The sequence below is a fragment of the Pseudomonas sp. JV449 genome, from assembly GCF_032424295.1.
In the GTDB taxonomy this organism is placed as follows: Bacteria; Pseudomonadota; Gammaproteobacteria; order Pseudomonadales; family Pseudomonadaceae; genus Aquipseudomonas; species Aquipseudomonas marginalis.
In genome coordinates this window covers 346,029-399,332 of record NZ_VYKD01000015.1, presented here as the reverse complement: position 1 = coordinate 399,332, position 53,304 = coordinate 346,029, and the positions used below count along the sequence as shown (strand labels likewise).

The following is a 53,304-nucleotide window of genomic DNA, read 5'->3' as shown; positions in this document are numbered from 1 at the left end:
CGGTTCGCCCGCTGTAGCCGATCTGGTTGCACTGCGCGCAGCCCACCGGGCGCCAGGTGCCGGGCGCGGCCGGGTCTTCCTGTTTGCAATGCGGGCACAGGCGGCGGACCAGGCGTTGCGCCAGCACGCCCAGCAGTGACGAGGCCAGCAGGAACGGCTCGACGCCCATATCGATCAGGCGGTTGACCGCCGACACCGCATCGTTGGTGTGCAGGGTCGCCAGCACCAAGTGCCCGGTGAGCGAGGCCTGCACCGCGATTTGCGCGGTCTCCAGGTCGCGGATTTCACCGATCATGATGATGTCCGGGTCCTGGCGCAGGATCGCCCGCAGCGCCAGGCCGAAGGTCATGTCGATCTTGGCATTGACCTGGATCTGGCTGATGCCCGGCAGGTCGTATTCCACCGGGTCTTCCACGGTGAGGATATTGCTGGTGCTCGCATCCAGCCGCGCCAGGGCGGCGTACAGGCTGGTGGTCTTGCCGCTGCCCGTGGGCCCGGTGACCAGCACGATGCCGTGGGGCTGGCGGATCAGGGTATCGAGCCTGGCCAGTACCGAGGGCGCCATGCCGAGGGTTTCCAGTTGCAGACGGCCGGCTTGCTTGTCGAGCAAGCGCATCACCACCCGCTCGCCATGCCCGGTGGGCACGGTCGACACGCGAATATCAATCGGCCGCCCGGCCACGCGCAGGGCGATACGCCCGTCCTGGGGCAGGCGTTTTTCGGCGATATCGAGCTGGGCCATGATCTTGATCCGCGACACCAGCGCACCATGCAGCGCCTTGCGCGGCGACACCACATCCCGCAACGTGCCGTCGACGCGGTAGCGCACCACCGAATGGCTTTCATACGGCTCGATGTGAATATCACTGGCCTCGTCCCGCGCTGCCTGTGTGAGCAAGGCGTTGATCATACGAATCACCGGCGCGCCATCCTGGGTGTCGAGCAGGTCGGTGATTTCGGGCATGTCCTGCATCAGGCGGTCGAGGTCGACCTCGTTCTCTGCCGCGCCCACCACGGCGGCGGCGCTGCCCGTATCGGCATAAGCACTGGCGAGAAGGCCGTCGAGTTCATCGTCGCGTACCTGCTCAACCCGCGACTGGCCGAACTGGCGCCGCACTTCGCTGATCGACCAACCGGGGGTGGAGGGGCAGACGGTCAGCAGCATGCCGTCGTCGCCGGGACGCAGGAGGATGCGTTGGGATTTGGCCCAGGCGTAGGGCAGCAGGCTCATACCCCTCTCCCACAGGAATACACATTGGGTCCTGCGTACAGCAGGCTCATGGTCGCGCACCTACAGGCACCGCGCGAATCACCGCCCTCGGCCCCTGCTGCTGCCCGCCCGGAATCCCCTTCTCCACCGCCGGCAACTGCGGCGCCTGCACATCCGGCATCGCCCAGCTGTGTTCCGGCTGGGAATGGCCCTGGGCACGGCGCATGTAGTCATAGCGGTTCAGGGTGATCGCGCGCCCGGCCCCACTGTCGCGGATGATATACGGGCGCAGGAACACCATCAGGTTGGTCTTGGTGACCGCCCGGCGTTCATTGCGAAACAGCACACCCAGCCCCGGAATGCTCGACAGCCACGGCACGGCTTCATTGCTCTGGCTGTAACCGTCCTGGAGCAGGCCGCCGAGGACCATGATCTGCCCGTCGTCGAGCAAAATACTGGTGTCGATCGCGCGCTTGTTGGTGACGATCCCGGCCGACGCGGCGCTGCTGGACGCGCGCTCATCGATGCTGCTGACTTCCTGGTAAATATCGAGTTTGACCGTGCCACCCTCGGAGATTTGTGGGCGCACATTCAGCTTCAAGCCGACCTCTTCACGGGTGACCGTCTGGAACGGATTATTGCTGGTACCGCCGCCACCGGTCACGTAGCTGCCACTGACAAACGGGATAGTCTGGCCAACAAAAATACTGGCCGCCTCGTTATCCAGGGTCAGCAGGTTCGGCGTCGACAGTACGTTGCTGCCGCCTTTGCTTTTAAGCGCGCGGGCCAACACCTTGAGGTCCATGACCTTGCCAATGCCGGGCACATCCACGGTACCGTTGATAAAGCCGAGGCTGAGCCCGCCGGGCAGCACGTCAACGCTGGTCTTGCCATTCAGGTTGAACCCCGCGCCGCCCAGGTTAGTCCCGCCAATCACGCCTTTGCCGGCCAGGTCGCCGCTCTGCCACTGCACGCCGAACTCATTGGCATCGTCCTCGCCGACTTCAACGATAAGGCTTTCAATCACCACTTGGGCGCGGCGCTGGTCGAGCATGTCGATGACTTCACGCAGGTTGCGGTACAGCGGCTCCGGGGCAGAAATCAGCAAGGTGTTGGTGGTCGAGTCGGCCTGGAGGGTCACGCCACCGGCGGTGAAGGCGACGTTTTGCTCATTCGTTTGCCCGCCGGCCTGGCTGCTCGAGCTGCTGTTCGTCTGCGCCGACTCATTGGCGCTGGTGGTACTGCCTTGGCCACTGCCCTGCCCGGTCTGGCTGCCGGAGATATTGGCACCCATTGTGCTGAGGGCCGACCGCGCATTGTCACCGCCACCGCTGTCGCTTTCACCGGTCAGCAAACCGCGTAACGACTGCGCCAGTTTCGCGGCCTGGGCGTTGCGCAGGTACACCACGTGCAAATTGCTTGGGTTGGCTTGGGCGTTATCCAGCTTGTAGATCAAGTTACGCGCCAACTCGGTTCGCTCCGGGCTGCCGGCACGAATCACGATCGCGTTGGAGCGCGGGTCGCCCACCACCGTGATTTTCTGCGTCGGATCGCTGCCCGGCTGCTCCAGCAGTTGCGAGACCATCTCGGCGATATCCACGGCGATCCCGTTTTGAACCTGCACCACGTCGGTGTCGATGGCGCTCGGTGTGTCGATGCCGTCGATAAGCTGCGCCACCCGCGCCAGGTTCTCGGCGTAGTCGGTGACAACGATGGTGTTGTTGCCCGGATAGGCGTTGATCGGGTTGTTTGGCGAAACGATCGGGCGCAGTACCGGGATCAGGTTCACCGCGTTTTCGTATTGCAGGCGGAAGGTGCGCGTGAGCATGCCGCTGCCGCCCGGCTTGTCGGCACTGTAGATCGGCCCGCCGAGCAGCTTGGCATCGGCCTCGGGCACCACGTGCGCGATACCGCCCACATCCACCACGCTGAAGCCCTGCATGCGCAGTGCCGCCAGCAGCATGTCGTAGGCCTGATGCGCCGGCACCTGCCCTTCGGAAACCAGCGTGAGGGAGCCCTTGACGCGCGGGTCGACCAGGAACTGCTGCCCCGTCGCACGGGACAACGCCCGCACCACGGCTTGAATGTCGGCCTCGACGAAATTCAGCGTGACCGGTTGATCGCCCAAGGGTTTGCTCGGCGCCACGCCGCTGTGACCGGCACCGCTGCCACGTGTGGGGTTGGTAACCTTGTGCAAGGGCCGCGACTGCCGTTCGATTTGCACTTGCGCACGCTGCCGGTCTACCAGGGCATCGCCGCTGCGCTGGGTGGTGGCCAGGGGCAGGCCGAGCTCACTGTCCTGGGGTAAATCCGCCGTGGGCTGGGCGCTGCACGCACTCAGTGCGAGCAACAGAAACGGCACAGCCGTACGGACATAATGGGAACCTGACCACTTCATGATGCTTCCTTAGCGCCGTGCATCCGATCCATACGGACGGTTCCTGTGAGAGTGCCTGCCGTGTTGTCGACCGAGGTTTCGCCGGCGCGCTGCAAACGAGCCTCCACCACGTCCAGCGAGAATTGCCCTGGGTCACTCAATAACCAGCCGAGCACCGCATCGGCGGGGGCCGAGTCCAGTGTCAGTTGCCAGGACGCATCCTGGGCCTGTAACCGGTAGTGCCCCGCCAGTCCGGCGGCGTCGAGGGATTGCCGCACTGAGTGTTCAAGGTCCAGCCCGACAGGCGTGGTGACCTCACGAAGCAACAGCGCCAGTGCCTGGCTCTGGGCGCGCAGCTTCGGGGTTTCAGCTTGCCAATAGTCAATGTTCTTGAGCGCTGGCTGGATCAGCGACAGCCAGACCAACAGGCTGGCGAGAAACACCACCGCACCGCTGAGCATGGTTTTTTCCCGCGGGGCCAGCGCTTTCCAGCGCCCTTTGAAGGCCATCAGTCTCGGATTATTCATCGTCGTTTTCCACGCTGGAATCACCCTCTCCCGACGCGGGTTCGGCCATCGCACTCAGCGTCCAGATGCGCTCGTTGCGGTGGGCGGAAAGTCCCGCCTGGCTCAGCGCAGCCTGTACAGCGCCGTCGGCAGCGGGAGTGGCTTCGGCGGTCATCTGCAGCTGCAACTGGCGCTCGCTGAAGGTCAACCGCTGGACGCTGCCGGCCATGAACGGCAGCGCCATGGCGGCTTGCTGCACCAGGTAAGCAAAGTCGTGATTGAGCTGCGCGGGCCCTCCCCCTTGCCGGTTCGCCAACTGCTGGCGAGCCTGTTGCAGAGGGTTGAGAATCACCGGCAGCTCGGGAAATGCGTGCTTCACGCGCTGGCTCATCTGCTGCTTGAGCTGCTGCCCTTGCGCAACCTCGCGGGCGGCGTAAAGGTTGAGCCCGGCCACCCAGACACCCACGGCCAACGCACAACAGCCCAACGCCCGCCCCCAACCGGCCGCCTGTGCAGTGCGCCGACCGACCCCGGCGTGCAATCCCCAGCCAGGGGCAGCGCCGTTCCAGCGCTGATGGTCCACGGGCCACAGCACACTTTCGCCGGTGGCGGCGAGCGCTTCCAGACGGTCCTCAACCAACGGTTCCACCGCCCCATGGGCGAGGGTGAAACGCAGCAGCAACTGGCCCTCTACCACACACCCATTGACCTGCCCGGCCGCTGGCACGGCTAAGCGGTAAGGCGCTGGATACAGGCCGCCCAGCTTCAATCCGTGCAGGCCAAGCAACTGATCAAGGCGATCCAGTACAGCCTTGGGCAGCCAGCTCAGGTGCACCTGTCCATCGGCATCTCGAGCGCTGTGCGCCACATGCATCTGCTCGCTGGGCCCCAGGATCAAGGCCTGCGCAGCGCAGGTAACGGCCGCATCGATACGGGACGCTGACAGCGGCGGAAGTTCAATGCGCGTAAGTACCGTGTCCATGGGGTGAAGGAAACACTCGACGGCCTGAGACTTGACCTGTTGTCCCAGCTGGCCAAGGGTGCTGATGCCGGTATGACTGACGTGCCCCTTGCGGTCCAGTTGCGCGAACTCAAGCTCGGTGTCCGACGTCAAGGACTCCAGCGGCGGCAAGGCAAGACGCAGGCGCGTCATACGCCCAGCCTCGACCAGATCACCCTGGGCATTGCGTCTTCCGGACGATGCAGCAGCGCAGCCAGGTGCACACGGCGCTGATTGCGGCGGGCTTGACCCTGGAGCAGGAACCACTCACTGGTGATCCCGACATTGAGTTCATCCACGTTCAGGTTGGGCAATCGCGCACGGTTAACGAAGTCGCCGCGATTGATAAACCACTGGCCGCGATCGCGCTCGGCGACCAACGCCTTGGCCTGCGCCCAGGACAAACCCGGCACCACCGCGGCCAGCACCTCCGCGCTGGCCGTATTGCTGTTGACCCAGGTGTTGACCGGAAGAATGCTGACGTAGCGCTCCAACCGTGCCAAGACCCGCTCATTGAGGCCTTCGATACCGCGTAATTGATCAAGACTGCGCAGCATCGGCTGGGTGGCGGGTAATGGCGGGGGCGGCTGCCCCACTGTTGAGGCAACCGGCCTATGTGGGTAGGCCGCAATCACGCGTTGGCTGATGCGCTGCGCCAGGCGGGCCTCGACACCGATCATCTCGCACAACCGCTCAAAGCTGCGCATCTGCCCGAGATCAACAGACTCTTGGGCGATTAAATTGCGCAGGTTGAACTTGCCTTGCAGGTCCTCAAGGCGGCCTTCGAATTCGCCGTCCTGAGCGGTGTTGATCGGCCGGGCCCATGGCTGGTCAAGCCGCGTCAGCACATCCTGCTCGCGGGCGTCCCGAAGCAATCGCCGGCTGACTTCCAGGCCGCCCAGCAGTGATGCACTGCCCTGCACTCGCGCCTGCTCGGCCTCAAGTGAACGGGTAAAAACGCTCTGGCGGGTGAGCATGCCGGCGGCGAACACAGCGACCACCGCCGCGATCAGCATCGCGCTGATAATCGCCATGCCGCGCTGTTTCGCCCCTGTGGGCGAGTGTGATTTCATGGCCGCGCTTAGAGCTGCCAGGATCCGATATCGGCATTCACACCGTCGCCATCAGGCTGTCCGTCGGCACCGAGGGAGAAGATGTCGACTTCGCCGTTCGCGCCGGGATTCAAGTAATGGTAAGGACGGCCCCAGGGGTCGTTGGGCAGGCGCTCCAGATAAGAACGCCAGTTGGTATTTTTTGCATCTGCCGGGCGCTCGACCAATACCTTGAGGCCCTGGTTCATGTTGGGATAGGTGCCGTGGTCGAGGCGATAAAGCTTGAGCGCCTGCATCAGGCCGGCAACGTCCTGCTTGGCCGCAATCGCCCTGGCCTGGTCCGGACGGTCCAGCACTTTAGGCACGACAATCGCCGCCAGAATGCCGAGGATGACCACCACCACCATGATCTCGATCAGCGTGAACCCTTGCTGAGCGTGGCGGGCGCGAGGCCCATATTTGATGCGCGCGAAATCCATATCCACCATCCTTGGCTTGATCCTAATTCGGCGCGCAGTGTAACAAAACTAACTATCTGGATAGCAAAAATAATTGGCCGCTGCCCGCGGCTCTCTGAGTGCTACTCTACGGCGTGTTTTTACGCCAAGAGTGACCCATGGAGCTGTCGCGCAAGGAGCAAGGTTTTACATTGATCGAGGTGCTCGTGGCCTTGGCGATCATTGCCGTGGCGATGGCGGCGGCGGTCCGCGTTGCAGGCTTGATGACCCAGAGCAATGGGTTGCTGCGCGACCGCTCGATGGCGCTGCTGTCGGCCCAGGGCAGGCTCGCCGAACTGCGCCTGGAGGGACGCCTGCCCAGGGGGCACAAAGCGTTTGACTGTGATCAGGGCCGCTTGCAGTTGCGTTGCGAGCAGAGCATCGCACCGAGCGCCGATGGACGGCTGATGCGCGTCACCCTGCAGGTGTCGGAGCGCAAGCGCGAGGCGCCACCGTTGGCGCGGGTGGAAACGCTGCTCAACCCGCCGAAGGCAACGCCCCAATGAGCGTTCAGGGTCGGGTCAAGCGCGGTAGCACCACCGAGTCCGGCAGCGTGCTGACCTTAATGCGGGTGTGCTGCGTGCCACGCTCAATCACTACCGCATCGCCCTCGATCGCCGCCAGGCGCACACCCTGGGCCAATGACTCGCCCACCCGAAAACTGCGCGGCGGCCCCTCGTTCAGGCTCAGGATCGCCACCGCCCCGCGCACGCCCGCCATCAGGCCGGAGACCTTGATGTCCACCACCGCCGGCTGGTTGGAAAACCACTGCAACGCCGGGGTATCCGGGCGAGCGGCCAAAACCGGCGGCTCGACTGGCGGCACCTGGGACTCGGCCGATGTCAGCAACACGGAAGACCAGACCAGCCCCCCCGCGAGCGCCGTGGCCAATGCCACTGCCTGCACCATTCGCGGCGCGGTCAAACGAAAAATAGCGACCACGACAAAACCTCCTTGTTGTCCTGCCGGGCAGTCTACAGGAGAGACCCACGACGAAGGAGCGTTGTGTCATGACCAAGGCCAATCAGCAAGGCTTCACCCTGATCGAGTTGATGGTGGTCCTGGTGATCATCGGCATCGCCTCAGCGGCGATCAGCCTGAGCATCAAACCCGACCCGTTGCAATTGCTGCGCAAGGACGCCAACCGCGTGGTCCAGATGCTGCAGATCGCCCAGGCCGAAGCCCGGGCCGACGGCCGCCCCATCACGTGGCGGGCCGACAATAAAGGGTTTCGCTTCAGTCGTCGCAACGCGCCCGGCGAGGGTTGGGATCACTTCATGAGCGACCCGCAACTGCGTCCCCGTGCCTGGGAAACACCCTCGATGAGCGTACGTGTAACCCCCAGGCAACCGGTGGTACTGAATGCCGAATGGTTTGCCTCGCCCTTGCAACTGCAGCTCTCGGATGGCCAGCACCGCCTCACCCTTCACCGCACGGCGACAGGACAAATACGCGTGGCGAACCAACCATGAAAACAGACCAGCACGGTTTTACCCTCATTGAAGTCATGGTGGCGATCATGCTGATGGCCATTGTCAGCCTGATTGCCTGGCGCGGCCTCGACAGCGTGAGCCGTGCCGACAGCCATCTGCAGGCCAGCACCGAGCAAACCGAAGCGTTGTTGCGCACACTCAACCAGCTGGACCGCGACCTGGCCCTGCGCGCCGGCGTTGAACTGAGAACGCCAGCCTTGAACGATGACGAACAGCCCGACGGGCTCGCCGCAATCAGCGTTCGCAGCTCCGACCAGCATGATTTTCAACTGAACGTGATTCGTAACGCAGCCCTTCCCGAAAACGGTCTGCAACGGGTGCGCTGGTGGCTGGAGGGTGACACGCTGTACCGCGCCACATCCGCAGCCAGTGATCGATACCCGTTGCCTGCGCCCAAAAAAGCAGTGGCCGTCTTATCCGGTGTCAGCGACCTGCAAGTGCGCATCTGGGAACCGGGCCAAGGCTGGCGTCAGCTGGCCGGCAACCGTAAAGCCGATCCCATCGGCCTGGAAATCAACATGACCCGCCAGACGCCGCAGGGGGAAGAACGCTATCGGCAAGTGGTGGGGCCGCTGCAATAACCTCATCTTTTCAAAGCCGCTTCGCCTTCGCCAGCTCAGCGATCAGAAAATCCCTGAACGCCGAAACCGCCGCCGGTAGATTGCGCCCAGCCATGCTTTGCAGTTCGATGCGCCGCGCCTGCATGCCTTCATCAAGGATCGGCAAGCATTGCAACTGCTTGTCCGCCACCTGTTGGTGCAAGGTCATTTCGCTGGCCAGGCTGATGCCTCCCTCTTCACGGACGAAACTGTAGAGCGCGGCAACGTAATTGGTGGTCAATACCGGGTCGAACAACAACCCCTGTACGCCGCAACAGATGTCGAAGAGTTGCCGTATCGTAGTGTCGGCCTTGGGTAACGCAATGGGCCAGGGTTGCAACTCGGCGAGGTTGACAGACTCCCGCCCGGCCAAGGGATGGGCATTGGAGACCACGGCAAAAATCGCCCCGCTCAGGACATGTTCGACCTTGATTTCCTTTTGCGGCGTCAGGCTGAACGTCATCGCCAGGTCGGCTTCACCGGAGCGAACCTTCTCGGTCGCTTCAGCGGGCGCACAGACCTCCAACGTAAAATGAATGCCCTGATACTCACGCCTGAACGCGCTGATGCTCCTGGGCATGTATTCCAGGGCAAATCCTTCCGAACAGGCAACATGCACATGGCCCCGTTGCAAGCCGTGCAGCTCGGTAATTTCCAGCACCACCTGCTCGGCCTCAAGCTGCGACTTGCGCGCATACGCCGCCAGTCGCGCCCCCGCCTCGCTGAGCACCATGCCGCGGGCGCGACGCTCAAACAGGCTGGCATCCAGGGCCAACTCAAGCTTGGAAATTTGCCGGCTCACCGCTGATGCCGCCACATTCAGCCGCATTGAGGCCTCGCTGATCGATCCGCATCGGGCGACTTCAAGAAAATAGCGCAGTGCCGTGGACTGCACGCCATACAGCTGCATCGGAGCCCCCAAGGATTGCCTTTTCGGCAAAGGAAGTATCGAAATATTGTGCTTGCGGCATTGATAGCCCTTCCCTACATTCGTGTCCAGACCAAAAAAAACAGCGCCCGACCTTTTCCTCCTCCTTCTACGCATTTGCGATTCGCTGCCCTTTGATTCAACCACTCTCGCCAACGGAGACGACGGCATGGGCATCAAAGGTTTCGCCTGCAGTATCGCGCTGATGGGCCTTATCAGCAGCTTTCCGGCGCATGCCGGCAAAGCCAACGACACCCTGGTTTACGCTTCCGACAGCGAGCCTGAAAACATCAGCCCCTATCACAACGATTTACGCGAAGGCGTGATTCTCGGCCGGCTGATCTGGGACAACCTGATCTACCGCGATCCCAAAAGCGGCGAATACAAACCCATGCTGGCTACCAGCTGGAAGCAGGTCGACGACACCACCCTCGACTTTGAGCTGCGCAAGGGCGTCAAATTTCACAACGGCGACGCCTTCACCGCCGACGATGTGGTGTTCACCCTCAACTACGTGGTGTCGCCCGAAGCGAAAGTCGTTACCGTGCAAAACGTAGACTGGATCAAGGGCGCCGAAAAAACCGGTGACTACAGCGTCCGCCTGTATTTGAAGAAGCCTTTCCCGCCGGCACTGGAATACCTGTCCAACGCCGTTCCGATGTTTCCCAAGCAGTACTTCGAGAAGGTCGGCCTGGCCGAATTCAGTCGCAAGCCCATTGGCACCGGGCCGTATAAAGCCGTGTCGGTGGTGGCCGGCGAAGGCGTGACCATGGAGATCAACAAGGACTACTTCCCGGATAGCCCACAAGGCAAGCCCCATATCAGCCACCTCAAGTTCCGCGTGATCCCGGATGCAGAAACCCGTCTGGCCGAGTTGATGACCGACGGTGTCGACTGGACCTGGCGTGTGACCTCGGATCAGGCGGTCGACCTCAAGGGTATGCCGAACCTGACCGTGACCAGTGGCGAAACCATGCGCATCGGTTTCCTGATTCTTGATGCACGTGGCACCTCCACTGAAAACTCACCGATGAAGAACCTCAAGGTGCGCCAGGCCATCAACCATGCGATCAACCGCAATGCGCTGGCCACGCAATTGGTGGGGGGCGAAGCCAAGCCCTTGCAGGTTGCCTGTTATCCCGGCCAGTTCGGTTGCGATACCACTGCGGCCACGGTCTACGACTATGACCCCGCCAAGGCCAAGGCGCTGCTCGCCGAAGCCGGTTACCCAAATGGCTTCGAGACAGAAATCTTCGCTTATCGCGACCGTGATTACGTCGAAGCCATCATCGGCAACCTGCGCGCAGTGGGCATCAACGCCAAGCTGCGCTACTTGAAGTACGCCGCCCTGCGCGATCAGCAACGTGGCGGCAAGGTGCCCATGTCGTTTCAGGCCTGGGGCTCGTTCTCGATCCTCGACACCTCGGCGTCGGCCGGTACCTGGTTCAAGGGCAATCCGGACGACAATATCAAGGACCCACAAGTCCAGGGCTGGTTGCAGACCGCCGACAATGCCCTCGACCCGCAAGTGCGCAAGGATAACTACCGCAAAGCCTTGCAGCGCATCAGCGAGCAAGCCTACTGGGCGCCGCTGTTCAACTACTCGATGAACTACGCCTACACCTCGGAACTCGCGTTCACACCGTACCCGGATGAGCTGCCGCGTTTCGTCGAGTCCACGTGGAAGTAATACGTAACCGGGCGCACGGACTCTCGTGCGCCACGGACACGTCCTCACACTTGTCATCCATTGGATATGAGGAAACTTGCCATGCTTGGATTCCTTCTGCGCCGCCTGGGCATCGCCATTTGCGTTGCCATTACCGTGTCGGTGATCAGCTTTTCTCTTTTGCACCTGTCCGGCGACCTCGCCACTGCCATTGGCGGACCGGAAGCCACCAGCGAACAGATCGAACAGATTCGCGTGCAGTACGGCTTGAACAAACCGCTGCCGACCCAGTACTTCAACTGGCTGGGCGATTTGCTGCGGCTGGACCTGGGCAACTCGTTTTTCTTTCAGGAATCGGTCTACAACCTCGTCGCCAGCCGCTTGCCGATTACCCTGGGGCTGGGTGCCATGGCGCTGGGGATCGCCTTGCTGGTGGCCATTCCACTGGGCGTGCTGGCCGCAGTCAAACGCGACACCTGGGTTGACCGGCTGGCCTTGAGCATCGCGGTGCTGGGCCAGGCGATGCCAAGTTTCTGGTTTGCGCTGATGCTGATCGTGGTGTTCGCGGTGACGCTCAAGTGGCTGCCGGTGTCCGGCAACGCGACCCTGTTGCACTTCGTCATGCCGGCCATTGCCCTGGGCTACTACGCGACGCCGGCAATCATGCGCCTGACCCGCGCCGGCATGCTTGATGTGCTCAGTTCCGATTACATCCGCACCGCCCGCGCCAAGGGCCTGCGCCCCACCCGCGTGCTGTTCAAGCATGCACTGCGCAACGCGCTGATTCCGGTCGTCGCGCTGGCGGCGGTGGAGTTCGGCTTCATGCTCGGCGGCTCGGTGGTGATCGAAACCGTGTTCTCCCTGCAAGGCATCGGGCAACTTGCCTGGGACGCCATCGCCCGTGACGACTTTCCGGTGGTACAGGCCGTGGTCCTGTTGATTGCGGTGATCTACATCATCCTCACGTTGCTGGCCGATGTGCTCAACGCACTGCTCGACCCGCGTATTCGCGTGCGCTAGGAGGCCTACATGAGCACCCCCACTACCCTCGCGATCAATGACTACCTGCCACCACCGAGCAGCCTGAGCCGAGTGCTTGGCAAGAGCTTGCGTCATCGGGGTTTCGCCATCGGCGCGGTGTTGTTGCTGATTATCTTCGCAGGTGCACTGTTCGCGCCGTGGCTGGCACCTTACGACCCTTATGCGCAAGACGTGATGCTGCGCATGAAACCACCGGTATGGATGGCCAACGGCACCTGGGAATACGTGCTCGGCACCGACAAGCTGGGCCGTGACTACCTGTCGAGGCTGCTCTACGGCGCACGTATTTCGCTGTTCATCGGCATTGCAGCGGCGCTGATTTCCGGCTTTATCGGCACGCTCATGGGGCTGTTGGCGGGCTACTACGGCGGCAAGGTCGATGGGTTTATCAGCTACCTGATCACCACCCGGCTGGCGATGCCGGTGGTGATGGTCGCGCTGGCCTCGGCCTCGTTGATGGGCGGCTCACTGAAAGTGGTGATCGTGCTGCTCGGCTGCCTGTTATGGGATCGCTTCGCGGTGGTGGTCAGGGCCTCGGTGCAACAGATTCGCGATGCTGAATATGTGGCGTCGGCCCAGGCGCTCGGCTGCTCGACCCTGCGCATTCTGGTGAGTGAAATCCTGCCCAATCTGGTCGGCGCACTGATCGTCGTCGCGACGCTGGAAATGGCCCACGCGATCCTGCTGGAGTCGGCCCTCTCGTTCCTCGGGCTTGGCGTGCAGCCACCGACGCCGTCCTGGGGCCTGATGATCGCGGAAGGCAAACCCTACATGTTCTTTTCCCCGTGGGTTATCGCCATTCCCGGCGTCGCCCTGATGATTCTGGTGCTGGGCATCAACCTCGTCGGCGATGGCCTGCGCGATCTGATCCTGCCCGACGGCCGTAACTGATAGACCGCCGTAACTGATAGAGGGAACCGAACATGGCACTACTCCATGTAGAAAACCTGCGCGTGGACATCCCCATGGGCAACAGCCCGACGCCGGATGACATGCTGCATGCCGTACGCGGCCTGAGTTTTGAAGTCGAGCGCGGTGAAATGCTGTGCATCGTCGGGGAATCCGGCTGCGGCAAATCCCTGACCTCGCTGGCGTTGATGGACCTGTTGCCACGCAAGGCCAAACGCACCGCGTCCCGGCTGACGCTGGACGGCATCGACATGCTCGGCCAGAGCGAGCGGCGCATGTGCGACCTGCGCGGCAACCGCCTGGCGATGATCTTCCAGGAGCCGATGACCTCGCTGAACCCGGCCTACAGCATTGGCGATCAACTCAGCGAGGTACTGACCCAGCATCGCAAGGTCTCACGCAAGGAGGCCCTGGCGCGCGCCGCGCAGATGCTGGAGAAGGTCGGGATCAGCAATGCCACCGAGCGCTTGCGCCAGTATCCGCATCAACTTTCCGGCGGGCTGCGCCAGCGGGTGATCATCGCCATGGCATTGATGTGCGAACCGGACCTGATCATCGCTGATGAGCCCACCACGGCGCTGGACGTGACCATTCAAGCGCAGATCCTGCGCTTGATCCGCGACATTCAGAAAGAACTCGGCCTGGCGGTGATCTTCATCACCCACGACCTTGGGCTGGTGGCACGGATCGCCGACCGGGTCGCCGTGATGTATGCCGGGGAAATCGTCGAAACCGCCCCTGCCCTGCAACTGTTCGAGAATCCGCAGCATCCGTACACCCGGGGTCTGCTGGCGAGTATTCCAATCCCTGGCCGGACCAAACCGGGTGAGGCGCTGGGTTCGATTCCAGGCCTGGTGCCGAGTCTGGTCGGCGAACAGCAAGGGTGTGCGTTCCGCAATCGTTGCAGTCAGGCGATCCCGGCCTGCGCGCAAAACATCCCCGAAGTCGAACAGGACGGGCACATGGCGCGCTGCCTGTTCGCCGCCCCGGCCCCGGCACCGATTCGCCTTCAGGAGCGTGCAAGGTCATGAAAAAAGATATCGCTTTGGAGCTGTGTGACATCCGCCGTGAGTTTCGGGTCAACCAGGGTTTTTTCAAACCCGCCGCCACCCTGAAGGCCGTGGATGGTGTTTCCCTGCGCCTGATGCGTGGCGAGACCCTCGGTCTGGTGGGCGAGTCCGGTTGCGGCAAAAGTACCCTGGCCAAGATGCTGCTCGGTCTGTTGCCGCCCACCAGCGGCGACGTGTTGGTCAATGGCAAACACCTGGCGGCGACTGATCGCAAGGCAATGTCCCGGCATATCCAGCCGATTTTCCAGGACCCGTATTCCTCGCTGAATCCACGCAAGACCCTGCGCGAAATCGTTACCCTGCCGCTGATCGTGCATGCCATCGGCAGCACCGCCGAGCGCCGCAGGAAGACCGAAGCGATGCTTGATGTGGTCGGCCTGCCCAAACGGGTGATCGACAGCTACCCAAGCCAGCTGTCCGGCGGGCAACGCCAGCGGGTGGCGATTGCCCGGGCGCTGATCATGCGCCCTGACGTGTTGATCTGCGACGAGCCCACCTCAGCGCTGGATGTGTCGGTGCAGGCGCAGATTCTCAATCTGCTGCAGGACCTCAAGCGTGAATTCGGCCTGACCTATCTGCTGATCAGCCATAACCTGGCGGTCATCGAACACCTCGCCGACCGGGTCGCCGTGATGTACCTGGGGCGCATCGTCGAAGAACGCACGCGCGAATCGTTGTTCGCGGAGCCCGGTCACCCTTATACCCGTGCCTTGCTGGATTCGGTGCTCACGCCCGATCCGCGCCTGGGCATTCCCGAGATCGGCCTGCACGGCACCTTCCCCAACCCCATGTCACCGCCGTCCGGCTGCGCTTTCCATCCGCGCTGCCCGAGCTGCCTCGCCCCCTGCAAAACGGCCTACCCGGCCAATGGTCCGCTTATCGGCGGCAACGTGCGTTGCCACCTTCACGACACTTCTGCCCAAACACTGGAGCTTGTCCACTCATGAGTCGTTCACTGGCTATCAGCAACACCACAGCACAATTCGACAATGGCGAGTTTTTCAATCTGCTCCAACGCAGCGTCGCCTTGCACACCGAAAGCCAGGCAGCGGACAGCCAGCCCGAGCTGTATCGCTACCTCAATGAGTTCATCACCCCACATGTCGAGGCGATGGGTTTCAGCGTCAAGATCTATGACAACCCAGTGGCCGAGCGCGGCCCCTTCATGATCGCCACGCGCATTGAACACCCGGACCTGCCGACCGTGCTCAGCTACGGCCACGGTGATGTGGTGCGCGGCTATGAGGCGCAATGGCGCGAAGGCCTGTCGCCGTGGCACGTCATTGCCGAAGGCGATCGCTGGTACGGCCGCGGCACGGCGGATAACAAAGGCCAGCACCTGATCAACCTGACCGCGCTGGAACAAACGCTCAAGGCGCGCGATGGCCAACTGGGTTTCAACGTCAAGCTGCTGCTGGAAATGGGCGAAGAAGAAGGCTCGCCGGGCCTGAACGCATTCTGTGCCGCGCACAGCAAAGAGCTTGCGGCGGATATTTTCATCGCCTCGGACGGCCCGCGCCTGGCGGCATCACGCCCGACGATTTTTCTCGGCTCGCGCGGGGTATTCAACTTCGAGCTGGTGGTCAATTTACGTGAAGGCGCCCACCACTCCGGCAACTGGGGCGGGTTGCTGGCCAATCCCGGCATCATCCTGGCCAATGCCATCGCGAGCATGGTCGATGAACACGGTCGGGTGAAAGTGGCGGGCCTGATGCCCGAGACACTGCCGGAGCCGGTTCGGCAGGCGCTGGCCGATATTGCCGTGGGTGGCGGACCGGGCGATCCGGACATCGACGCCAACTGGGGTAACCCGGCGCTTTCGCTGAGCGAAAAGGTGTTCGGCTGGAACACCCTCGACGTCATCGCCTTCAAGACCGGCAACCCAGACGCCCCGGTGCATGCGATTCCCGGCAAGGCTAACGCCCACTGCCATATCCGCTTCGTGGTCGACAGCGACTACACGACCTTTATCCCGGCGGTACGTACCCACCTGGATGCGCATGGCTTCAGCAATGTCGAGGTCAAGCAAAGCCGCATCGATGTGATGCATGCCACTCGGCTGGACCCGCAGAGCCCTTGGGTCGATTGGGCGCTCGGCTCCCTGGCACAGACCACCGGCAAAAAACCTGCGCTGCTGCCAAACCTCGGTGGTTCGCTGCCCAACGATGTGTTCGCGGACGTGCTGGGCCTGCCGACATTGTGGGTGCCGCACTCGTACCCGGCCTGTTCACAACATGCGCCGAACGAACACTTGCTGGCGCCGGTGGTCAAGGAAAGCCTGCAAATCATGGCCGGGCTGTTCTGGGACCTGGGCAACGATGCGGCACGCCTGACCCGGGAACATCAGTTACGGGAGCAGGCGCAATGAGCGCCACGCCACAACAGGCCCTGGACTGGCTAGCCGACCAGCGCCCAGCCATGGAAGCACTGCTGCGGCGCATCGTCGACACCGACTCCAACAGCTATGACAAGGCGGGTGTCGACGCCGTGGGCGCGCTGCTCGCGGCTGAACTGGAGGCCGACGGCATCCTGCTCAAGCGCATCCCGGTCGAGGGTTTTGGTGACGTGCTGCTCGCCGAAGTGCCAGGCGATTCTGGAAAACCGGTGCTGTTGCTGGGCCATCGCGACACGGTCTTCCCCAAGGGCACCACCACGACTCGCGGCTACAGCCGCGACGCCAACCTCGCCTATGGCCCCGGCGTCGCCGACATGAAAGGCGGCCTGGTGCTCAATTGCTTCGCGCTCAAAACACTCAAGCGCGCCGGCCGGTTGCCCTATCCGGTGCAGGTCCTGTACACCGGCGACGAAGAAATCGGCTCCGGCAGCGCCAGGCCCCATATCGAAAACGCCGCCCGTGCCGCCCGCGCCGTGCTCAATACCGAACCCGGCCGGGCCAGCGGCAACGTGGTCAGCGCACGCAAAGGCGGGGCCACGCTGATCATCGAAGTCAGCGGCCGCGCGGCGCATGCCGGGGTCAACCATGCCGACGGGGCCAGCGCCATCGAGGCCCTGGCACGCAAGATCGTCAAGCTGCATGCCTTGACCGATTACCCGGCCGGCATCACCACTAACGTTGGACTGATATCCGGTGGTACGTCGAGCAACACCGTCGCGCCCAGCGCCTGTGCGCGGCTGGACGTGCGCTTCATCGAACTCAAGCACTGGGATCGGATCTTCAGCGCAATCCAGGCCATCGTCGCCGAAGAAGAACTGATCGGCACCCGCGCCGTCCTCAAGGAAGCGACGACCTTTCTACCGATGGAAGCACGCCACAGCGAACGACTGCTGCACCTCTACCAACAAAAAGCACTGGCATTGGGTTTCAGCGTCGAAGGCGAATTCACCGGCGGTTGCGCCGACTCCGGCTTTACCGCCAGCCTGGGCGTTCCAACCCTGTGCGGGCTCGGCCCGGTGGGTGGCAAGGTCCACACCGATCGTGAATACCTGGAGCTGGACACCCTGGTACCTCGCGCCCTGGCCCTGGTGGCGACCATTCTGGCGGTCGGCGACAGCGTTTGAGGCCATGGTTTTCTACGTGTGGTCCCCGACAGGTTCACAGGCAGCTCCCGGCGCTGTCGGGTATCGTTTCAAGGTAACGGGAATAGCTCACTCGGGCGAAGTTTTTGACCTGTTCTACTGCTGCAATCACCGAACATTCGGCCGACACGTCTGGCGCTATGGAGTAGAGGCATCGCTTACCCATGGAAAGGCTATGCAATACACGTTCATCCAGTTCACCGAGCACGACAAAAGAACAGTCACTCCTGGCCACTTGCACATCAACGTGCTTGCCAGGGACGGTGTCCACCGCATCGACATGGAGCAGCGCAACATTGTCAAAACAGCTGAACCCTTGATGAATCAAGTCAATATGAGCGCTATCAAGTCCGCACACGATGACCACGATGCGCGTGCAACTTGATGGCTCGCGCATCCACCTCATTGCGTTGGGACGACAATCGACAGCTTGGCTCATAAGCGATGCCTTTATGGTTCCAACAGGCGAATGGACCAGGTCATTGGTTAAATGACGCCGCGTGCCTGCAACACGCTTTTCGCCAGGCTTCGGGTCGCCGCTAACACAACCTCCACCTGTTGATCCATCTGTGCAGTGGAGGAGGCTACTTCTCCAAGCTCGACCACGCGCAGCGGATGACCAAAGACGGACCCCAGCCACGTCATGCCGCAATCCGTGCCAGTTTCGACATCCAGTAAAAAGCTGCCGTGGGAGACGCCGCGCAACAGTTGGCTGGCATGGCACGCGTAGGCCCCGTCGGACGGCTCCGGGCTGGACCCGACCTGCAACCAGTCGAGCCTCAACGCCTCGGACTGTTTGATGGCTAGATAAGCCACCTGGTCCCACTCATCTATCGCCACATGCAGCTTGTCGATCATGTACGGGGGCAACGCGGCGCTGGTAACGATCACTACTCCGGCATCCGCCGAAGGCTCCTTGATCCAGACTGCAGATTGCGTTATCGCATGCATGGCGGTACTTCCGGCGGTTGGATAGGAGCAACGTGCTCCGGGTGGCGATTCGACGATGGGGTCGTGACATTCAATATTGATGCCGACTCACCCATCGCTTCGTGAGCTCCCTGGTTTTTTGGCGTTAATCAGCCGTTGCGAAACAGGAAGCTGTAGGCATTCAGCGCAGGCGCCCCACCCAAGTGCGCATACAGCACTTTGGAGCCTTCGGGAAACTCACCACGGCGGACCATTTCAATCATCCCGTGCATGGATTTGCCTTCGTACACCGGATCGGTCAGCACACCTTCCAGGCTCCCGCACAAACGAATGGCTTCCAGCGTGCCTTCGTTGGGCAAACCGTATTCCGGGTAGGCAAAACGTGTATCGAGCACCACGTCGTCTTCGGTGATCTCACGGCCCAGTTCCACCAACTCTGCGGTGTGCCGGGCGATACGCAGGATCTGCGCCTTGGTTTGCTCCGGCTTGGCCGAGGCATCAATGCCGATAACGTTCTTCGAACGGCCGTCCGCGGCGAAACCGACGACCATGCCGGCCTGGGTACTGCCGGTCACAGAGCAGACCACGATGTAGTCGAACGTGAACCCCAGTTGTTTTTCCTGCTCTCGCACTTCCTCGGCAAAGCCGACGAACCCAAGGCCGCCGTAGGGGTGTTCGGAACAACCCGCCGGTATCGGGAACGGCTTGCCACCCCGCGCCACCACATCGTCCATGGCCTTCTCCCAGCTGGGCCGAATGCCGATATCGAACCCGGCGGCGTCCAGTCGTACCTCGGCGCCCATGATGCGAGACATTTCGATATTGCCAACGCGGTCATATACCGCATCGGAGTAGTTCACCCAGTTTTCCTGCACCAGCACGCACTTCATGCCCAGGTGAGCGGCAACGGCGGCCACCTGGCGGGTCTGGTTCGACTGGATGCCGCCGATGGAAACCAAGGTATCGCAGCCTTGCTCGAGCGCTTCGGGAATCAAATATTCGAGCTTGCGCGTTTTGTTCCCGCCGAAGGCCAGGCCACTGTTGCAGTCTTCACGTTTGGCATACAGCTCGACCTTGCCACCCAGGTGTTCACTGAGGCGCTTCAAGGGCGTGATGGGAGAAGGACCGAAGGTCAACGGATAACGTTTAAAACGATTCAGGTTCATGACGCTGCTCCTTGATTACTGGACATCAAAGCGCCAGACCGAAAGGCAAAGGTTGCCTTCCAGGTTCTTTCAGACGGGCTTCGATGAGTTCAATATTAAGAAGATTTCCAAAAAGATGTGTTGCAAACTTCTACCACTTAAAGAACTATAATTTCTCGCTATAAATATCAAACATACTTTAATTGCGAATAAACAGTCATGAACGCAATAAACACTCGCAAGAAGCCAAGTGTATCGGCCCCGGTGCCGCAGCCGCTGGATCGAACCGACCGCGCCATTCTCAAGGCCCTGCAGCGAGATGCCTCCATCTCCAATGTGGCGCTGGCAGAGAAGGTGAAATTGAGTGCACCGGCGTGCCTCAGGCGCGTCGAGCGGCTCAAGCAAGTCGGCCTGATCAAAGGCATAGTCGCGCTGCTCGACAATGTCGCGCTGGATGCGGGGATGGTGGTGTTGATCGGCGTGGTGCTGGACCGCTCCACACCGGAATCCTTCGCCGCATTCGAGGCAGCCGCACAAAAAGTGTCCGGCTGCATGGAGTGCCATGTGGTGACGGGGGAATTCGACTACTTCATGTTGATACGAACCAAGGACAGCAACAGTTTCAACCGGCTCCACGCGGAACAGTTGCTTTACCTGCCTGGGGTTCGCCAGATTCGATCGTTCATGGGCTTGCGTCAGGTCTTGTCGACCACCCACATTCCTCTTTGAAGCGTCGCTAGTCGAGCAGTCCGCCCTGCTCCCGTACGTGCTTGATGTCTCTCGAGGGCGGGGCTCCGAAACGCCGGGCATATTCACGGCTGAATTGAGCGACACTTTCATAGCCGACGCGCAACGCGGCGGTGTTCACGTCAACACGATCGGTCAACATCAGGCTGCGTGCGGCTTGCAGCCGTAACGCCTTTTGATACTGAACAGGGCTGGTGCCTGTCAGCTTGCGAAAACTGTGATGCAGCGTAGAGCTGGCCATTCCTGATCGTTCGGCGAGATCGGCCACGTGCAGCGGTTTGTCGTAGTGATGTTTCAGCCATTCAATGGCTCTCACGATGCCCTTGTCTCGATAACCGTCGCGGGTGACGCTGCGCAGCCAGTGCCCTGCACTACTTAGCAATAGCCGAACGCATATTTCCCGCTTGATCAGATCCGACATCAAGCCTGCTTCAAGCGGCCGTTCGATCAGCGTAGCGAGTCGAGCGAATGCGTCGAGCATCTCACTCGACGCCGCACCGGATACGAAGCCTCGCGCTTCAGTAGCCATTTCCTGCGCAGGCGGTTCCAAGGTCTGGATCACCTCGTTGAGCATGGAAAGGTTGAGCTTCAACACGACGGATAAATAGGGGGTTTCCTCGCTGGCAGCGGTAACACGGGCCAGTGTGGGGATGTCGACCGACGTGACGAAGAACGCCCCCTGCCCGAACTCACAGGCCTCCTCACCGAACGTGATCTCCTTCGCGCCCTGCAGAATGATGGCCACGCAAGGCTCATAAATGCAGTAAGTGGGCGTACCCAGGTCAGCCATTCGATAAAAGGCCAGACCTGGAATCGATGTTTTGCAGACCTCGTTCAAACCAATCTGCCGGGTGACTTTTTCGATCAGCCGCCTGAGTGCCTGGAGACGCTCGTTGGGCTGTATGGGATCGCGCAACGCCAGAGAATGCAGATGGCCGGAACCGAACTGCGAGAAGGAACCGCTCGTCATTACATGCGCCCCTGTTTACGGAATGTTCGAGTCTGCTGAGAGTGCGTGACCAACACAAGCGCATCGGCAGGATTGTGCAAAAAATATGGCGTATTAGGGTCACCCGGCCAACCCTCGTTGTTCTAACTTCCAGTACGAATACCGGCTTCGATGATCCCGTGAAACCTCGGTCGCGAAAGGAACGTTGGATGGACAGACGAGATTTTCTTACTTACTCGGCAGTGGGTACTGTTGCAGCCGCTTTGCTGCCAGCCTCGAGTGTCGCCAGTTCGGCAGCCCCAGCGCCCTCTTTACTGACAGAGCGCGGGAGCGTGATGCGTACTGAAGGCCGGCCAGTGCGCACAGGCCTGCCCCTCAATTCACCCTCGCCTACCCTGCGATACATGACGCCTCAACGCTTTGGCATGGGCGGGACACAGATTGGCAATATCTTTGCGCCGCTCAGCGACGAGCAGGCGGGCCTGGTTCTACAGGCCGCCTGGGACGCGGGTGTAAGGCTTTACGACACGTCGCCGTTCTACGGGTTTGGTTTGAGTGAATATCGGGTAGGCCGCTTTCTGCACGGCAAACATCCGAACGACTATGTGGTCTCCACCAAGGTAGGACGCGTTTTGACTGCCGCGGGTGGCCCCCGCGCGGACCATGCCATCTGGAAGTCACCCGCGCCCTTCAACTACCGGTATGACTACACCGCGGCAGGCGCACGGCGTTCCGTGGAAGACAGCCTGCAGCGGCTGGGGCTGCCGCGTATCGATATCGTGTTTATCCATGACATCTCGCCCGATAACAGCGAACTGGAAGGCGGTTGGGAAGCGGCGTATCGCATTGCGCGCACAGGGGCGATGGTTGAGCTTGAAAAGATGCGTGATGAGGGGCTCATCAAGGCATGGGGCTTCGGCGTCAATACGCCGAATGCTGTGGTCCAGGCAATGGCCGGTGATGACCCGACTCCCGACATCGTGTTGCTTGCCTGCCAGTATTCGCTCCTTGAGCACAGCGATGCGTTACGCAACACCTTTCCGGCGTTGAGCAGGAAGGGCACCAGCGTTGTGGTTGGAACACCACTGAACGATGGATTCCTGGGAGGACGCAGCCGATACAACTTCAGTCTGGATCTGCCTGCCGGAGCGGTGGAAAAGCGCGCGCGAATCATGGCGGTTGCCAAACGACATGGCATCGACATTCATACTGCCGCCCTGCAGTTCGCGGCAGCACATCCGCAAGTGTCAGCGATCATTCCGGGTGCCCGCACGCCGGGGCAGATCGTTTCCAATGTGCAGGCGATGAAGGTCGGTATCCCGGCAGCCTTTTGGGAGGAGCTCAAGAGCCGGAACCTGATCGATGCCCAAGCACCGGTCCCTTCCTGAGCAGGGTCTACGCCCGTGCAACCTACTGATGTGGCGCTATCGTCGCTGGCCTCATTTAACCCGAAACGTATCTTCCTGGTTGCAGCAACGCTGCAGATAGCAGCCGCTTGATCTGCCTGTTCCAGTAAACAAACTGCGCACGCGTCCAACTAAAAACACTCGTCCAAGGCCGTAATAAATGAAGATACGCACGTCTTTCATGATTTTAGGCGGCCTGCTTGCGCTGTCCGGCAGTGGCTACTTACTCGCCGACACACTCGCGCTGAGCGTTACATTGCCGGCTCCACTCCCACAGCTAAAGGTGCTGACACTCCTTATAGGTATACACCTGCTCGGCATGTGCTTCGGTCTCGGTGGGGCGACGATGCTGGACCTCTGGATCCTGCGTTGGATGCGCCGGGGCAGCCTCCCGGTTGAAATCGGACGCACCTTTCACTTCATCAGCGACGCGGTCACTATTGGACTCTGCCTCCTGTGGCTTTCAGGCCTTGGTTTCCTTGCCCTTTACGCGATGGAGTCGCCGGAAAAGTTTGAAAACCCCAAACTCTGGGCGAAAGTCATTGTGGTGATCGTCCTGACCATCAACGGAATAATCATCCACGCGCTTGTGCTGCCAGAAGCCCTACGCGACCTGAGTCGCCCCCTGCTCTTTGGCGTATCCCGCAAAAGAGCGGCCTTGTTTCTCGCCTCCGGTGCAGTTTCGGGGGTGTCTTGGTACACGGCTTTTGCCTTCGGCATTTTTCGGGAGTTAAACAACAGTGTCACCTTCACCCTGCTGGTCATCATGTGGCTTACGCTGATAGTCGCCGCCTCTCTCGCCGCAATGCTGCTCTGGTTAAACTCTGCCGCGGGAACCAGAAAACCTCCGTCGCTCAGTCATCCGACGTGAAGATAAAGACCCGCTTGGGCATTGCGCGTAACTGAGCGCTCGTCATGTGGGAGCTTGGGGGTCACTACCCGCCCGGCTCCAAAACTCTTCAGCAGATTGACTGAGGATTGCTTTCGGGCGGGTCAGATGAATTTCCAGAGGTATGTCCCAGCTTTCGTCGAGCGCTCTGACTAAGCGCCCATCAAGAACTTCCTGCTCGGTAAGGCTCTTGGGCAGCCACGCCACACCTTTGCTTTCCAGGGCCATGGACATGAGTACCGCTGCAAGGTGGCTGCTGAAAAGCGGCTTGAGGTGAAGGTAATCTTCCTTGCCACGCAACCTGTGGGCGACGATACGTCCCAGTCCAGACTCATGGGTGTATGCGAGGTATGGCAATGCCGCGGGTGAGGTGCCGAAGTGAGTGGAAGCACTCGCAAGCGGAACGAGGACGTCCTCCCCCACCTTCTTGCTGGTGAACTGATCAGGCGCCAGTAAAGGCGGAACGTCGGGATGGCGGTGGCAGAGCAGGAACTGAACCTGACCATGTATCAGCATCTGCTCACAGACGGCCATGCTGTCCGAGTGCAGTTTCACTGCCTCAATGGGGGCACCGTTTTCTGAGCTTCGAAGCCACTTGGGAAAAAACGTAAACGACAGCGAATGAGTTGCCGCGAATTGCAACGACTTGGCGGCGATTCCTGCTACCTCTTGAGCCTCGTTGCGCATCCTGTACAAGTGTCGGGCCGCTTCCTGAGCACTGGGCAAAATTTGCCTTCCGGCCTCGGTAAGGGTTGCGCCTTGTGGTGTGCGCACAAACAACTCGACGCCCATCCAATTCTCCAGTGAGCGTACTCTTCGACTGAAGGCTGGCTGAGTAACATGGCGTGCCTCAGCGGCACGGACAAAGCTGCCGTACTCCGCAAGCGCTGAAAGATCTTCAAGCCAAACGAGTTCCAAGGGGCCATGCCTCCTGTGCATAGGGTCCGGCATTAATAGCATTGGGCGGGTGACATCGCAAAGCATAACGTGGGGCCACAAACAACAAGAGGAGCCCGTCATGCGTATCGTAGACATCCGTGAAAAAACAGTTTCCATTGCCTCCCCAATTGCCAATGCCTATATCGATTTTTCCAAGATGACCTGCTCGGTCGTCGCGGTCATCACCGATGTGATTCGCGATGGCAAACCCGTCATCGGCTACGGTTTCAACTCCAATGGCCGCTATGGCCAAGGCGCTCTGATGCGGGATCGTTTCCTGGCGCGTATCACGGAAGCTGATCCTGACACGCTCGTCGACCATGAAAACAACAACCTGGATCCGTTCGCCATCTGGAAAACCCTGATGACCAACGAAAAGCCAGGCGGCCACGGCGAGCGCTCGGTCGCGGTTGGCACCATCGACATGGCTGTATGGGATGCCGTCGCCAAGATTGAGGGCAAACCTCTGTATCGCCTGCTGGCTGACCGCTACCGTAACGGCGTGGCAGATGACAAGGTCTGGGTCTACGCAGCCGGTGGGTATTACTACCCAGGTAAAGACCAGACCAAGCTCAAAGCAGAAATGCAGAGCTATCTGGATCGTGGCTACGACGTCGTCAAAATGAAGATTGGGGCAGTACCGCTGGATGAGGATATTCGTCGCATCGAAGCGGTGCTTGAAGTGGTGGGTGACGGTCGTCGACTGGCGGTCGATGCCAACGGTCGTTTCGATCTACAGACCGGTATTGCTTACGCGGAAGCCATCAAGCAGTACAACCTCTTCTGGTACGAGGAGATCGGCGACCCGCTGGACTACGCACTTCAGGCTGAGCTCGCCAATCACTATGAGCTGCCCATGGCCACCGGGGAAAACCTGTTCTCCCACCAGGATGCCCGTAACCTTCTGCGTCACGGCGGAATGCGCCCTGATCGCGACTTCCTCCAGTTCGACTGCGCCCTGTCCTACGGGCTGGTGGAGTACATGCGCACCCTGAAAGTGATGGAAGACATGGGTTGGTCTTCCCGCCGCGTGGTTCCCCATGGTGGCCACCAGATGTCCCTGAACATCGCAGCCGGCCTGCACCTGGGCGGCAACGAATCCTACCCCGACGTGTTCCAGCCTTTCGGCGGCTTCGCCGACGGAATCAAGGTGGAAAATAGTTATGTCGGCCTGCCGGATATTCCAGGTGTTGGTTTCGAAGCCAAGTCCGCCTTGTACGCAGTCATGCGCGAGTTAGGCGAAGGCTGATCAACCTCGGTCTGCGGTTTCTTTTAAAGGGGCCGCAGACTCAGGCGTCATCCATTGACGCCAAACCACATGCCCATCACAAAAATAAAATGAGGTGCTTCCGTGGAAATGTCCAAGTCCCGCTGGTACAGCCAGCTGTATGTGCAGGTGCTGATCGGTATCGTCATCGGCGCTGCAATCGGTCACTTTGAACCGCAATTCGGAGCCAAGCTTCAACCTTTTGCGGATGGCTTTATCAAACTCATCAAAATGCTGTTGGCGCCGATTATTTTCGGTACTGTCGTGGTGGGTATCGCCAAGATGGGCAGCATCAAGGAGGTCGGGCGGATCGGCGTGAAGGCGCTGCTCTATTTTGAAATCCTTTCAACCATTGCGCTGGTCATCGGCCTTATTGTGGTCAACGTCGTAAAGCCAGGCGCCGGGATGAATATCAACGCTACCACGCTTGATGCCAGCGCTATCGCCAAGTACAGCCAAGCCGCCAGTGAGCAGGGCGGGACTATCGATTTCTTTCTCAACATCATCCCGAGCACCTTCATTGGCGCATTCTCGAATGGCGTCATGCTTCAGGTCATCTTGATTTCGGTATTGATGGGCATCGCCCTCGTTCAAATGGGTGAAACCAGCAAACCGCTGATCAATACCATCGACTTGTTTCTGCAAGGGCTGTTCAAGATCGTGGCAATGGTGATGCGCCTGGCTCCCCTTGGTGCCGGCGCCGGGATGGCGTTCACGATAGGCAAGTACGGCATTGGTACCTTGCTGTCACTCGGCCAGTTGCTGGTCGCGCTCTACATCACCACCTTGATTTTCATCGTGGTCGTACTAGGGACGGTTGCTAGATGGTCAGGCATGCCGCTTATGCAATTTCTGCGTTATTTCAAAGATGAAATTCTCATCACGCTTGGCACCTGCTCAACCGAGGCCGTGCTTCCGCGAATGATGGTGAAACTTGAAAAGCTGGGCTGCAAGAAGTCAGTGGTGGGCATGGTGCTACCCACTGGATATGCCTTCAATGCGGATGGCACCTGCATTTACCTCACCATGGCGGCGATTTTTATCGCACAGGCAACCAATACGCCCCTGACGTTTATGGATCAGATGATTCTGCTGGGTGTCTTCCTGCTGACCTCAAAAGGCTCCGCTGGCGTGGCGGGTGCCGGGTTCATAACCCTTGCGGCAACGCTCACGACCATCCACTCCATTCCGCTGGTAGGCCTTGTCCTGCTGTTGGGCATCGACCGCTTCCTCAACGAAGCGCGTGCCGTGACCAACCTGATCGGCAACGGTATCGGCACCATCGCCATTGCCAAATGGGACAACTCCTTTGACGTCGAAGCCTGCGAGCATGAAATTGCTGCAATGAAACACCAAAAAGCAGTGCGCAAAGCACTGTTGCCGCAAAAGTAATCAGCACAGTTTACCGGTCATTTGCGCATCAACCATGGCCATGACCGGTCGTGATTTCCAGGTCTCGTTCAACGCGGGACGATCCCAACGAAAACCGCGAATGAAGTGGATGGAGCCGAAAAAATGATCGAGCGATCTCATCATGAATTGCGCAAGACGTTTGGTGACTTACTTCACGGAACCGCCTGTAAATTTGCCGCGTCCGTATTCGATCCTATCTCGGTTCGCATGGCATCCGACCTTGGCTTTGAGGTTGCCATCCAAGGTGGTTCCGTCGCCTCGCTTCAAGTGCTCGGGGCACCTGACATTGCACTGCTCACGCTTGATGAGTACGTCGAACAGGTTTCTAGAGTCGGGCGGGCCAGTCAAATCCCAATCATCGGCGACGCTGATCATGGGTTCGGTAACGCACTTAATGTCATGCGAACAGTGACCGAACTTCAGAAAGCCGGGGTTGCCGCCCTGACGCTGGAAGACACCCACCTACCGGCCAAGTACGACGAGCAGTCGAACGTGCTTATCGAAAGGCAAGAAGCCGCAGCCAAGATCTACGCTGCACGATTTGCCCGTTCGGATGATGCGCTCAGCATCATTGCCAGAACGAATGTGGCCGCTACCACGCTGGAAGACTCCATCGCTCGCACTGCGGCCTATCAGAAGGCCGGAGCAGATGCGATTTGCCTGGTTGGCGTTAAGGATTTCCAGCACCTGGAAGCACTCACGGCACACCTCAGCGTGCCAATCATGCTGATCAACTACGGCAATCCGGCCCTGAGCGATGTCGAGAAACTGAGTGCCGCCAATGTGCGGGTCGTGGTCAATGGGCATGCCCCTTATTTGTCCGCAATCAAAGCGACCTACGAGGCGCTGCGCGAACAAAGCGGCACACACGCAAGCGAGCTTTCCCTTCCTGAGCTGCTTTCAAAATACACGCTCTCGGATAACTATCGTGAGTGGGCCAAGACCTACTTGAAGTCAGGGTACGATTCAAATTGCCCCTGAAATAGGCGGGCGGAGTGACCACCAGGTTGCTGGCAATAGGTCTGCCCTAAAGGCTACACGTTTTTCTTCAGGCTCTCGGGGCTGCCAGCGCACAGACCATCCATCACCAGGTTCATCAATCTGGCGAGACGCGAGCGCCATTCACTCTGGGCATCCATTTGCCATATGCCAGCAATGGCTAGAAAGAAATCGTCGTTGGTAATCCCGCTACGAATAGTTCCGGCCTTTTCATTCGCCCTCAAAAGCAACTCGGCGGCGGCCTGGACTGGAGCGTATCCCGATTTCCCTGGGAACTCATAAACAGACGCAGCTTGTTGAATCGCAGCAGCGAGTCCTGCCTTTGTCATTGCGTATTCAGCGAGGCTGTCCATCCATTCCCGCAGGGCCTCCTTGGGCGGTTTTGTCGCGAGAAGCTGTTGCGCCAACGATGCCACCTGTTGCATCTCGAATTGATAGACCTCGAATACCAGTTTCTCTCGGGTGGCGAAGTGGCGATAGAACGTGCCCTGCCCCACCCCGGCCTTCTTCGCGATCGTGCTCAACGCAACCGCAGGATCGCTGGTCAGCTCGAGCACAGCGACTTCCAGTATCCGTTCGCGGTTTTTCTTGGCGTCAGAACGCATCACCAATTCGTCAGTCATGGACAAAGTTTTCCTTCATTGCATTGCTAATCGGACAATTGTCCGGTAATTTTTATCAAGCGGACACTTGTCCGTTTAAGCGTCGTTTCTGGAGTTTACTATGAACAGCACTGGCAACACGATTCTGGTTACTGGCGGCACCTCAGGCATCGGCCTCGGTCTGGCGCTCAGGCTTCACAAGGCGGGCAACACCGTCATCATTGCAGGACGTCGCAAGGCTCTGCTCGACAAGATCGTGTCGGAGCATCCGGGGATTGAATCCGTCGTGCTGGACGTCTGCGATCCACAATCCATCCAGCGCAGCTGCACAGCGCTTGCGACCAGCCATCCGAATCTGAACGTCCTTATAAACAACGCCGGGATCATGCACTGGGAGGATCTGACTGATCCGCAAAGCCTGAGCACGGCCGAAGATATCGTGACCACGAACTTACTTGGCACGATTCGTATGGTTTACGCGTTCACTCCCCAGTTGATCAAGCAGCCCAGTGCAACGATTGTGAATGTCAGTTCGGCCTTGGCATTTGTCCCGCTGCCTGCAACACCTACCTACAGCGCAACCAAAGCTGCAGTTCACTCGTTCACTCAAAGTCTTCGAGTGCAGCTGGAGAGCTCGCCGGTTGAGGTTATAGAGCTTGCGCCGCCGGGGGTGCGTACCACTTTACTGGGGCAGGAAAACGACGAACACGCCATGCCCCTGGAGGCGTTTTTGGATGAAGTCTTCGAACTGCTCGAAATCTCTCCGACCCCACGGGAACTTGTCGTCGAACGCGCCAAGCCCTTACGGTTTGCTGAAGCGAGCGGATCACATGATGAGGTCTTGAAAATGCTTGCGGGCTACAAACCACCGGCAGAATGATGTCAACCGTGTGAGTAGCCTCTGCTGCCATCGCGGTCACCCGATGGCATCTCGCAGCGCCCAGGATTGATCGGCACGGCTTGATAGCTTGATTATTGTTCGTAGGTGAGGATCCAATTGAAATGAAAATCGGAATTATCGGCGCAGGCAACATTGGCGCAACGCTTGCCCGTAAGCTCGCGGCGTGCGGCCATGAAGTCAAACTGGCAAATTCAAAGAGCCCTTATACCCTTGAGAACCTTGCCAACAAAATCGGTGTACACGCGGTGACCAAAGAAGACGCGGTGTGCGACGTGGACGCCGTAATCCTCTCTATCCCCTTTGCAAAGTACCCGGATCTGCGGCAAACATTGAGCAATCTTCCCGAGAAGGTCGTCATCATCGACACCTCCAATTACTATCCAGGACGAGACGGAGCGATCAAAGAAGTGGACGACGGCAAGCCCGAAAGCGTTTGGGTAAGCGAGCAGATTGGCCGCCCGGTGGTTAAGGCATGGAATGCCGTCCTCGCAGCAACGCTTGCCGACCAAGGCCAACCGGTCGGGTCTTCCTCACGCATAGCCTTACCTGTAGCTGGCGGTGACATCAATGCTGAAGCGATCGCGCAAGATCTTGTAGAGGACACCGGCTTCACCGCGCTTGCCGCGGGTAGCCTTGAAGACTCGTGGCGTCAGCAACCCGGTACACCTGCCTATTGCACCGAACTGAAGTTGCCAGCGCTGAAGGCAGCCTTGTGCGCGGCAGATAAGTTGAGGGCGCCTCAAAACCGGGATGCCCTGATGGCCAAGTTCATGACGCCCGGTGGCCATTTCACACACGAGGACATTGTTGCCATGAATCGGGAACTGACCGCCTGACTATCGGATTGGAGGGACTCTTGCCTAAGGTCCCGCGTGAGTGATCAATCAGAGGTCGCAAGCCCGTTATGAAATCTGGCGAGAGCGTTGTTCCTCCAGAATCTTTGGCAGATTGCCTTCGATCCAGTCAACCAGGCCTTCGACATGGCGGGCTACTTCAGTTCCCATAGGGGTGAGGCTGTACTCAACGTGGGGTGGCACGACCGGATAGGATTTGCGCAGGACGAAACCATCGAGTTCCAAAAACTGGAGGGTCTGCGCAAGCATCTTTTCGCTGACGCCTCCAATCTTGCGACGCAGATCGCTGAAGCGATGCGTACCCGCGAGCAAGGCCACCAATACTAATACTCCCCAGCGGCTGCTGACGTGCTGGAGCACGACCCTCGAGGGACAATCCGGGTCGAATAATTCACCGCTGCGCAGTCGGTTGGCCACTGTTGCGGGACGGGTTGCTCCAGAGGGCTCGGAATCCGGCATGCTTACTTACCTTTAGGTACGTACTTACGAAAAGTTAGTTAAGGCCCTACTCTGCCTGTTCTATCACTTTTTGTAAAAGGAACCCCTCATGATCGCCGTCACCGGAGCCACCGGCCAACTTGGCCGCCTCGTTGTCCAGCAACTCAAGCAAAAAGTACCCGCGTCCAACCTGGTCGCGCTGGTGCGCAGCCCTGACAAGGCGAGTGATCTAGGCGTGGAGGCACGTGTTGCCGACTATGACAATCCGCAAACCCTGGTCGCGGCGCTCAGCGGAGTCGACACGCTTCTACTCATTTCCTCAAGCGAAATAGGTAAGCGACTCTCACAGCATCGAAATGTCATCAACGCTGCAAGGCAGGCCGGTGTGAGTCGCGTCGTTTATACCAGTGTACTGCACGCGGATACCTCTTCATTGAGCCTCGCCGAGGAGCATCGACAAACGGAAGCCGAGCTCACAGCATCGGGGTTGGCATTCACGATATTGCGTCATGGTTGGTATACCGAGAACTACACCGGCTTTATCGCTGGCGCGTTATCGGCCGGTGAATTTATCGGCAGTGCAGGTGATGGAAAGATTGCCGCGGCGACACGGGAAGATTTTGCCCAGGCCGCTGCCGTCGTGCTGACCCGCGACGATCAAGAGGGGAAGGTCTACGAGTTGGCGGGTGACAGCGCCTGGACGTTATCGGAACTCGCAGCCGAGGTTTCTCGGCAAACGGGTAGGAACATTCCCTACAAGAACTTGCCTGAAACTGACTACGCCTCTGCGTTAATCAATTTCGGCCTCCCGGAGCCACTCGCACAGGCCCTGGCTGGCTACGATGTCAACGCATCCCAAGGCGCACTTTTCGATGATAGCCATCAGCTTTCGACGCTGATCGGCAGGGCCACGACTTCACTTTCAGCAGCAGTGGCAATCGCGCTCAAAGGGCAATGATCGCAGGACACCGTGACGCCGCCGAGCAGCCACGCCAACAAAGAGCGCAAGGGCTGTAAACCCCTGCGCACCGTTGAGCAATGGCGAATTCGGGTCAGTGACGATCGGGTGGCCAGCAAGGCTTAAGCTTATTGCTGGTGCATGATTGCTCCATACCGGCGCCCGTCAAAAATCGACGGTCGCCGATAGTTGCAAGGTACGCGGATACCCCGGGGAAAACGCACCATAAGAGGCCACGCCGGACCAGTACTCACGGTCGAACACGTTCTGTACCGTGGCGCGGAATGTCGTCGGCCGCCCTTCTATCTTGGTGGCGTAACGCGCACCGGCGTCAATGCGGGTCCAGGCGTCGAGTTCCTGGGTGTTGGCCTGGTTGACGTATTGGCTGTCGGTGTAGATCGCACCACCCGTGAGGGTGAAACCTTCCAGCCAGGGGGTGTCGTATTCCGCCCACAGGTTGGCCTGGATATCGGGCACGCCGACCGGCTTGTTGCCCTGGTTAGCGGCAGTCGCCGACTTGGTCAGCTCGCCATCAAGGAAGGTCACGCCCCCCATCAAACGGGTGCCGGTGGCCACTTCGCCGAACACGCTGAGTTCCAGGCCACGGTTGCGCTGTTCGGCCTGCACCGAATACACGCCATTGGCGCCCAGTTCGCCGGCAGGTTTCTCGATCTGAAACAGCGCCAGTGTGGTCATGAAGGTGCCGTGTTCATACTTCACCCCCAGTTCGTGCTGCTTGGACTCATACGGCGCAAAGGTTTCCCCGGCGTTGCTCGCCGTGCCCGGTGCCGCATCGCCTTTGCTCAGCCCTTCGACGTAGTTGTAGTAGAGGGAGACGTCCTCCCAAGGCTTGACCACCACACCCAGCAACGGCGTGGTGGCGTTGGCGCTGTAACGCGAGCTGACGGTGCCGGCGGCATTGTAGTTACGCGACTCGATAAACTGCCGGCGTACGCCCAGGGTCAGTTGGAAACGGTCATCCAGCATCCCCAAGGTGTCGGTCAATGCCACGCCGGACAACTCCGACTCGGAGATTCGCAGCACCTTGGGCGTGTTGATGTATTGCTTGGGCGTGTCCACCGGGTGGTAGATATTGGAGAGGATTGTGGTGCCGTTGTTGATGCCCCGCGACAGCTCATCCTGGTAACGGGTCGCCATCAGCGTGGTGGTATGGGTTACAGGGCCGGTGGCGAAGAGCCCGCGCATCCCCACATCGGCGGTAGAACGGTCGACGTTGAACTTGTAATAGCCCGGGACGTTGCTGGTGTCACCCGCGTCATTGAGGATGCGCGGCACTTGGTCGGACATGCGTTTCACATCCGACTTGCCGCCCCCTGCATGGGCGAACACCGTGAGGTTGTCGCTCAGATCATATTCACCGCCGAGCAATGCGGACTGTTCCTTGGTATCCGACCAACCCCACTTTTGCGGCAGACTGGTGCGGCCATTGGGGGCGGATGGCACGTCAACGCCCGGCGCGATGGTGAACGGGCGTGAGGCACCGTCGAAGCTTTCTTTCTGGCTGATGTAGTCCAGGTTCAGGCGCAGCCGCTCGCCACGATAATCCAGGGCAATCGCACCGATCCCTACGTCGCGATGCTGGTCGTTCACCGCCGTGTCGCCGCCCTGCAGGCTGCCGTTAAAGCGCACGCCGAACTGGTTTTCCTCACCAAAACGCCGACTGATATCCAGGTGCCCGCCCGCCTGGGAATCTGACGCGTAGCTACCGGTGAACCGGGTCAGGTCTTCCTCCAGCGGCCGTTTGGGAACGATGTTGATGACCCCACCCACGCCACTGTTGGGCGAGATGCCATACATCAAGGCACCCGGTCCCTTGAGCACTTCGACACGCTCGGCATACTCGGTAAAGACCCGGTAATTGGGGGCTACGCCATACACACCGTCGTAGGCCAGCTCACCCAGGTTGCCTTCGCCGATGGCGAAACCGCGAATGAAAAACGAATCGACGATACCGCCGGTCTGGCCGGTCGAGCGCACCGAGGGGTCGCGTTCCAGGGCATCGGCAACGGTAACGGTTTGCAGGTCGGCGAGGGTTTTGGCGGTGTAGCTGGTGACGCTGAACGGCGTGTCCATCACGTCTTTGTTGCCCATCATGCCCAGCCGCGCGCCGCGCGCCACCTGTCCACCGGGGAGGACTTCGGGCAACGCCGTCGGGCCGTTGTAGCGGCCGTCGATCGTGGTGGTGTCGAGGGTCAGGCTGGGCGTGCTGTCATCCGTGGCGGCAGGCGTTGGTGTCTCAGCCCAGGCATTGGCGCCCGCTGCGACCATGACGAAATTCAACAGGGCGGTTCGAATAGCGAGGGTTAACGCGCGTTCACCGCAGGGCCGACTGGCAACAGGCATGACGAGAGGATCCTTTCAACGAGAGAAAATGGGAATCACTCCTAATGCCAGCCGACGTGCGAAAAAGTATCACCCACCCACCTGATTTTTTTGCATGGCTCACTCGTACAGGCGATCCAGCGGGATCGCGATGACCGGTAGCGCCGGATCAAACACATGCCGTGTGGTCTTGTACGGAAAGATCTCGCCGCGGGCGATGGTGTTGAAAATCCGCGCGACCTCGAACGCGTGCCCCGTGTGCCAGTGCCGTACGCACACCCGTGGGTCCGCGTAGTCGAGCTGGATGCACGGCACCCGACACAGACCCAACTGCAACGCTGCATTCAGGCGATGGTTACCGTCCATCACGATGCCTTGCGAGCGCTCGACAATGATCGGTTCCAGCCAATGCCCTGCGCGGATAATCGAGTCGCATAGCCACTGCACATTCGCCGGGTCCACCTGTTCCGATTGCAGCACTTCGCACACCGGTCGCAGCGCAATCTGATAGGTCTGCGCAATGGCCCCTTCCTGTCCTGGCAGCATGTTCAGCAAGCTCCGGTCTTGGCGACCGCTGCGTGTCGGCGGGCCATGTCCAACAGGCGTTGCGCCTGTTCGATCAGCGGCAGGTCGACCATTTCGCCGTCAACTTGCACCGCATGGCTGCCCCCGGCCACGGCACTCATCACCCGACCCGCCCAGGCCAATTGCTGCGCATCGGGTAGAAATGCGCGCTGCACCGTCGCCAACTGCGCGGGATGGATGCACAGCTTGGCCCCGAACCCGAGGGAGCGAGCGTAGAGCGAGTCCTGGGCGACCACCGCCAGGTCGTTGATCGCCGGTGTGACTCCGTCGATCGGCGCCGGCAAACCTGCAGTGCGAGAGGCCAGCACGATGCGGTTGCGTGCGTACACAAACGCCTCAGGCACCTGGCCGCAATTGATATCCAGGGAAAAATCCAGCGAGCCAAAGGCCAGGCGTGACAGGCCGGGAACCGCAGCAATCGCCTCCACCTGCTGCAAGCCTCTGGCCGTCTCGATGATCGCGACAACGTGCAATTGGGGTTGCCACGCCAGCAACTGCTCGACCACCCGCGCCAACGCTTGCGGCGCCTCGGCCTTGGGCAGGAATACCCCGGTGCAACGCTCGGGGTAACGCATGTCGCCCAACCACGTCAGGTCCTGGCGGAACAACGCGCTGCCGACGCTGTTGAGCCGGATAAACCGCTGGCACGCCACACTTGGCGCACTCTCCTGCCACGTCCAGATGGCAGCTCGAGCAGCGGCTTTGCTATCGGGATGAACCGCATCCTCAAGGTCCAGGATGATTGCATCCGCTCCGGCCTCAGCCGCTTTGGCAAAGCGCTCCGGACGGTTCCCCGGAACGAACAGGTAGCTGATGGGAAGCAGGGCAGTCGTGATCGGACGATCAGTGTTCATAGCAGTTCTCCTTGGCGTGCATCAGTCGTGGTTTTTGCAAAATTTTCAGGGGCCTCGGGGCGGCTGAATTGCGCCTCTGTCAGCGCCCTCGCCGATCAACGTTTAACCCCTTATTGATCAATGAATTAACAACGCTTTCAAACTTGGTACGAACGCCCGCAAGAGCGTGCAAATACACGTTCGCGCAACGCTGTTCGGCCGGGATCAATTAGAAATATTTGAAAACCTTACTTGATAATCGTTCTCGGTAGCAATATTGTTCACGCCGCCAAGAGAAACTTTTCATGATCCTAGGCAAGTCTTAACGCTCACCGAAAGTATGGCCTCGCGACATCATTTAACCATCACTCAGCGGTGAGTCAGATCAAGAAAAACGGCAGTTAGTGGCCGATAGCTACACCCGTATAAACCTTATGGAATGGGGTTCTTATGCAATTGTTTTATGAACCGGTTATTACCATCAAAGCCACAGTTTCGCCTGCAGGATTCGTGTGGCATCCACCGCCAAACGCATAAGCGTTAAAAACACGACGAACGACAAGACCACATTCATCGATCTCTTCCAGAGATTTAAATATGAATGACGACGCTATAAGCGCCAGGGGATAGTTATGTCTATTGCAATAACGCGCCTCAATGAAGCGCGCACTGAAGTTCATCTTTCGAAAATGCTTAATCCATTATTGGACGCATGTATCGCACAGCTGTTACATAGCCAACCCGACAAACTGCTTGAACTCGTTGCGCAACACGGCTCCCCCCTGAATCTTGTATGGCCACACGCCTTTGCACTGAACACCGGCGCATTGCAATCCGTGCTGGAACAGCATGAAGTCCGACATGCGATCTTCTATGGCGCCAAAGCCAACAAGTCACAATGTTTACTCGGCGCGGCCAAGGCGTCCGGTATCGGCGTCGACGTTTCCAGCATTTACGAGATGCAAGCAGCACTGCGCGCCGGTGTGCCGGCCGCTCAGTTGTGTGCCACCGGCCCGGCCAAAACCGAAGATTTTCATCGGGCGCTGGTCCATGCCGGTGCACTGATCTGCGTGGATTCGCTGGAAGAGTTCGACCATTTGAAAACACTGGTCGAAGCCAGCAGCGAGGCCATAAAGGCCAGGGTTTTACTGCGTTACAGGCCTAAAGCCTGTGGGACCAGCCGCTTCGGAATGGGGGCCGCGGACCTGCTGGTGTGCTTGCACTTACTGACCGGACTCAGGGCATTTTTTGACTTCGAGGGTTTCCATTTCCACCTCGGTGGCTATGGGTTCGAATCTCGAGCACAGGCCTTTCGTGAAGTGACCGATTTCGTCGATGTGGCTCGGACGATGGGGTTGGCTCCGACCATGATCGATATCGGCGGAGGTTTGCCCATCCGCTATGTCGAGCCACACGCCTACGAGCGCTTTCTACAAAACGACAATACGCCCAATCACTATTACAACCAGTCAGTACCCAAGTCTTATTATCCTTACGGCAGCAACTTGACGGCGAGCCAATGGTTAACGTTGTTTCTGGAAAGTGCCTTCTCGCCGCGACAAAACATTGCCCAGTACTTGAAAGCCAACAGCATAACCCTGGCATTGGAGCCGGGCCGAAGTCTGGTGGACCAAGCGGCAATTTCGGTATTTCGCATTACACGCAGCAAAAAACTGGCCAATAACAAAACGGTGTTATTTGTCGAAGGCAGCAGCTTCAGTGCCTGCGAAACATGGTTCGCGTCGGAATATCTGGTCGACCCGATTTTAATCAGCTCAGCGCCAACATCCGCCACACCAATGCAAGCCTATATTGCCGGGCATAGTTGCCTGGATGATGACGTCATCACCCACCGCCTGATCAACTTCACGACTTCCCCCAAGGCCGGCGACTTATTAATTTATGCCAACACCGCCGGCTATCAAATGGACTTACTGGAGAATGAGTTCCATCGTCACCCCCTGCCCCGGCGAATGGTGGCGACCTGTTGCACGTACGGTAACTACGCGTTTTCACCTGACGACTAAAGGAAGTACTTCATATGATACTGACTAAAGTTTCCGAGCTGATCGGCAATACGCCTATGTTGGGTATTTATATTCCGGGCACTGATGCCCGGCTGTTATTAAAGATAGAGAAAAACAATCCCGGCGGCAGTATCAAGGACCGCATGGCGCGCAACATGGTACTCGCCGCGCTCAAGTCCGGACGCTTGAAACCAGGTGGCGTGGTGGTTGAGTCGTCGTCGGGCAATACCGGCATCGGCCTGGCCATGGCCGCCGTCGAATTCGGCCTGCAATTTATCGCCGTGGTCGACCATCACGCGGCGCAGGACAAGATCGCGGTGATGAAGGCACTGGGCGCCGATATTCGGTTTGTCGCGGGAACTTATCGTGAAGATGAAGTCGCGGTGGTAGAGCGCCAGCGCCTGGCGGCCGAACTCGCCGAGCAGATCCCGGGGGCCGTGTTCATGAACCAGTCCGACAACGCGGCCAACGCCGGCGGCTACAGCGACTTTGTGCGGGAAACCATCGTTCAGGCCGAAGGTGTGATCGGCGCGTATGTCGGTTGCGTCGGTACCGGCGGGTCGATGACCGGGATTGCCCGAGGCCTTAAACAGCACAACCCCGACATTGTGACCGTGGCGGTGGAGCCCGCAGGTTCCATCGTTTTCGGGCATCCCGGCTATCCGTACTATCAGTCCGGTACCGGCACGCCTGCCGGGGACACAGTGGGGCTGGTGCTCGATTACAGCTGCATCGACCTGGGCGTGCAGGTCACCGACTCACAAGCCTTCGAGACCTCGCGCTATATCGCCCGCCACCTCGCCCTGCTGGTAGGCGGCTCGACCGGTGGCGCAATTTTCAAGGCCCTGGAGCTGATTCACAAAGGTGTACTGAGCGGCAATGTAGTAGTGCCGATTGCCGATGGCGGCGAAAAATACCTGCACACGGTCTTCGACGATAAGTGGCTGGAGGAACGCGACTTGCTCGACCCCGGCGTCGCGTCGCAGTTGGATGCCTGGCTGGGCAAGAACCACTGGCAGGAGTCCAGCTCCGCCCCGCTGCAACTGAGCGTCGCATGACCCTCTTTCGACCAAGGAGCGCCTCTGAATGAAACCGCTGAAAGTCGCCATTTGCGGCGGTGGCCGAACAGGTCATCTCAACGCCATTCTGTTCAAGCAACTGCCTGACGTCCAGGTTTCGCTGCTGACCAGCAACCTGGAAGTCGTCGACCACCACACGCGGCAGGTGCCGCTCCAGGCCCTGCTGCCGGACGGCTCCACATTGAACGCCCGGCTGGATCGGGTGACCGCCGAGGCCAGGCCCGCCGTCGAAGACGCCGACATCGTCATCATCACGGTGCCAGCCCATGCCCGTGCCAAAACCCTGCAGGCCATCGCGCCGCACTTGAGCACGAGCAAACCGGTGTACATCGGTGCGATTCCGGGCTTCTGCGGGTTCGACTGGCTGGCCGAGGCCACACTGGCAAACCACCCGAACCTGGTGATCTGGGGCATGAAGGACGTACCTCATACCGCCTTCGACCTCACCCCCGGTAGGTCGATAAAAATGGGCGGCGGCAAAAGCCAGTTATATGTCGCGACCCATGCCCGCGAATCCCAGGTGTCGCGCCAGCACTTGCACGACATCCTCACACGCCTCTACGGCCCTTGCGTCACGCTGCTCGATCACTACCTGGAGATCACCCTGACGCCCGGTAACCCGATCATGCACAGCTCGGTGATCTACGGGTTGATCGGCCCCTACGGGCAATGGCACCGCAAGATCTTTCCCCAGCGCCTGTGCTGGTGGACGGAGTGCCCCGAACTGGGCGCCTACTTCCTGGAACGCATGGATCAGGAAAGCCAGGAACTGTGCGCGGTCATCAGTGCGCGCATGGGCGTCGACCTGTCGTCCGTCAAATCCTTGAAACAGGAAATCGTCGAGGCGTACGGCGATCAGATTCGCGACCAGAGCAGCATGTTGTCCATTCTGCGCACCAACCAGGCCTACAACGACATCCTCGCGCCCATGGTGCCAGCCGGTGATAACCGCGCCGGGTATGTGATCGAGCGTGAGAGCCGTGCGTTCAACGAAGACGTCGCCTATGGCCTGGTGCTGCTGGTGGAAATGGCCAGGCGTTTTGAACTGAAAGTGCCCTATATCGAAGAAGTCCTGCACTGGAGCGTTGCCTACATGCAAGGCCTGCGCGACTCGGCGCTGGATTACTTCCCGAGCCAATGGCCTCGCACGGCATAACCCTTTTAATGAATGACTCAACAAGCAGAGAGCTGATATGGATGACCTCAACACCTTGATCGCCTACTCCCGCAAGAACGCCCTGCGCCGGCTGATTCGTTGCTTGTTTGCGGAAAATATCCTGGATCGTTCGGCGCTGGCGTTTACCCACGACGGCCAGCAGGCCACCTACCCGCTCAAGCAGAACGGCGCGCAGCTGTTTTTCTCCGAGATTGCGCTGGGCCCGGCCGACACGCTGGTCAATGACGGCGACGTGGTGCTACTGACGGCCGAAGGCGTGCGCCAGGTGATCACCCGCCATCAGGACCTGCTGGATGTACTGCGAGACAGTTTCGACTTCGAGCCCAGCGACGAAGGTGTGGCCGGTCTCAAGTCGGATATGGAAAACAGCCTGCTGAACGACGCCCACGCACGTCAGTTCCGCCAACACTGGAACGCGCGCCTGGCGCAGGCCGCTCAACGCCAGGGCCTCAGCAGCCTCACCGATTACCTGCGTCGGCATGCAAGCACCAAGGACGCCGCGATCTTGCTGGATCAGTGGGGCTCGCTGGAAGGCCACCCCTACTACCCGACCTGGAAAGCCCGCCCCGGGCTGAATGACGCTGAGGTCGAGCAACTGTCTCCGGAGTTCAACGCCCAGGTGCCCCTGCGGATAGCCGCCTTGCGTGCCGACATGGCCAAAAGCGAAAGCATGCCTCACGTGACCAACTACCACGCCTGGTTCGCCAGCAATTTCCCGGCACACTGGGAGCAATGGAAAGCGGCGCTCAACGCCAAAGGCCTGGATGAAACGCAATGGCTGCCCCTGCCGATTCATGCCTGGCACTTGCAGGCCTATGTGCTCAAGACGTTTGCTGCGGAAATCGAAGAAGGCCTGCTGATCACTGAGGGGCCGGATATTCAGACGCTGCCGACCATGTCATACCGCACGATGATGCCGGTCCTGGACCACGCTGCACCGCTGATCAAATTGCCCATCGCGTTGTGGATGACCAGCGAGTTGCGCAGCCTGCAAGCCAAGTCGATCCATATGGGGCCGCGCATCAGCACAGTGATCACGCAAATCCTGGAAGCCGAAAACGGTTTCGACCAGCAACTGGAAATCTTCCCGGAAGAAATCGGCGTGCGCTACCGCCACGCAATCACCCAGGACGACGTACCGGGAAAACACCTGTCCGTGGTGTTTCGTGCCAGCCGGCAAGCGTTCGAACGCAGCGATGAGCGTCTGCCGATCACGGTGGCTTCGTTGTTCACCCGTTTACCGGGCAGCGGTCGGCCGCTGTTTACCGACCTGATCGAACGCGACGGGGTGCGTGCCGACGCCGCCAGCGTAGAACAGTGGTTTCGCCACTATGCCAAGGTCGTCACCCACCCCGTGGTGGCAATCTATCTGCTGTACGGTATCGGGCTCGAAGCGCACCAGCAGAACACCATGGTGCTGTTCTCACCCGATGGCGTGCCGCGCAGCCTGCTGATCCGCGATTTTGGCGATGGCAGAACCTACGCCCCCCTGCTGGAAGAACGCGGTTATACGTTACAGCCGCATGTGCAGCCTGGCATTCTGCCTACGGTATTTAGCGGCGATATCGAGCCGGTGCGCATGTTTGTACTGGACGCCGCGTTCCTCACCCACTTGCATGAAATGGCCCTGTGGCTGACCAAGGAGTACGGCATGGACAACACACGTTTGTGGGCAATATTGCGCGAGGAAACCGAAAACGCCTTTGCCGCCGTGCGCGAGCGGGTCTCGCCGCAGGTGTGGGAGGTCGAGCGCCAGGCCTTTGTCGAGGATCCATGGCCTACCCGTTCGTTACTGCGCATGCATTTGATGCAGTATTCCAACTATCGTTTGCAGCACACCCTGACCAACCCGCTAGCTGCCGTTTAATCACTGAGGCCGTCTCATGTCCCAAGCAGGTGCCATCCAGGGTTCGCGTGTAAGAATCCTCATTTATCTTCTGTTCGCGATCCAGCTGGTCTCCATGGGCGCGATGGAAATGAGCGGGCCGTTCTGGCCCGTGCACCTGCGCGGGCTGGCGTCCTCGGAGTCGGTATTCAGCTTCGCCAGCATCGCCGTGTACGTCGGGCCGATGCTGGGCATCATGCTGACCAGTGCATTCTGGGGCCGTATCGGCGATCGCTACGGCCACAAGCTGATGATGATCCGCGCACTCGCGGGGTTGTCCCTGACCCAGCTCGGGCTGGCCTTTTTCAGTGACATCTGGGTCATCCTGGTCCTGCGTTTTCTGCAGGGCGCCTTTGCCGGCTATATAGCCCCGGCGCAGGCTTACGGGGTCAGTATCGAAGCGCCGTCGCGGCGGGCGCGGTTATTCGCGATCCTGCAGATATCGACCAATGTCGGCTCACTGCTCGGTGCGGTCGTAGGCGGCCTGATCCTCGATTACGCGACGTTTTTCTGGATCAACATCGTCGCCTCGGTGCTCTGTGCACTCTGTACCGTCATCGCCGCCGTGACCTTGCCGGATGTGCCTCCCGTACCAAAAAAGCCGACGGTGGCCACCCGCACGCCGGTCGCAGGCACCGACAGCGTATGGCGCAGCTCTCCGCTGCTGTCGCTGCTGTGCGTCATGGGCATCCTGCTGCTCGCGCGCATGCTGCCGCAGACCTCGTTCTCGCTGTATGTGAGCTCGACGTTCGAGGTCAACAACTCCGTCGTCGGCTTGTGCTACGGGTTGCTGGCGCTGGGCTTCATCCTGTCGGCAACGGCATGGTCGCGCTACTTCGAGCATCGTTCCCAGGCAGAAACCCTGCAACGCATCACATATGTCGTCATGGGCTGCATCGCCCTGACCGCCGTGGCGGGCGTAACGCGCAGCGCCGTGGTATTTATCGTCGCCTACTTCATTTGGGGGGTGCTGCTAGGGGCGACCACCCCCGTGCTGATGGCGTTGGTCTCGAAAACCGCCGACAGCTCGCGACAAGGCTACGTACTGGGTATTGCCCAAAGCACTGCGCAGTTCGCCTCGATTGCCGGCATCTCCATCGGTGGCTTGCTGAGCCAGGTCTACGGCCTGCAATACACCTATCTTTTCGTGTGCCTGGCCTATGCAGTGGCGCTGATTCCCATGGTCGCGCTGCGGTACTGGTCGGTGTCCGCGCCGTCCAATGGCGTTGCAGGCAGCGACTGAACAAGGAGTAAGGGTTTGAACATTGAACAACTGCGTGCCGATACACCGGGTGTCGAGCATCTGATCCATTTCAATAATGCCGGTGCGGCGCTGATGCCTGAGCCGGTGGTCCAGGTCATGACCGGGCACCTGCAACAGGAAGCCCGCCTCGGCGGGTATGAAGCGGCCGCCCGATGCGCGCCTGAACTGGACAATGTCTACACCGCCGTCGGGCGCCTGATCAATGCGCACCCCACTGAAATCGCAGTGGTCGAAAACGCCACCCGAGCCTGGGACATGGCCTTCTATTCACTGGCGCTCAAGCCCGGCGACGCCGTGCTGACCTCCATGACCGAATACGCCGGCAACTACATCCCATACCTGCAATTGAGGCAGCAGCGCGGGATCGAGATCCGGATCATCCCCAACGATGAACACGGCCAGGTGTGCCTCGCAGCCTTGGCGGCCATGCTTGAAGACGAGCGCGTCGCCCTGGTATCGCTGCCGATGATCGCCACCAACGGCGGGCCTGTGCAACCCGTCGAGCAGATCGGTGCCCTCGCCCGGGCGGCGGGTGTGTTGTTCCTGCTGGACGCTTGCCAGGGAGTGGGCCAGGTGCCGATCGATGTGCAAAAGATCGGCTGCCATATGCTCGCCGCCACCAGTCGAAAATACCTGCGCGGGCCGAGGGGCGTGGGGTTCCTGTACGTAGAACAATCCCTGTGCCAACGCCTGGAGCCGGTTTTTCTGGACCTGCATGCGGCGTCCTTGCTCACGGCAGACAGCTTTGAAATTCGTGCGGATGCGCGACGTTTTGAAAATTGGGAATGCAATGTTGCGGCCAAGCTGGGCCTGGGGGCCGCAGCGGAGTATGCGTTGGCGCAGGGTATCGAACCGATATGGCAGCGCATCCAGCACCTGGCGGGTTACTTACGCCATCGACTGACCGACGTGGCGGGTATCACCTCGCAGGACCTGGGCCCTGTAAAGTCCGGCATCGTCACCTTCAGTCATCGCCACCACAGCGCCCCACAGGTGCAGCAGTGGCTCGCAGCGCAACCCAAACGCATCAACGTGAGCACTTCGACAGCAGGCTCGACCCTGCTCGACATGCAGCAGCGGGGCTTGCTTGAGGTCAGCCGTGCATCGGTTCACGCTTACAACACCGAAGCTGAAATCGATTTGCTGATTGACGCCTTGATACGCCTGTCACACGCCTGATCACGGGACACGATGGCGCTTGCGCTCAAGCTGGTTTGTCAACTAGCATTGGGAATACTTCTCAATTACAAACAAATCTGCCGCCATGAGCGAAATCTCTTCCGCAAATCATCTCAATCACCTGCGCGCCATCGAGGCCCTGTACAGCGGGCATCACGGCTGGCTGTATGCCACGCTGAAGAGAAAACTGGGTAACGCCATGGATGCGGCGGATCTGGCGCAGGACACCTTCACCCGGATCCTCGCCTCACAAGTCACGGTGATTGACCAGCCACGGGCGTACCTGAGCTGCGTGGCCAAGGGCATCCTGGTCAACTGGTACCAGCGCAAGGCACTCGAACGCGCCTACCTGGATGCGCTGGCGAACGTACCCACCCACGAAGCGCCGTCGCCCGAGGCGCACTTCATGGTGCTGGAAACCCTGCACGAAATCGACGCCATGCTCGATACCCTGGCGCCCCTGGTCAAGCGCGCCTTCCTGCTGTCGCAGATCAACGGCCTCAAGTACGACGACATCGCCGAGCAACTGGGTGTATCGCTGATCACCGTCAAGCGCTACATGAAACAGGCCTTCGTACAGTGCCTGATGCTGGTGGAGTGAATGCTCGGTCTGCGCAAGGAGCCGCCGCTGGACCCGCAGGTACTCGAAGAAGCCGCCGAGTGGCTGATGCGCTTGAGCGAACGCGAACTGAGCGAGCACGAGCGCGCCGAATGGGAGCGCTGGAAGGTCAGCAGCCCGGAGCGGGATCGCGCCTGGTCCCGTGCGCAATTGCTGCAGAGCAAGTTCGGCGGCCTGCCGCCCGCCCTGGCGATGTCGGCGCTGGACCGGCCAGACAGCCCTGAACGTCGTGCAGCACTGGGCAAGCTGGCGATCCTGCTGGCGCTGGCGCCCGCGGGTTGGGGGAGCTGGAAGCTGGCGCAATCGCAGCAATGGTCAGCGGACTATCGCACCGACGTTGGCCAACGCCGCGAACTGACCCTGGCCGATGGCTCACGCATCACCCTGAACACCGCCACCGCCATCGACGTCGTATTCGACGACCGCCAACGGCTTATTCACCTGCGCGAGGGCGAAATCCTGGTGCAGACCGCCGTGGACACCGCCCCCCTGCCCCGGCCGTTCCTGATCAGCACCCGCCAGGGAAGCATGCAGGCGCTGGGCACACGGTTTACCGTGCGTGAAGTCAGCCCCCGCACCCATCTTGCGGTCATCGACGGCGCGGTGCGGGTGATATTGGCCGATAACCGCCAGACCCCGCCGCTGATCGTCAATGCAGGGCAGCGCACCGACTTCTCCTCACAGACCTTTGGTGACCTGGCGCCGACCGATCGCTACATCGGTTCATGGACCCAAGGCATGTTGATGGCCGACAAGATGCGCCTGGCGGATTTCGTCGCGGAACTGACGCGCTACCGCCGAGGTTTCCTGCGCTGTGATCCGGCCATCGCCGACTTGCGCATTTCCGGGGCCTTTCCGATCAGTGATACCGATCGCACCTTGAGCATGCTGGTGCACACTTATCCCGTGCTGGCGAACAGTCATTTGCGCGGTTACTGGGTCACCCTGTCGCCCGCCTGACTCTCACGCAAAAATAAACGGCGGCCGGGGTGATACTTTTTTCGATCTCGACTGGCAAAGACAGGAACAGCCTTTTCCTCTCGTCCATGGGTCATCCTTTCATGCTCGTAGCACGGCCCCTGCGTCCGGCTCGTCCGCTCAAACCGATGGTGCACGGCGTTGTGCTCAGCCTGCTGCTGGCCGGAGCCATGTGCCCGGTGGCGTTGGCGGATGCACCGGCCCAATTGGACTCAGTCGCTGTGCAGGCCTACCACATTGCCCCCGGCCCGCTCGGCGCGACGCTCTCAAGCTTTGCCGTGGACGCCGGTATTGCCCTGTCGTTCCAGCCGTCGATCACGGAGGGCCTGATCAGCCCCGAACTGAACGGCACCTACTCCACGCAGGAAGCCGTCACGCGTTTGCTCGAAGGCAGCGGCCTGGAGATGGTGTTGCGCAGCGATGGCAGCTACACCCTGGTACTGCGCCGGCTGACGCTGTCGGCGACCACGGTGGAGGCGGCGCAAAAACACACCGATAGCCTGCCGCCGGTGTACCCGGGCGGCCAGGTGGCCGAGGGCGGGCGTCTCGGCCTGCTGGGCAATACGGATGTGATGGACGCGCCGTTCAGCATCAGCACCTATACCGCGTCATTGATCAAAGACCAGCAGGCGACCACCGTGGGCGACGTGCTGGAGCGCGACTCTTCGGTCCGCTCCACCGGCCAGACGGGAGGGATCGTCGACTCATTCTTTATCCGCGGCTTTCCGGTGGGCGAAGGCAACCTCGGAGAACTGGCGTTCGACGGTGTGTACGGCGTGGCCTCCAATTACCGGGTCTTCACCGACTACGCCGAACGCATCGAAGTGGTCAAAGGCCCTGGCGCCCTCCTCTACGGCATGTCCCCCAACAGCGCCGTCGGTGGCGTGATCAACGTGGTCCCCAAGCGCGCCCTGGACGAGGACCTGACCCGCGTCACGGCCACCTATGCCCAGGACCGACAACTGGGCACCCATATCGACCTGAGTCGGCGGTTTGGCGAGGACCGGCGATTCGGCATGCGCGTCAACGGCCGCGTGCAGCAGGGTGACACTGTCATCGACAAGCAATCGCGGGATGTCGGGGTCAGTGCCATCGCCCTGGATTACCAGGGCGATCGCCTGCGCACCAGCCTGGACCTGATCAACCAGCAAGAGCAATTCGACGCGGCGTCACGGCCCTTCCTGATCGCGCCCGGCGTGCCGATTCCCCACGCCGCCAACGGGCGTACCAACGTCAGCCAGGCGTGGGGCTGGTCCAAGACCCGCGACGAGTCGGCATTGCTGGGTGGCGAGTATGACGTGAGCGACGCACTGACCCTGTTTGCCCATGCCGGCGGTGGGAAGTCGAACGTGGCACGCCTTTCCGACCAGACCCCGACCATCATCAACACCGCCGGCGACACCTCGTCGATCCCCGGCTATTACAAATTCAAGGTCCGGCGCTACACGGTCGACACCGGTGCCCGACTGCGTTTCGACACCGGGCCGATCAGCCACAGCACCACGCTGCAAGCCACGCGCTATCGCGATGAGTTGTCGCGCGGCATTATTTCCGGCCCGCCGATCCTGTCGAACATTTACCACCCTGTCTCACGACCCGAGGCCGACATTGCTACGCCTGCCACGCCGAAAGTCTCGGCGACCGAATTGTCCGGCGTCGCCGTTGCCGACACCTTGTCGATGCTCGATCAGCGCCTGCAGGTGACGGCCGGCCTGCGCAAACAGACCATCCGCTCCAACAACTACGACGCGGCGGGTACGGTGACCACGGCTTACGACGACGGCAGGACCACGCCGCTGTTCGGCGCAGTTGTCCGGCCCTGGGAGCATGTGTCGTTCTACTACAACTACCTGGAAGGCTTGAGCAAAGGCGATATCGCCCCCGCCACGGCCTCGAACGCGGGCCAGATCTTTGCCCCCTACGTCTCACGCCAGCATGAGGTGGGGGTCAAGCTCGACTACGGCACGGTCATGTCCACACTCGCGCTGTTCCAGATCACCAAACCCAGTGGCGAGCTGTCAGGTACCACCTTTGCGGTACAAGGCGAACAGCGCAACCGCGGCCTGGAGCTGAACGTATCCGGTGAGGCCGGCCAAGGCACACGCCTGCTGGGCGGGGTGACGCTGCTGGATGCGCAACTGACCAAAAGCGCGGTTGCGGCCAACCGGGGCAACACCCCAGTGGGGGTGCCGAAGGTGCAAGCCAACCTCTGGGCCGAGTGGGACGTGCCCTGGGTCGAGGGGCTGACGCTAACCAGCGGGGCGTTGTACACCGGCAGCCAATATGTGAACCAGGCCAACACCCAGCAGTTGGACCCCTGGACCCGCTTCGACATGGGCGTGCGCTACAGCACGCGCATCGCCCAGCGGCCGACGACCTTTCGCGCCACGGTACAGAACGTGTTCGACCGTGAGTATTGGTCGGGGGTCGCTTCCTATGGTGCGTTCTCTCAAGGCTCGCCACGCACCCTTCTACTGTCGACCACGGTCGATTTCTGAAACCTTCGGCCCGGCACGGCAAGCTGCACCGCCACCCGGCCCGACCACTGCAAAGGCTTTAACCATGGTTACCATTGTTCGACGCAGCCACGCCTTCGCCGGGCTGCTGCTTGCGGGTTTGTTGGGATGGGCTCTGCCGTCGACGGCCGCCGAGCCGCAGGCACCACGCAGCACCGTCACCGATTTGCTCGGGCGCCAGGTCAAGGTGCACCTGCCGGTCCGGCGGGTGATTCTCGGGGAAGGCCGTCAGTTGTACCTGGTTGCCGCGCTGGATACGCAAAACCCCATCGAGCGAATCGTCGGCTGGCGCAAGGACCTGATCCAGTCCGACCCGGACACCTATGGCGCTTACCTGCGTAAATTTCCCGCCATCGCCAAAATCCCCACCTTTGGCGGCTTTGAAGACGGCACCTTCGATATCGAGCAGGCCATCTCCCAGCGCCCGGACGTGATCATCCTCAATATCGAGGCCCAGCACGCGACCGAGGACGCCCGCTATATCGAAAAGCTCGATGCCCTGGGGATTCCAGTGGTGTACGTCGACTTTCGCAACCACCCGATGCAGAACACCGAACCGACCATGCGCCTGTTCGGCCAGTTGTTCGGCAAAGAGGCGCGTGCCGAAGCGTTTATCGACTTTCGCAACCAGCAGATCCGCCGCGTCACCGACGTGATCACCGCGCAACACCCTTCGCGCCCCAGCGTGTTCATCGAGCGTATCGGTGGCTACACCGACGATTGCTGCCTGAGTTTCGGCAATGAAAACTTCGGTCTGTTCGTCGATATGGCGGGGGGCAATAACATCGCCAGAGGCGTTATTCCCACCACCTTTGGCCAGCTGAATCCCGAGCAAGTGATCGTCGCCAACCCGGAACAGGTGGTGGTCACCAGTGCCAACTGGGAAGCCTTTGCCCCCGGTGGCCACTGGGTCGGGGTGGGGCCCGGTGCCGACATGGCCCAAGCCCGGCGCAAACTGGCCTGGTATACCCAACGCCCGGCCTATGCCGGGATCAAGGCGCAGGATGACCAGGCGTTCCATGCCATCTGGCACCAGTTCTACAACAGCCCTTATCAGTTCGTGGCCATCCAGCAGTTGGCCAAGTGGTTTCATCCGACACTGTTTACCGACCTGGACCCTGAAGCCTCGTTTCGCGAATTGCACGAGCGATTCCTGCCGGTGCCCTATGAGCCGGGTTACTTCGTGAGCCTCAAGCCATGAGTGCCGTGATCCAACGCGACACCTACCGGGCCCTGGTGCTGCGCAAACGCCTGATCCTCGGTGGCCTGCTCTTGCTGCTGTTGTGCAGTGTGCTGCTTGACCTGGCCCTGGGGCCGGCGCGCTACAGCTTCAATGAAGTACTCGGTGCACTGTTTGCGCCGGACAGTGCGCCGGCACAGGTTCGCGTGGTGATGTGGGACATCCGCCTGCCGATCGCCCTGATGGCCGTTGCCGTGGGTGCAGCGTTGTCACTGGCCGGCGCGCAGATGCAGACCATCCTCAATAACCCGCTGGCCAGCCCCTTCACCTTGGGCATTTCCGCCGCCGCCAGTTTTGGTGCAGCCATGGGGCTGGCGTTTGGTGTGGCGCTGTTTCCGTTGGCGGCGCAGTACATGGTGCCGGTCAACGCGTTCATCATGGCCATGCTGTCGGCGTTGCTGATTCACTTCCTGAGCATGCGTCGCGGGGTCACCGCGGAAACCATCGTGCTATTGGGTATTGCCCTGGTCTTCACGTTTAACGCGTTATTGGCCCTGGTGCAGTTTTTCGCCACCGAGCAAGCCGTGGCGGCCGTGGTGTTCTGGACCATGGGCAGCCTGACCAAAGCCACCTGGCCCAAACTCGGGGTGATCTGCCTGGTGATCGTGATCACCCTGCCGATCTTTGCCAAGCGCGCCTGGGCCCTGACCGCACTGCGACTGGGGGACGACAAGGCCGCCAGCTTCGGGATCAACGTACGCAGCCTGCGCTTTCAGACGCTGATCATGGTCAGCCTGCTCGCCTCGTTCCCCGTGGCCTTTGTGGGCACCATCGGCTTTATCGGGCTGGTCGGCCCGCATATTGCGCGGATGTTGATCGGCGAGGACCAACGCTTCTTCCTTCCGGCCTCGCTGCTGACCGGCGCACTGATTCTGTCCGCCAGTTCAGTGGTGAGCAAAACCCTGATCCCCGGCGCCATCTTCCCGATCGGGGTGGTCACTTCACTGATCGGCGTGCCGTTCTTCATATCACTGATCCTCAGCGGGAAGAAAAACACATGGTGAAGATTCAGCTGCAAGACCTGGGTGCCCGCTATGGCCAGCGCACGATCATCCGTGGCGTTACCACCGCCGCGTTCACCGGCGGCCAGGTGGTCGCGGTGGTGGGGCCCAATGCGGCGGGCAAGTCCACCTTGTTCAAACGCATGGCCGGGCTGATCGACGGGCCTGGACAGGTGATCCTGCAGGACTCGAAAAAGGGCCGGCAGGGCATCTGCTACATGCCCCAGGGCTTGAATGCCAGTGCGCGGTTGACGGTCTACGAATCGGTACTCCTGGCCCGCAAGCAACTGTCGCCGCAATGGACCGTCCACGATGACGAGTTGAACCTGGTCGACGAAATGCTCGAGGCCCTTGGCATCAGCGACTTGTCCTTTCGCAACCTCGGCGAACTCAGCGGCGGCCAGCAGCAACTGGTGTCCATCGCCCAGACCTTGGTGCGCGAACCGGAAGTCCTGCTGATGGACGAACCCACCAGCGCCCTCGACATGCATCGCCAGGTGCAAGTGTTGAACTTCATGGGCGCACTGGCCCGCCAACAGCAGGTCATCGTGTTTATTGCCCTGCATGACCTGAACCAGGCGTTGCGCTTTGCCGACCAGGTATTGGTGATTGCCGACGGCACCGCCCAAGGCAGCGGCGCGAGTCATGAGGTGATCACCGAACGCATGCTGCGCGAGGTGTACCAGGTTGAGGCGCGGATCGAGCAGTGCAGTCGGGGACAACGGCATATTTTGATCGACGGCATAACTTGACCGCGTACCCAGCACGAGCCATAGATTGATGCGAGAACATGCCGATAGCCGAAACCCGCGTCGTCAGCTTGGCTTGTTTCGTCCTCGCAGTGACTCCAGGCTTAACCCTCATTGACCGCGCGTTCGCATTGCACCTTCACAGGTCAGGCAACGACACGCTCTGGAGCGCCGTCAGCCCAAGCAACAGGTACCCTGGCTACTGCCGACGGCGCCAGGTCACTCACGCTATCAAGTCGACCAATTTGCTCCGCAGAGAGCTGCAGTGTCAGCGCTCCAAGGTTATCGGTAAGTTGGCCAAGTGAGCGCGGGCCGATAATGGGAACCGCACCATGCGTGCCTGCCCAAGCAATGGCAACCTGGCCCGGGCTGACGCCGTGTTCACCCGCTATAGCGACTACCGCGTCCAGCGTCTGCGTGCGCTGTGCCGAGTTCTCCGGCTGGAACACACGCCCTGCGAACCCTTCAGCACGCCCCTTTTCACCTTGCCGGTACTTTCCGGTCAACATACCGCCCCCCAGGGGCGACCACGTCACGATGCCGAGACCGAGCGCATGCGATGCCTTGAACAAATCGGCCTCGGGCTCGCGATGCACCAAGCTATGTTCGAATTGTGCAGCCGCAATCGGAACGGCATGGGACAGTTCGGCCAACGTGACCGCACGGGCGAGGCGCCAGGCGGGGAAGTTCGACAGGCCCGCGTGCAGGATCTTGCCGGCACGCGCCAGGTCCTCGAAGCCTCGGACGATTTCCTCAAGGGGCGTGGTGCCATCCGGGTGATGCGCCCAGTAAATATCAATCCGATCGGTTTTGAGCCGTTTCAGGCTTGCCTCCACGGAAGCCACCATGGCCTTACGGCTGTTGCCGGTGACCAGTCGGTTCGCATTCTGCACTGCGCCACTGCTGAACTTGGTGGCGAGCACAAAATCCTCACGCCGCCCTTCCAGCAATGTACCGAGCAGTTCTTCGGATTGCCCGAATTGGTAGACGTCAGCCGAATCGATGAAGTTGCCGCCAGCTTCGGCATAAGCGTTGAACACAGCTTTGCTGGCGTCGGGATCGGCGCCATAACCCCAGCCTGTGCCGAAGTTGCCCGTGCCGAGCGCCACCTGTGAAACCTGCAAACCGGTCTTTCCAAATGATGTGTACTTCATGCTGTGCTCCGTCAATTGAATCGGCCCTGTTGTCGGGATCGACTGGGCGCATGACCGCCTCGATAGCGTTCCCCCGCGCTTTAGTGACTTTCATCTTCAAGATCTGTGTAGATAGGCCAGCAGTGAAGCCTATAGCCTTCATTGATGTCAATCGCAATCAAAGATCTTGACGACGAAGATTATGATCGACATCATTGAGGTGCTTGCCTCACCAGGGTGCTGGAAATTTGCGCGCCCATCTGACCGCGCCCACCTGCTTTCGTCGAGGCGGGCTTGGCCTTCGAGTTTGCCGCCATGGTCCAGGAAAACCTCGCTGGGACGCGCAAGGACAAGGGCATCGTCACCTTCAA

General features: G+C 60.3%; 50 protein-coding genes. 31 read left to right on the top strand and 19 right to left on the bottom strand.

From position 1 onward, the window contains the following. The 6 genes from gspE to gspG all read right to left on the bottom strand — a co-directional run. Positions 1 to 1,231: type II secretion system ATPase GspE (gene gspE / locus F6S08_RS15680; protein ID WP_315871854.1), on the bottom strand; the 1,231-nt coding region annotated here is incomplete at its 3' end. A gap of 46 nt (positions 1,232 to 1,277) precedes the next feature. Then, positions 1,278 to 3,608: a type II secretion system secretin GspD gene (gene gspD, locus F6S08_RS15675; protein ID WP_315871853.1), complete on the bottom strand. Its 2,331-nt coding sequence runs from the start codon at positions 3,606 to 3,608 to the stop codon at positions 1,278 to 1,280. Further along, positions 3,605 to 4,114, bottom strand: a complete 510-nt coding sequence (gspM, locus tag F6S08_RS15670; protein ID WP_315871852.1) for a type II secretion system protein GspM — start codon at positions 4,112 to 4,114, stop codon at positions 3,605 to 3,607. The genes gspD and gspM overlap by 4 nt, the downstream gene beginning before the upstream one ends. Continuing rightward, on the bottom strand, positions 4,107 to 5,246 hold the full coding sequence (gene gspL / locus F6S08_RS15665; RefSeq protein WP_315871851.1) for a type II secretion system protein GspL: 1,140 nt from the start codon (positions 5,244 to 5,246) through the stop codon (positions 4,107 to 4,109). The genes gspM and gspL overlap by 8 nt, the downstream gene beginning before the upstream one ends. After that, positions 5,243 to 6,166: a type II secretion system minor pseudopilin GspK gene (gene gspK / locus F6S08_RS15660; protein ID WP_315871850.1), complete on the bottom strand. Its 924-nt coding sequence runs from the start codon at positions 6,164 to 6,166 to the stop codon at positions 5,243 to 5,245. Before gspK ends, gspL begins: the two co-directional genes overlap by 4 nt. Before the next feature lie 8 nt (positions 6,167 to 6,174). Continuing rightward, positions 6,175 to 6,624: a type II secretion system major pseudopilin GspG gene (gene gspG, locus F6S08_RS15655; RefSeq protein WP_027603442.1), complete on the bottom strand. Its 450-nt coding sequence runs from the start codon at positions 6,622 to 6,624 to the stop codon at positions 6,175 to 6,177. Positions 6,625 to 6,761: 137 nt separating this feature from the next. Here gspG and gspI point away from each other — a divergent pair, with 137 nt between their 5' ends. Then, complete coding sequence (gene gspI, locus F6S08_RS15650; RefSeq protein WP_065926129.1) at positions 6,762 to 7,148, top strand: type II secretion system minor pseudopilin GspI; 387 nt, start codon at positions 6,762 to 6,764, stop codon at positions 7,146 to 7,148. A 4-nt stretch (positions 7,149 to 7,152) separates the two neighbouring features. On the opposite strand, the gene F6S08_RS15645 is transcribed toward gspI, so the two are convergent. Next, on the bottom strand, positions 7,153 to 7,551 hold the full coding sequence (locus tag F6S08_RS15645; RefSeq protein WP_409999762.1) for a type II secretion system protein N: 399 nt from the start codon (positions 7,549 to 7,551) through the stop codon (positions 7,153 to 7,155). Between the two features lie 101 nt (positions 7,552 to 7,652). Here F6S08_RS15645 and gspH point away from each other — a divergent pair, with 101 nt between their 5' ends. Continuing rightward, the gene (gspH, locus tag F6S08_RS15640; RefSeq protein ID WP_065926127.1) at positions 7,653 to 8,114 is read left to right on the top strand and encodes a type II secretion system minor pseudopilin GspH; all 462 of its coding nucleotides are present in this window, start codon (positions 7,653 to 7,655) and stop codon (positions 8,112 to 8,114) included. Next, a complete protein-coding gene (gspJ, locus tag F6S08_RS15635; RefSeq protein ID WP_315871848.1) occupies positions 8,111 to 8,716 on the top strand; it encodes a type II secretion system minor pseudopilin GspJ in 606 nt (201 codons plus the stop codon). The genes gspH and gspJ overlap by 4 nt, the downstream gene beginning before the upstream one ends. 10 nt (positions 8,717 to 8,726) lie before the next feature. Here the strand turns inward: gspJ and F6S08_RS15630 are convergent, their stop codons facing one another. After that, on the bottom strand, positions 8,727 to 9,644 hold the full coding sequence (locus F6S08_RS15630; RefSeq protein ID WP_027603431.1) for a LysR substrate-binding domain-containing protein: 918 nt from the start codon (positions 9,642 to 9,644) through the stop codon (positions 8,727 to 8,729). 187 nt (positions 9,645 to 9,831) lie between these two features. Here F6S08_RS15630 and F6S08_RS15625 point away from each other — a divergent pair, with 187 nt between their 5' ends. The 7 genes from F6S08_RS15625 (at position 9,832) to F6S08_RS15595 (ending at position 17,870) form a co-directional block, all read left to right on the top strand. Next, complete coding sequence (locus tag F6S08_RS15625; protein ID WP_027603430.1) at positions 9,832 to 11,352, top strand: ABC transporter substrate-binding protein; 1,521 nt, start codon at positions 9,832 to 9,834, stop codon at positions 11,350 to 11,352. An 81-nt stretch (positions 11,353 to 11,433) separates the two neighbouring features. Further along, positions 11,434 to 12,351 carry an ABC transporter permease gene (locus F6S08_RS15620; protein WP_065926125.1) on the top strand — a complete coding sequence of 306 codons (918 nt, stop codon included), beginning with the start codon at positions 11,434 to 11,436 and terminating at the stop codon, positions 12,349 to 12,351. Positions 12,352 to 12,360: 9 nt separating this feature from the next. Continuing rightward, positions 12,361 to 13,263 (top strand): ABC transporter permease, encoded by a 903-nt coding sequence (locus tag F6S08_RS15615; protein WP_315871847.1) that lies wholly within the window; start codon positions 12,361 to 12,363, stop codon positions 13,261 to 13,263. 32 nt (positions 13,264 to 13,295) lie between these two features. Then, positions 13,296 to 14,312 carry an ABC transporter ATP-binding protein gene (locus F6S08_RS15610; protein ID WP_065926123.1) on the top strand — a complete coding sequence of 339 codons (1,017 nt, stop codon included), beginning with the start codon at positions 13,296 to 13,298 and terminating at the stop codon, positions 14,310 to 14,312. Next, positions 14,309 to 15,298: an oligopeptide/dipeptide ABC transporter ATP-binding protein gene (locus F6S08_RS15605; RefSeq protein ID WP_315871846.1), complete on the top strand. Its 990-nt coding sequence runs from the start codon at positions 14,309 to 14,311 to the stop codon at positions 15,296 to 15,298. The genes F6S08_RS15610 and F6S08_RS15605 overlap by 4 nt, the downstream gene beginning before the upstream one ends. Next, positions 15,295 to 16,719: a M20 family metallopeptidase gene (locus tag F6S08_RS15600; RefSeq protein WP_065939601.1), complete on the top strand. Its 1,425-nt coding sequence runs from the start codon at positions 15,295 to 15,297 to the stop codon at positions 16,717 to 16,719. Before F6S08_RS15605 ends, F6S08_RS15600 begins: the two co-directional genes overlap by 4 nt. Continuing rightward, a complete protein-coding gene (locus tag F6S08_RS15595; RefSeq protein ID WP_315871845.1) occupies positions 16,716 to 17,870 on the top strand; it encodes a M20 family metallopeptidase in 1,155 nt (384 codons plus the stop codon). The genes F6S08_RS15600 and F6S08_RS15595 overlap by 4 nt, the downstream gene beginning before the upstream one ends. 34 nt (positions 17,871 to 17,904) lie before the next feature. Here the strand turns inward: F6S08_RS15595 and F6S08_RS15590 are convergent, their stop codons facing one another. From F6S08_RS15590 to F6S08_RS15580, 3 genes are all read right to left on the bottom strand, one after another. Further along, positions 17,905 to 18,327, bottom strand: coding sequence for a hypothetical protein (locus F6S08_RS15590; protein WP_315871844.1), 423 nt, complete (start codon positions 18,325 to 18,327; stop codon positions 17,905 to 17,907). A gap of 47 nt (positions 18,328 to 18,374) precedes the next feature. After that, positions 18,375 to 18,839 carry a transketolase gene (locus F6S08_RS15585; protein WP_065947787.1) on the bottom strand — a complete coding sequence of 155 codons (465 nt, stop codon included), beginning with the start codon at positions 18,837 to 18,839 and terminating at the stop codon, positions 18,375 to 18,377. Positions 18,840 to 18,967: 128 nt separating this feature from the next. After that, a complete protein-coding gene (locus F6S08_RS15580; RefSeq protein WP_065926117.1) occupies positions 18,968 to 19,984 on the bottom strand; it encodes a 1-aminocyclopropane-1-carboxylate deaminase in 1,017 nt (338 codons plus the stop codon). 198 nt (positions 19,985 to 20,182) lie between these two features. Between F6S08_RS15580 and F6S08_RS15575 the strand changes: the two genes are divergently transcribed. Then, positions 20,183 to 20,692, top strand: a complete 510-nt coding sequence (locus F6S08_RS15575; protein ID WP_065926116.1) for an Lrp/AsnC family transcriptional regulator — start codon at positions 20,183 to 20,185, stop codon at positions 20,690 to 20,692. 7 nt (positions 20,693 to 20,699) lie between these two features. Here the strand turns inward: F6S08_RS15575 and F6S08_RS15570 are convergent, their stop codons facing one another. Next, positions 20,700 to 21,680 (bottom strand): AraC family transcriptional regulator, encoded by a 981-nt coding sequence (locus tag F6S08_RS15570; protein ID WP_315871843.1) that lies wholly within the window; start codon positions 21,678 to 21,680, stop codon positions 20,700 to 20,702. A gap of 188 nt (positions 21,681 to 21,868) precedes the next feature. Here F6S08_RS15570 and F6S08_RS15565 point away from each other — a divergent pair, with 188 nt between their 5' ends. Then, on the top strand, positions 21,869 to 23,047 hold the full coding sequence (locus F6S08_RS15565) for an aldo/keto reductase (protein WP_065926114.1): 1,179 nt from the start codon (positions 21,869 to 21,871) through the stop codon (positions 23,045 to 23,047). A 178-nt stretch (positions 23,048 to 23,225) separates the two neighbouring features. Beyond that, the gene (locus tag F6S08_RS15560) at positions 23,226 to 23,936 is read left to right on the top strand and encodes a hypothetical protein (protein ID WP_170252189.1); all 711 of its coding nucleotides are present in this window, start codon (positions 23,226 to 23,228) and stop codon (positions 23,934 to 23,936) included. A gap of 42 nt (positions 23,937 to 23,978) precedes the next feature. Here F6S08_RS15560 and F6S08_RS15555 read toward each other — a convergent pair whose 3' ends face one another. Next, positions 23,979 to 24,872 (bottom strand): LysR family transcriptional regulator, encoded by an 894-nt coding sequence (locus F6S08_RS15555; RefSeq protein WP_065947789.1) that lies wholly within the window; start codon positions 24,870 to 24,872, stop codon positions 23,979 to 23,981. 100 nt (positions 24,873 to 24,972) lie between these two features. Between F6S08_RS15555 and F6S08_RS15550 the strand changes: the two genes are divergently transcribed. The 3 genes from F6S08_RS15550 (at position 24,973) to F6S08_RS15540 (ending at position 28,554) form a co-directional block, all read left to right on the top strand. Next, on the top strand, positions 24,973 to 26,142 hold the full coding sequence (locus F6S08_RS15550) for a mandelate racemase/muconate lactonizing enzyme family protein (RefSeq protein WP_065939592.1): 1,170 nt from the start codon (positions 24,973 to 24,975) through the stop codon (positions 26,140 to 26,142). 102 nt (positions 26,143 to 26,244) lie between these two features. After that, positions 26,245 to 27,552 (top strand): C4-dicarboxylate transporter DctA, encoded by a 1,308-nt coding sequence (gene dctA, locus F6S08_RS15545; protein ID WP_315871842.1) that lies wholly within the window; start codon positions 26,245 to 26,247, stop codon positions 27,550 to 27,552. 123 nt (positions 27,553 to 27,675) lie between these two features. Next, positions 27,676 to 28,554 carry an oxaloacetate decarboxylase gene (locus F6S08_RS15540; protein ID WP_027603414.1) on the top strand — a complete coding sequence of 293 codons (879 nt, stop codon included), beginning with the start codon at positions 27,676 to 27,678 and terminating at the stop codon, positions 28,552 to 28,554. Between the two features lie 53 nt (positions 28,555 to 28,607). Here the strand turns inward: F6S08_RS15540 and F6S08_RS15535 are convergent, their stop codons facing one another. Continuing rightward, a complete protein-coding gene (locus F6S08_RS15535; protein WP_065926110.1) occupies positions 28,608 to 29,195 on the bottom strand; it encodes a TetR/AcrR family transcriptional regulator in 588 nt (195 codons plus the stop codon). Between the two features lie 100 nt (positions 29,196 to 29,295). On the opposite strand from F6S08_RS15535, the gene F6S08_RS15530 reads away from it, so the two are divergent. Both F6S08_RS15530 and F6S08_RS15525 read left to right on the top strand, forming a co-directional pair. Next, the gene (locus F6S08_RS15530) at positions 29,296 to 30,054 is read left to right on the top strand and encodes an SDR family oxidoreductase (protein WP_315871841.1); all 759 of its coding nucleotides are present in this window, start codon (positions 29,296 to 29,298) and stop codon (positions 30,052 to 30,054) included. 122 nt (positions 30,055 to 30,176) lie between these two features. Beyond that, complete coding sequence (locus F6S08_RS15525) at positions 30,177 to 30,911, top strand: NADPH-dependent F420 reductase (RefSeq protein WP_315871840.1); 735 nt, start codon at positions 30,177 to 30,179, stop codon at positions 30,909 to 30,911. A gap of 66 nt (positions 30,912 to 30,977) precedes the next feature. Here F6S08_RS15525 and F6S08_RS15520 read toward each other — a convergent pair whose 3' ends face one another. After that, a complete protein-coding gene (locus F6S08_RS15520; protein WP_074845758.1) occupies positions 30,978 to 31,388 on the bottom strand; it encodes a winged helix-turn-helix transcriptional regulator in 411 nt (136 codons plus the stop codon). Positions 31,389 to 31,476: 88 nt separating this feature from the next. Here F6S08_RS15520 and F6S08_RS15515 point away from each other — a divergent pair, with 88 nt between their 5' ends. Then, positions 31,477 to 32,325, top strand: coding sequence for an SDR family oxidoreductase (locus F6S08_RS15515; RefSeq protein ID WP_315871839.1), 849 nt, complete (start codon positions 31,477 to 31,479; stop codon positions 32,323 to 32,325). A gap of 165 nt (positions 32,326 to 32,490) precedes the next feature. On the opposite strand, the gene F6S08_RS15510 is transcribed toward F6S08_RS15515, so the two are convergent. The 3 genes from F6S08_RS15510 to F6S08_RS15500 all read right to left on the bottom strand — a co-directional run bounded on the left by F6S08_RS15510 (position 32,491) and on the right by F6S08_RS15500 (position 36,107). Beyond that, on the bottom strand, positions 32,491 to 34,689 hold the full coding sequence (locus tag F6S08_RS15510) for a TonB-dependent receptor (protein ID WP_074845749.1): 2,199 nt from the start codon (positions 34,687 to 34,689) through the stop codon (positions 32,491 to 32,493). A gap of 99 nt (positions 34,690 to 34,788) precedes the next feature. After that, positions 34,789 to 35,214: a ParB N-terminal domain-containing protein gene (locus F6S08_RS15505; protein ID WP_065926104.1), complete on the bottom strand. Its 426-nt coding sequence runs from the start codon at positions 35,212 to 35,214 to the stop codon at positions 34,789 to 34,791. Positions 35,215 to 35,216: 2 nt separating this feature from the next. Further along, on the bottom strand, positions 35,217 to 36,107 hold the full coding sequence (locus F6S08_RS15500) for an HpcH/HpaI aldolase/citrate lyase family protein (RefSeq protein ID WP_065947795.1): 891 nt from the start codon (positions 36,105 to 36,107) through the stop codon (positions 35,217 to 35,219). A 611-nt stretch (positions 36,108 to 36,718) separates the two neighbouring features. Here F6S08_RS15500 and F6S08_RS15495 point away from each other — a divergent pair. From F6S08_RS15495 to F6S08_RS15440, 12 genes are all read left to right on the top strand, one after another. Then, positions 36,719 to 38,113 carry a Y4yA family PLP-dependent enzyme gene (locus F6S08_RS15495; protein ID WP_065947796.1) on the top strand — a complete coding sequence of 465 codons (1,395 nt, stop codon included), beginning with the start codon at positions 36,719 to 36,721 and terminating at the stop codon, positions 38,111 to 38,113. Positions 38,114 to 38,127: 14 nt separating this feature from the next. Further along, positions 38,128 to 39,171 carry a PLP-dependent cysteine synthase family protein gene (locus F6S08_RS15490; protein WP_065939576.1) on the top strand — a complete coding sequence of 348 codons (1,044 nt, stop codon included), beginning with the start codon at positions 38,128 to 38,130 and terminating at the stop codon, positions 39,169 to 39,171. A gap of 28 nt (positions 39,172 to 39,199) precedes the next feature. Continuing rightward, positions 39,200 to 40,348, top strand: a complete 1,149-nt coding sequence (locus F6S08_RS15485) for an NAD/NADP-dependent octopine/nopaline dehydrogenase family protein (RefSeq protein ID WP_065926100.1) — start codon at positions 39,200 to 39,202, stop codon at positions 40,346 to 40,348. Positions 40,349 to 40,385: 37 nt separating this feature from the next. Then, on the top strand, positions 40,386 to 42,236 hold the full coding sequence (locus tag F6S08_RS15480; RefSeq protein WP_065926099.1) for an IucA/IucC family protein: 1,851 nt from the start codon (positions 40,386 to 40,388) through the stop codon (positions 42,234 to 42,236). A 16-nt stretch (positions 42,237 to 42,252) separates the two neighbouring features. Further along, on the top strand, positions 42,253 to 43,497 hold the full coding sequence (locus F6S08_RS15475) for an MFS transporter (protein WP_065926098.1): 1,245 nt from the start codon (positions 42,253 to 42,255) through the stop codon (positions 43,495 to 43,497). A 15-nt stretch (positions 43,498 to 43,512) separates the two neighbouring features. Beyond that, the gene (locus tag F6S08_RS15470) at positions 43,513 to 44,697 is read left to right on the top strand and encodes an aminotransferase class V-fold PLP-dependent enzyme (RefSeq protein ID WP_065926097.1); all 1,185 of its coding nucleotides are present in this window, start codon (positions 43,513 to 43,515) and stop codon (positions 44,695 to 44,697) included. 85 nt (positions 44,698 to 44,782) lie between these two features. Then, complete coding sequence (locus F6S08_RS15465; RefSeq protein WP_065926096.1) at positions 44,783 to 45,298, top strand: sigma-70 family RNA polymerase sigma factor; 516 nt, start codon at positions 44,783 to 44,785, stop codon at positions 45,296 to 45,298. Further along, positions 45,299 to 46,276, top strand: a complete 978-nt coding sequence (locus tag F6S08_RS15460; RefSeq protein WP_065939571.1) for a FecR domain-containing protein — start codon at positions 45,299 to 45,301, stop codon at positions 46,274 to 46,276. Positions 46,277 to 46,377: 101 nt separating this feature from the next. Next, positions 46,378 to 48,792, top strand: coding sequence for a TonB-dependent receptor (locus F6S08_RS15455; protein WP_315871838.1), 2,415 nt, complete (start codon positions 46,378 to 46,380; stop codon positions 48,790 to 48,792). A gap of 64 nt (positions 48,793 to 48,856) precedes the next feature. Next, positions 48,857 to 50,011, top strand: coding sequence for an ABC transporter substrate-binding protein (locus F6S08_RS15450; protein WP_074845733.1), 1,155 nt, complete (start codon positions 48,857 to 48,859; stop codon positions 50,009 to 50,011). Next, positions 50,008 to 51,054, top strand: coding sequence for a FecCD family ABC transporter permease (locus tag F6S08_RS15445; RefSeq protein WP_065926092.1), 1,047 nt, complete (start codon positions 50,008 to 50,010; stop codon positions 51,052 to 51,054). Before F6S08_RS15450 ends, F6S08_RS15445 begins: the two co-directional genes overlap by 4 nt. Then, entirely contained in the window at positions 51,048 to 51,803 is a 756-nt protein-coding gene (locus F6S08_RS15440; protein WP_065926091.1) for an ABC transporter ATP-binding protein, read from the top strand. The genes F6S08_RS15445 and F6S08_RS15440 overlap by 7 nt, the downstream gene beginning before the upstream one ends. A 143-nt stretch (positions 51,804 to 51,946) precedes the next feature. Here the strand turns inward: F6S08_RS15440 and F6S08_RS15435 are convergent, their stop codons facing one another. Then, positions 51,947 to 52,954, bottom strand: a complete 1,008-nt coding sequence (locus tag F6S08_RS15435; protein ID WP_315871837.1) for an aldo/keto reductase — start codon at positions 52,952 to 52,954, stop codon at positions 51,947 to 51,949. Positions 52,955 to 53,304 lie beyond the last annotated feature (350 nt).

Excerpts from the sequence above, each read along its gene's own strand:
- F6S08_RS15465 (WP_065926096.1), top strand. The coding sequence starts at position 44,783 with ATGAGCGAAATCTCTTCCGCAAATCATCTCAATCACCTGCGCGCCATC.
- F6S08_RS15490 (WP_065939576.1), top strand. The coding sequence starts at position 38,128 with ATGATACTGACTAAAGTTTCCGAGCTGATCGGCAATACGCCTATGTTG.
- F6S08_RS15460 (WP_065939571.1), top strand. The coding sequence starts at position 45,299 with ATGCTCGGTCTGCGCAAGGAGCCGCCGCTGGACCCGCAGGTACTCGAA.
- F6S08_RS15595 (WP_315871845.1), top strand. The coding sequence starts at position 16,716 with ATGAGCGCCACGCCACAACAGGCCCTGGACTGGCTAGCCGACCAGCGC.
- F6S08_RS15575 (WP_065926116.1), top strand. The coding sequence starts at position 20,183 with ATGAACGCAATAAACACTCGCAAGAAGCCAAGTGTATCGGCCCCGGTG.
- F6S08_RS15500 (WP_065947795.1), bottom strand. The coding sequence starts at position 36,107 with ATGAACACTGATCGTCCGATCACGACTGCCCTGCTTCCCATCAGCTAC.
- F6S08_RS15600 (WP_065939601.1), top strand. The coding sequence starts at position 15,295 with ATGAGTCGTTCACTGGCTATCAGCAACACCACAGCACAATTCGACAAT.
- gspD (WP_315871853.1), bottom strand. The coding sequence starts at position 3,608 with ATGAAGTGGTCAGGTTCCCATTATGTCCGTACGGCTGTGCCGTTTCTG.
- F6S08_RS15530 (WP_315871841.1), top strand. The coding sequence starts at position 29,296 with ATGAACAGCACTGGCAACACGATTCTGGTTACTGGCGGCACCTCAGGC.
- F6S08_RS15525 (WP_315871840.1), top strand. The coding sequence starts at position 30,177 with ATGAAAATCGGAATTATCGGCGCAGGCAACATTGGCGCAACGCTTGCC.
- F6S08_RS15625 (WP_027603430.1), top strand. The coding sequence starts at position 9,832 with ATGGGCATCAAAGGTTTCGCCTGCAGTATCGCGCTGATGGGCCTTATC.
- F6S08_RS15630 (WP_027603431.1), bottom strand. The coding sequence starts at position 9,644 with ATGCAGCTGTATGGCGTGCAGTCCACGGCACTGCGCTATTTTCTTGAA.
- gspJ (WP_315871848.1), top strand. The coding sequence starts at position 8,111 with ATGAAAACAGACCAGCACGGTTTTACCCTCATTGAAGTCATGGTGGCG.
- F6S08_RS15535 (WP_065926110.1), bottom strand. The coding sequence starts at position 29,195 with ATGACTGACGAATTGGTGATGCGTTCTGACGCCAAGAAAAACCGCGAA.
- F6S08_RS15440 (WP_065926091.1), top strand. The coding sequence starts at position 51,048 with ATGGTGAAGATTCAGCTGCAAGACCTGGGTGCCCGCTATGGCCAGCGC.
- F6S08_RS15435 (WP_315871837.1), bottom strand. The coding sequence starts at position 52,954 with ATGAAGTACACATCATTTGGAAAGACCGGTTTGCAGGTTTCACAGGTG.
- gspK (WP_315871850.1), bottom strand. The coding sequence starts at position 6,166 with ATGAAATCACACTCGCCCACAGGGGCGAAACAGCGCGGCATGGCGATT.
- F6S08_RS15550 (WP_065939592.1), top strand. The coding sequence starts at position 24,973 with ATGCGTATCGTAGACATCCGTGAAAAAACAGTTTCCATTGCCTCCCCA.
- gspH (WP_065926127.1), top strand. The coding sequence starts at position 7,653 with ATGACCAAGGCCAATCAGCAAGGCTTCACCCTGATCGAGTTGATGGTG.
- F6S08_RS15620 (WP_065926125.1), top strand. The coding sequence starts at position 11,434 with ATGCTTGGATTCCTTCTGCGCCGCCTGGGCATCGCCATTTGCGTTGCC.
- F6S08_RS15455 (WP_315871838.1), top strand. The coding sequence starts at position 46,378 with ATGCTCGTAGCACGGCCCCTGCGTCCGGCTCGTCCGCTCAAACCGATG.
- gspI (WP_065926129.1), top strand. The coding sequence starts at position 6,762 with ATGGAGCTGTCGCGCAAGGAGCAAGGTTTTACATTGATCGAGGTGCTC.
- F6S08_RS15645 (WP_409999762.1), bottom strand. The coding sequence starts at position 7,551 with ATGGTGCAGGCAGTGGCATTGGCCACGGCGCTCGCGGGGGGGCTGGTC.
- F6S08_RS15515 (WP_315871839.1), top strand. The coding sequence starts at position 31,477 with ATGATCGCCGTCACCGGAGCCACCGGCCAACTTGGCCGCCTCGTTGTC.
- F6S08_RS15610 (WP_065926123.1), top strand. The coding sequence starts at position 13,296 with ATGGCACTACTCCATGTAGAAAACCTGCGCGTGGACATCCCCATGGGC.
- F6S08_RS15505 (WP_065926104.1), bottom strand. The coding sequence starts at position 35,214 with ATGCTGCCAGGACAGGAAGGGGCCATTGCGCAGACCTATCAGATTGCG.
- F6S08_RS15585 (WP_065947787.1), bottom strand. The coding sequence starts at position 18,839 with ATGCATGCGATAACGCAATCTGCAGTCTGGATCAAGGAGCCTTCGGCG.
- F6S08_RS15445 (WP_065926092.1), top strand. The coding sequence starts at position 50,008 with ATGAGTGCCGTGATCCAACGCGACACCTACCGGGCCCTGGTGCTGCGC.
- F6S08_RS15540 (WP_027603414.1), top strand. The coding sequence starts at position 27,676 with ATGATCGAGCGATCTCATCATGAATTGCGCAAGACGTTTGGTGACTTA.
- gspL (WP_315871851.1), bottom strand. The coding sequence starts at position 5,246 with ATGACGCGCCTGCGTCTTGCCTTGCCGCCGCTGGAGTCCTTGACGTCG.
- F6S08_RS15495 (WP_065947796.1), top strand. The coding sequence starts at position 36,719 with ATGTCTATTGCAATAACGCGCCTCAATGAAGCGCGCACTGAAGTTCAT.
- F6S08_RS15615 (WP_315871847.1), top strand. The coding sequence starts at position 12,361 with ATGAGCACCCCCACTACCCTCGCGATCAATGACTACCTGCCACCACCG.
- F6S08_RS15485 (WP_065926100.1), top strand. The coding sequence starts at position 39,200 with ATGAAACCGCTGAAAGTCGCCATTTGCGGCGGTGGCCGAACAGGTCAT.
- F6S08_RS15570 (WP_315871843.1), bottom strand. The coding sequence starts at position 21,680 with ATGACGAGCGGTTCCTTCTCGCAGTTCGGTTCCGGCCATCTGCATTCT.
- F6S08_RS15480 (WP_065926099.1), top strand. The coding sequence starts at position 40,386 with ATGGATGACCTCAACACCTTGATCGCCTACTCCCGCAAGAACGCCCTG.
- F6S08_RS15580 (WP_065926117.1), bottom strand. The coding sequence starts at position 19,984 with ATGAACCTGAATCGTTTTAAACGTTATCCGTTGACCTTCGGTCCTTCT.
- F6S08_RS15605 (WP_315871846.1), top strand. The coding sequence starts at position 14,309 with ATGAAAAAAGATATCGCTTTGGAGCTGTGTGACATCCGCCGTGAGTTT.
- F6S08_RS15590 (WP_315871844.1), bottom strand. The coding sequence starts at position 18,327 with ATGAGCCAAGCTGTCGATTGTCGTCCCAACGCAATGAGGTGGATGCGC.
- F6S08_RS15475 (WP_065926098.1), top strand. The coding sequence starts at position 42,253 with ATGTCCCAAGCAGGTGCCATCCAGGGTTCGCGTGTAAGAATCCTCATT.
- gspM (WP_315871852.1), bottom strand. The coding sequence starts at position 4,114 with ATGAATAATCCGAGACTGATGGCCTTCAAAGGGCGCTGGAAAGCGCTG.
- F6S08_RS15560 (WP_170252189.1), top strand. The coding sequence starts at position 23,226 with ATGAAGATACGCACGTCTTTCATGATTTTAGGCGGCCTGCTTGCGCTG.
- F6S08_RS15510 (WP_074845749.1), bottom strand. The coding sequence starts at position 34,689 with ATGCCTGTTGCCAGTCGGCCCTGCGGTGAACGCGCGTTAACCCTCGCT.
- gspG (WP_027603442.1), bottom strand. The coding sequence starts at position 6,624 with ATGGATTTCGCGCGCATCAAATATGGGCCTCGCGCCCGCCACGCTCAG.
- F6S08_RS15520 (WP_074845758.1), bottom strand. The coding sequence starts at position 31,388 with ATGCCGGATTCCGAGCCCTCTGGAGCAACCCGTCCCGCAACAGTGGCC.
- F6S08_RS15565 (WP_065926114.1), top strand. The coding sequence starts at position 21,869 with ATGGACAGACGAGATTTTCTTACTTACTCGGCAGTGGGTACTGTTGCA.
- F6S08_RS15450 (WP_074845733.1), top strand. The coding sequence starts at position 48,857 with ATGGTTACCATTGTTCGACGCAGCCACGCCTTCGCCGGGCTGCTGCTT.